The organism is Neorhizobium alkalisoli, assembly GCF_002968635.1.
Taxonomy (GTDB): Bacteria; Pseudomonadota; Alphaproteobacteria; order Rhizobiales; family Rhizobiaceae; genus Neorhizobium; species Neorhizobium alkalisoli.
In genome coordinates, this window is sequence record NZ_PVBN01000002.1 from 284,317 (window position 1) to 339,100 (window position 54,784).

The window sequence follows — 54,784 nt, forward strand, 5'->3', positions numbered from 1 at the left end:
GAAGTGATCGCCGAGCAGTTTGACGAGTGCAAGGCGCTGGTCCGGCAGAATGGCTTCCAGAAGGTCGCCGAGTTCCGATTCGTGCAGCCGTGCGACGTGCTGGCGGAGGAAAAGCACGTCGCGATCGGCGATTGCGGCGCCGACCATCGCCAGAAAATCGGCGCGGATGGAGCCGTCCTCGGAATAGATGTCGCCACCCGCTTCGTCGGTCTTGGTGCGCAGGCGGTGTTCTTCGCCGGTATCGCTCATCTGCCGCCCTCGCTGCTGGTATCCGACGTATGGAGAATGGCGGCTAAAAGCATATTGTCAACAACCGGATAGCTCGATCCGGCGCCACTGCCCATACCACCGGTTTTCCTGCTAGAACAAATGGTCGCCCGGGTCCAGTCCGCATGGCAAAAGGATATGGCAAAGACGCATGCAATGTCCGGCTGCCGGCGAGAGGAATTCCATCATGACCGTTCGTCCCATTCTCAGATATCCCCATCCGGACCTTATGAGACCCTGCGCACCGGTTACCATCTTTGACGATCAGCTTGGCATCCTCGCCCGCGATCTTCTCGATACCATGCGCGCAGCGCCCGGCGTCGGCATAACCGCCGCACATGTCGGCGTGTTGACGCGTCTCGTGGTGTTGGAGCTGTCCAGGGAGCTTGGCCCACGCTTCTATGTCAATCCTGATGTCCTGTCCTTTTCCGCAGAAACCATGCGGCACATGGAAGGCAGTGTCTCCATGCCCGGCGCCACCGATGAGGTCGAGAGGCCGAGAAAAATCCGTTTCCACTATCAGGATCTCGACGGTGCCCACCATGAGGAAGACGCCGAAGGTTTTTATGCCATCTGCATGCAGCACGAGATCGATCAGCTCGACGGCATCTTCTGGCTGAAGCGCCTGTCCCGGCTGAAACGCGACCGCCTCACCCGCAAGTGGGAAAAGGGAATTTAGGGCGGACGTCGAACCAAAACTGCTTTCGCTCGTTTTGCGCTCGCAAGCCATGAGGAGCAACAACGATGAATGTATCTCATGCCAAGAGCGGGGCGGAACTCGAGCGGAAGGTCGCCGAGCGTCTGGCTGCCCTACCGGATGTCGATGCCTCGGCGATAGAACCGCATGCCGAGGGAACGAAGATCGTCCTGGAAGGTTCTGTCGATACCGTGTTTTCGGCCCGCAAGGCGGTGCTGAGCGCGGAAACCGTGGATGGCGTGCATGATGTCGAAAGCCATCTGACCCTGACGGGTAACAAGAATGGTACATCCACGAGCCATTGAGGCTAATCTACCCGGCGCATCGGCTGGTGCGCCGGGTCCTATGCAGAACCGACAGGAGAGCACCATGCCGTCCAAGCGGAAAGTTGACGACATTTCCCGCGAAGAGGATTTTCGTGATTATGACGACCGCAATATCGGTGAGGGCTGGCCTTACGATGATGCGGCCGGCGCCGGTGCGCGTCCTGTCGACAACGCCGCCTATGGAGATCCGAAAGCCAATTTCGATAGTGACCGTAACCGGGGGTACCACGTGGACGAGGCTGGTTTCGACGGCCTGGAGGAACGCGTCATCGATAGCGACTCTCCGGCGACAGAAGGCTTGGCAGATTCGGATGACCTCGAAGAACGGATTACCGATGCGATCGAGAGCCTTGATGTCGTTCCCATGGAGGCGGTCGACGTCCATGTGACCGGCGGCGTGGTTACACTTGAAGGCGTGGTGGACGATGCGGCGACGTCCCGCAAGATCGGCCGTCACATCCAGACGATCGCAGGAGTACGGCAGGTCGTGAACAATCTCAGGCTCGCTGGCGTCGACAGCCGGATACCGGATGACGACTAGGCGATTTCCACCAAAAACGCGGGCGTTCCTTTCAGCGTATTGCTGACGGTGCAGATCTCCTCTGCCAGATGAGCGATTTCGGCTTTCTGACGTGCCGTCAGGTCCCCGTCGACGTCCAGGCTCACGATGAACCGGACGATACGGGAAGGCTCCTCATGGGCTTTCTCACCCGTCACATGAGCCCTGACCTCGGTCAGCTTATCCAGTATGCCGAGTTTGCTTGCGGCGATCCGTCCGCTTAGGACAAGGCAGGAGGCGAGCGAGGCAAACATCAGGTCGAGCGGATTGAAGCCGGGCTCGGAGGCGCCGGTAACGACCTCCAGCCCGCCCTTCGTTTCGCTTGTCACCCTTGGGTGACCAAGGCGTCCCAGCACCGCTTTAGCGCCGATAGGCCGAGCCTTGATCTTTATGTCTACCATGCCTGCCCCTTTCAGCTTTCCGATACCGTCGGTCCGAACACGCCTTCGAAAGCCTCTCGCAGGCGCATGTCCACATCCGCCATCATCACTGGCAGACCGAGGTCGACGAGGCTCGTGACGCCGTAGGTGCTGATTCCGCAAGGCACGATACCGGTGAAGTGGGAGAGAGCCGGATCGACATTGAGCGACAGGCCGTGGAAGCTGACCCAGCGCCGCAGGCGGATGCCGAGAGCCGCGATCTTGTCCTCCGCCATGCTTCCATCCGGCAAGGTCGGCTTTTCCGGTCGCCGCACCCAGACCCCCACCCTGTCTTCGCGCCGCTCTCCGCGCACGTTCATCAGGTCCAGCGTGTTGATCACCACTTCCTCGAGCGCTCCCACATAGGCGCGCACGTCCTGCCGGCGCCGCTTGAGGTCGAGCATTACATAGGCGACCCGCTGCCCGGGCCCATGATAGGTATATTCGCCGCCCCGGCCCGTCGCAAAGACGGGAAAACGATTCGGCTCGATCAGGTCGGCCGCATTGGCGCTCGTACCGGCCGTGTAGAGCGGCGGATGTTCGAGCAGCCAGACAAGCTCGTCGGCGCGCCCGTCGGCGATCGCCGCCACCTCGTCCTCCATCTGCCTGATTGCCTCTTCATAGGGCACTAGGCTGTCGGAAATACGCCAGCGCACCGGCGGCGAGCCGGGTTGGGGCATCATGGAAAGATCGAGATCGGTGCGGGTCAACATGAAAGTCTTCTTACAATATCGAATGGATGCGGCAAGCGAGGCTTTTCGGCCGTTTCCATATAGGCATTTCCACAGGCGATTTTTATCCTTCAAAAATCTGTCACGGCGCACTTGTGCACCCCAGATGCTTTTGCTACATGCAGCCCCGCCGGCGCAAATCGGCACCTACCACGATGCGGTCGTGGCGGAATTGGTAGACGCGCAGCGTTGAGGTCGCTGTGGGGCAACCCGTGGAAGTTCGAGTCTTCTCGACCGCACCAAAGAAACCCGCTTCGGCGGGTTTTTTTGTCCGGCCGCTGCGTGAGGCATCCTCGGCTTGAACCTTGCCCATAGCTGTGATCTGAACGGGAGCATTCTTCGAAAGCGTCGGCATGCCCTCCTCTACACCCGAAAATCCGCTCAAGGGCATGGCCATCATGGCCGTCTGCATGCTCATTCTGCCGCTGATGGACGCGATCGCCAAATACATGGCGACTTTCGAATCCATGTCGCCGGGACAGGTGACGTTCTACCGCTTCTTCTTCCAGCTGGTCTGCGTCCTGCCGCTGGCGGCCGTAACGGGCGCGGCGGTTTTCAGAGCCAAGCGCCCCTGGATGAACCTGCTGCGCGGCGTGCTGCACGCAGGCGCCAGCCTGATGTTCTTCGTCGCGGTCAAATACATGCCGCTTGCGGACGTGTTCGCCATCTATTTCGTCGAGCCCTTCATGCTCACCATGATGTCGGCGATCTTCCTGAGGGAGAAAGTCGGCTGGCGCCGGTGGCTCGCGATCCTCGTCGGTTTCGGCGGCGCGATGGTCGTCATCCAGCCGAGTTACGCGATCTTCGGCTGGACGGCGCTGCTGCCGATAGCCTGCGCCTTTCTCTTTACGCTCTATTTGTTCCTCAACCGGGCGATCGGAGACGCCGATTCGCCGCTCGTCATGCAGACCATGGCGGGCATCGGCGGCACGATCTTTACGGGTGTCGCACTCGTCATCGGAAACGGCATGGGCGCGGCCGATTTTGCCCCTTCGCTTCCTTCTTCGTGGCTCGGGCTTTTCCTGCTGATTCTGCTCGGCTCCATTTCCGGTTACATGCACCTGCTGGTGGTGCGGGCCTTCCGGCTTGCGCCGCTGTCGCTGCTTGCACCGTTCCAGTATTTCGAGATCATTTCGGCGACCGTGCTCGGTTATGCTCTCTTCGGCGATTTTCCCACCACCTCCAAATGGCTTGGCATACTGATCATCGTCGCGTCCGGCCTCTTCATCATCTGGCGCGAGCGTTCCGGAACGAAACAGGTGGAAGCCCTTTAGGAATTTATTGAGCGGGCATTAACCCCTCTCCTTTCCGGACCCTAAACTTCTGAAGTTTATGACCCAAATCAGTTTCATGAAGAAACGGAGATGGGGGATGAGCGGGTTCCGCTTTTCTTTTCCGGCATGTGTGACCGCCGGGAAGGGTCGGATTGATGCCGACGACATTTTGATGCTGCGCCGATATGCATTCCCGGAGGGAATCGGCTCGTTCGACGATGCGCTCACCCTTCTTGCGCTGAACGAGGAATGTCGCGAGCACGGCCCCGAATGGGCGAGCTATTTTGTCGAGAGCCTGACGATGTTTCTCGTTCGCGACTGCGCCCCGCGCGGTATCGTCGACGAAGTCAAGGCCGGCTGGCTGATGCGCACGATCACCACCGATTGCGCAGTGCGTTCACCGGTAGAGCTGGAGCTTCTCCTTCACGTCATGGAAGTCGCGCCCGAAGTCCCTGAAAGCCTGTCGGCCTTCGCACTGGACCAGGTCCGTCTCGCCCTGCAGGTGGATGCCCGCGGTGCCTATCATGCCATCCGCCCCGCCTCACCCGGAATTGCGGTTCACGACCTCGCCTATATCTGGCGGGTGCTCCGCAGCGCGCTCGATCGCGGTCGGCTGATGCTATCACCGCTCGAGACGGTCGTGCTGCGCGAGATCGACGCACTGGCCGATGCCTCCGCCCATCACCCCGCATGGCGGGAGATGATCGAGGCGATCGTGACGCTCGACAGACCGCGGCGCGCCCTCCGTTCCGCCCCCTGGCTGATCACCAATGACGTCCATTCGTCTTCTGACGAACTCGCCGCCTGATTTTGCAGACACCTTCCGAGGCAATTGGTGCGGCTCATTCGGATTTTAGCATTTGGCTAAATCCTGGGGAAAACGGTTCACGCTAGACTGGCTCGAATGATCGGCCACCCCGAGCCGGCGCCGGAGGCGCCCATGTCGCCCCTTTTATCCGCAACGCTGCTGCTTTCGCTCAATCTCGGCCTCCTCTGGCTGCTGATGGCGGCGCCGCTCGGTCGGCGCAGGATCGAATTGCGCCGTACCGTGGCCATCGCTCCCGAACGTCTCTGGCAAGCGGTCCAACCTGGCGGGGAAGCGACGGGCTGGAATCCGGCGATCCTCTCGGTGGAAGCGGACAAAGCCCACCCCGGCTGCATCGAGGTCGCCTATACCCACCCCGATCGCCACGGCGATCCGATCAGGCGGATCTTTCGGATCAACGATCATCTGAACCCTGCTGAAGGCCGCTACGAAAGCCACGCCCGCGTTGTCGAAGACAGTGCTCTGGATCTCTCCTTCTGGCGAAATTTCGAGGCGTACAGATCTGTTTCGGCGGCCCCGGGTGGCGCCACGGTCACCTTCGCCGAAACCGACACATATCGCGGCTTCGCCCTTTATCTGTTCCGCTATTTTATGATCCGCCGCGCCCTGCAGTCGCTGACCGGGTGGCTGGAGGGTGGTCGCAACAGGAGCGGCGTGGCAATCGAACACCCGCTCGTCCAGGTGTGTCTTGCAGTCCTGTCCACGCTGCTCCTCTGGCCGTTCTTCGGCCTCAGCGCCGCGGGCCTGACGATCTCGGTGATGCTCACCGTCGTCATCGTGCTTCACGAAATGGGCCATCTGGTTGCCTATCGCGCCTTCGGACACGAGAGTGCCCGAATAATCTTCGTGCCGTTGCTCGGCGGCCTTGCCATCGGAGGACGCCCCTACAACAGCCGCTTCGAGGTTGCCACCTGCGCGCTCATGGGGCCTGGCATGTCGGCCTTCCTGGTGCCGGTTCTGGTCTCCGCCTGCGAATTCGCCGCCGCAAATGTCCTGCCGGCTCCGGTCCGGGACTTCGCACTCCTTTTCCTCCTCATCCTCGGCGCCTTCAATCTTCTCAATCTGCTGCCGATGTATCGCTTCGACGGCGGACAGGTTCTGCGCCAGATCTTCACGAGCCGCCACCTGCTCGTCGCCGGCAGCTTCGGCGTGACCCTGCTCCTGTTGTGGGTCGGCTATCGCATCGGCATGTCGTCCACAGCGCTTATTGCTGCACTGGCGGTCTTCACGCTCGTCAGCCTGATGGGGTTCAGCGCCGTCAAACCACGGCGGAGCCTCGATCCGATGCATCCCGGCGAACGGTTGATGGCCGGACTTGGTCTCTATGCCGCGCTCTTTATCCACGCCTATGCGGTAGTCTTTGCATGCGACCACCTGTTTGGCTGAGACGGCAATCCTTGACAACGATTGGCGAAATGGCTCCAAAGGTCGCATGAAGACCGAGAACCCTCCATTGCCGTTTGGCTACTCCGCCGTTCCGCCGGGCAAACTCGCCACCGTCGTCACCTGTCTGGAGATGCTGGCACCGCCTGCACCAAATTCCCGCGCGGAAAATGGCTCGCTCGTCGCGGAAGTCTGGAATTCTCCGGGGCTGGAGGATTACCGCTCCCTTTTCCGTGCCGTCGGCGAGGATTGGATGTGGGTGTCGCGGCTTGTCATGGCGGACGACCAACTCGCCGCGATCCTCGATGCCCCGCTTGTCGAGATTTACGTCCTCAAGGACAGCGAGCGTCGCATCGGCCTGCTGGAGCTCGACTTTCGCAACCAGGGCGAATGCGAACTGGTGTTTTTCGGGGTCGTTCGCGACGCCATCGGCAAGGGTGCCGGACGCTTTCTCATGAACCACGCGATCGAGAAGGCCTGGTCCCGTCCGATAACCCGTTTCTGGGTCCATACCTGCCACTTCGATTCGCCCGCAGCGTTACCCTTCTATCAGCGCTCGGGTTTTGTTCCTTATGCCTCGATGGTCGAGGTTTTTGATGACCCTCGCCTTGCCGGCCAAGCGCCGAAAAACGCCTCGCCGCATGTGCCGCTGATCGAGCCCTGAAGCGGCTTTGGTCCTTTTTGCGACGTCCAGGGTCCGCTTCCGGCTTGAGCCCATGGGGCGGGCCGTGCAAAGGTCCGCCGCAGATTCTTAGAGGCACGAAAGGAAATCACATGGACGTACGCGCCGCTGTTGCCGTTCAGGCAGGAAAACCGCTCGAGGTCATGACCGTGCAGCTGGAAGGTCCTCGGGCTGGCGAAGTGCTGGTCGAGGTCAAGGCGACCGGCATCTGCCACACCGATGACTTCACTCTCTCGGGCGCCGATCCCGAAGGCCTGTTCCCGGCCATCCTCGGCCATGAGGGCGCCGGCATCGTCGTCGATGTCGGTCCGGGCGTCACCTCGGTGAAGAAGGGCGATCACGTCATCCCGCTCTACACCCCGGAATGCCGCGAATGCTACTCGTGCCTCAGCCGCAAGACGAACCTCTGCACCTCGATCCGCGCCACCCAGGGACAGGGCCTGATGCCCGACGGCACCTCGCGCTTCTCGATCGGCAAGGACAAGATCCACCACTACATGGGCTGCTCGACCTTCGCCAATTACACGGTTCTGCCGGAGATCGCGCTTGCCAAGGTCAACCCGGACGCCCCCTTCGACAAGATCTGCTACATCGGCTGCGGCGTCACCACCGGCGTCGGCGCGGTCATCAACACGGCCAAGGTCGAGATCGGTTCGACGGCGATCGTCTTCGGTCTCGGCGGCATCGGCCTTAACGTGCTTCAGGGTCTCAGGCTTGCCGGTGCGGACATGATCATCGGCGTCGACATCAACCCCGACCGCAAGGAATGGGGCGAGAAGTTCGGCATGACGCATTTCGTCAACCCCAAGGAGGTCGGCGACGACATCGTGCCCTATCTGGTCAACATGACCAAGCGGGGCGGCGACCTGATCGGCGGTGCCGACTACACCTTCGACTGCACCGGCAATACCAGGGTGATGCGTCAGGCGCTCGAATCGGCCCATCGCGGCTGGGGCAAGTCGGTGATCATCGGCGTTGCGGGTGCGGGGCAGGAAATCTCCACCCGTCCCTTCCAGCTGGTCACCGGCCGCCAGTGGATGGGCACCGCCTTCGGCGGCGCCCGCGGCCGCACCGACGTGCCCAAGATCGTCGACTGGTACATGCAGGGCAAGATCCAGATCGACCCGATGATCACCCACACCATGCCGCTCGACCACATCAACAAGGGTTTCGAGCTGATGCATTCCGGCGAAAGCATCCGCGGCGTCGTGGTTTATTGATAGGTGCCGACTTGTATTTGGGAACAACACTTCTATCATCCTATGCGTTGCAAGTCAGGGGACTCCCAAATGTACAAGTTCGAAATCTACAAGGACAAGTCCGGCGAATTCCGCTTCCGCTTCAAGGCTTCGAACGGCCAGACCTTGTTCTCGTCCGAAGGCTATTCGGCAAAGGCTTCGGCCGTTGCTGCCATTGATTCCATCAAGAAGAACGCGCCGGGGGCGACCACGGACGACCAGACCACGGCAGTTGCCTGAAGGCCCAGCCTTCCCGGTCTTCGGTCGGACGACATTGCTCCTCTGCAGAGAATGACGCAGCATGATCTATGTCGATGCCGACGCCTGCCCGGTAAAGCCGGAAATCCTCAAGGTCGCGGAACGCCACGGCCTTGAGGTAACCTTCGTCGCCAATTCCGGCCTTCGTCCGTCGCGTGACCCGATGATCCGCAATGTGATCGTCTCGGGCGCATTCGATGCGGCCGACGACTGGATCGCAGACCATGCCGGCACCGGTGACATCGTCGTCACCGCCGACGTTCCGCTTGCCGTTCGATGCGTCTCCAGTGGCGCACTTGTGACGGGCCCGACCGGTCGCCTTTTCGATGAGGCCAACATTGGAATGGCGAGCGCCATGCGCGACCTCGGCGCGCATCTGCGCGAAACCGGCGAAAGCAAAGGCTACAACGCGGCCTTTTCTCCCCGTGATCGATCCAAATTCCTTGAAACACTGGACCGGCTCTGCCGCCGCGCCAGAAACGAAGTGCAATCCGGAAACCGATAATGAAAGTTCTTTCGCAGAACACCGCCTTCGGCGGTATGCAGGGCGTCTTTGCCCATGATTCCGAAGCCTGCAAATGCGAAATGACCTTTGCGGTCTTCGTGCCTCCGAAGGCGATCCGGGAACCCTGCCCCGTCCTCTGGTACCTCTCCGGCCTCACCTGCACCCATGCCAATGTCATGGAGAAGGGCGAATACCGGCGGTTGGCTTCGGAGTTGGGCCTCATCATCGTCTGCCCGGATACCAGCCCGCGCGGCAACGATGTGCCGGACGAACTCACCAATTGGCAGATGGGCAAAGGCGCCGGTTTCTATCTCGACGCCACCGAGAAGCCCTGGTCGGAACATTACCAGATGTACACCTACATCACCGAGGAACTGCCTAACTTCGTCAGTCAGCACTTCCGCATGGACATGAGCCGCCAGGGGATTTTCGGTCATTCCATGGGCGGCCACGGCGCCATGACGATGGCGCTTCGGAACCCTGACCGTTTTAAAAGCTGCTCGGCTTTCGCCCCGATCGTCCAGCCCTCGACGGCCGACTGGTCGGCACCAGCCTTGGAGAAATATCTCGGCGCCGATAGTTCAGCCTGGCGCCAGTACGATGCCTGCGCACTGGTGGAAGACGGCGCGCGTTTTCCGGAATTCCTGATCGACCAGGGCAAGGCGGACGGCTTTTTGGAAAACGGCCTCCGGCCGTGGCTGTTCGAAGAGGCAATCGCGGGAACCGATATCGCCCTGACGCTGCGCATGCACGAGCGTTACGACCACTCCTACTATTTCATCTCGACCTTCATGGACGACCACCTGCGCTGGCACGCGGAACGGCTGGCATGACGACTTGAACCAAAAACGCATGCAATATATATTCTATATTCATGCAAATCCTTTGGTCAGAGGAAAAGAACGATATCCTGAAGCAAAAGTTTGGCTTCGGTTTTGAACGCATCGTAGTCGCCCTGGCAGATGAGAAGCTGTTGGCCGACCGCAGGCATGCCAGTCAGGAGCGTTATCCTCACCAAAGACAGCTGATTGTCGATATCGAAGGCTACGCGTTCATTGTGCCTTACGTCGAGAATGAAACGGGTGTTTTTCTGAAGACCTTCTTTCCGAGCCGCAAGGCGACACGCGACTGCTTGAAGGGTGAGAAATTGTGAGCAAGAGCAAAGGTGCGCAAGAACTGAGCGAAGACGAAGTTGCCGCCCTTTCCGAGACCGGTGAATGGGTGCCTGTCGGTGAGTTCGAGGAGCGTAAGCGCTTTTGGAAGGATGCCGCGCGCAATACGATTGAAGGGAAGCGACAGCGGATCTCGATCTCTATTCCCGAGCGGGATTTGGCCCGCCTCAAAGCGAAGGCACTTGAGGAAGGCATGCCTTACCAGACGCTGATCAATTCGATCCTGCACAAATACGTTTCATGACACTTACGGAAACAGCGCGCTCGCGAGCGCCGGACGCCCATCGCCCTTGAGGCGGAATTCTGCGGCGATCCGGTCGGCGATCTTCTCGGCGAGCGCCGTGTTTCCGTCGCCTGCTTCCAGCAGGAAGACGGAGGTCTCGAAGTTTCCCTCGGCGATCGCCTCGCCGGTACTGACCGAAATCACCTGAACGGCCACCTTCGCCTCATGCCGGCTGCCGATCAGCTGCGGGACCTGCGAAGCCTTCTCTATCCGGATGGCGATGATCGTCCGCGGCAGCATGGTCGAACGGCTGGTCGCGCGGATCGCCTCATCCACGAGCATGTCGATGGCGATCACCAATCCCTGCGGAACATTGCCACGCGCAGTCACGAATGCGCCGCGCACGTCATAGAGAAATTGTTCCCGCGTTTCCTGGCCCGCGGGCATGCGAAACGCCGTCAGCGGCAAAGCCGCGAGCACGATAAGAGCGAAACGGGAAAGGCGGCGAAACATGAGAAAACCCGGAAGATCAGACTTCCGGATGTTCCACCAAACAGGGTTAGAGAAGACTTAAGCGATCGGGCGCAGAGCGAGAAAAACTGCCGCCGCCGCCTGCACTTCTTCGAACCGCTTGGCGCGGCGGTGCTCGGCTTCCGCGTCAGCGCCCCAATGCTCGTTGGTCCAGTCTTCGTCGAGATGGGCGAGCGTCCAGGCTTCCTGATCCGTGATCCGGCCCTCCGCAAAAGCAAGCGCCAGGATCGCCGATCCGGTCAGCGACGTCACCGTATGCAATGCAGCCAACTCGATCGGCGTGTCGTATTTGCGAAGCGTCACGGCAAAGGCGGCGACCGCCTCCTTGGGTTGTTCCTGAGGCATGACGCCCTCGATCAGGACGAAGCGGGCGCCGAGTTCGTTCGCCGCCCAGTCCATGATCGGGTCCCAGTTGTCGTTCTGCCTGATAACGAGATTTTCAGGCCCCTCGGCGCGGTAGCAGAGCATGTCGCTCGAGGAAAACCTGAGAATATCCTCGAACACAGCCTGTGGGTCGGCTGCAACGCCGTCGATTGCCGTGTTGACGAGCCTTGTGACGGGCATGGTGCGCGGGTCGATGACCTCTACCTGCGACGCCCATTCGTCCCGCACGAGCTCCGCCAACCTTGCGGTCGGGACGACAAGGCTGTTCTTTGCGGGGGTCTTTACCGGCCGGCCGTCGAGATGGATGGCATGACCGCCCTCGCCTTCGGCGACGCCTACCTCCTTGTAGAAACGTTTCGGCAGCGGCTTCTGCATCTGGATCTGCGCCCGCCTGGTCGGGTCCGCATGGCTCAGCACCTCGGAGGGGTCGGGAAAGATGTCACGCATAAAAACAACCTCAGCCGATATGGGCGAGAATCTCGCTTGGATGATCAACGATCGCGTCGGCTCCGGCCTTCGTCAGCTCTTCCACCGAGGCATAACCCCAGGAAACGCCGATCGCCGTGGCGCCGGCAGCCTTTGCCATCTGCATATCGTAAATGGCGTCGCCTATGACAAGGGTATCGGCCGCCCTCATCCCGGTTTCGTCGCAGCATTCCGTCACCATCGCCGGATGCGGCTTGGATGGACAATCGTCCGCCGTCCGCCCCACGACGAAATATCTGTCGAAGCCATGCGTCTCCATGATGAGATTGAGCCCGCGCCGCGACTTGCCGGTGACTGCGCCGATCAGCAGATCCTCGCGCGGGCCGATTTCATCGATCAGCGCCCGGATTCCCGCAAACAGCGGCTCCTTGAAGTCGAGATCCTGCCGGACGACCGAAAACAGCGACTTGTAGTAGGCGGTCATCTCGATCGCCTCGTCGTCCACATGCTCCTTTCCCTGCATCCGGGAAATCGCGATGTCGAGCGTCAAACCAATGATCGCCTTGGTATCCTCGACCTGCGGTTCGGGCTTGCCGAATTGCGCAAAGGTCCAGCGCATGGTTTCGTGGATGAGGCCGGCGCTATCGACCAGCGTACCGTCGCAATCGAAAAGAACGAGTTTCATTCTTCGTCTTCCCTCAGGCCGTTTTCCATATCGAAGCCCAGCAGATTCCAGCTCTGTACCATATGCGGCGGCAAGGGTGCGGTGACCTTCAGCCGCCCGCCGCTGGGATGCGGGACATCGATATGCCGGGCGTGCAGATGCAGCCGCTTCTGGATGCCTCCGGGGAAATCCCAGTTCGGATCGTCGATGAAATATTTCGGATCGCCGATGATCGGGTGGCCGATATGCAGCGCATGAACGCGAAGCTGATGGGTGCGGCCAGTATAGGGCTCCATCTCCAGCCAGGCGAGCGTTTGTGCGGCCGTTTCCAGCACGCGGTAATAGGACACGGCGTGGTCGGCGCCCTCCTCGCCGTGCTTGGCGACCCGCATCCGGTCGCCGTCCGGCGTCTGCTCTTTCACCAGCCAGGTGGAGATCTTGTCCTCGTGCTTGCGTGGCACGCCTCTCACGAGCGACCAATAGGTCTTCTTCGTGTCCCGCTCGCGGAAGGCTGCCGTCAGCTTCTGTGCGGCACCGCGGGTACGGGCGATCACCAGCACGCCTGACGTGTCGCGGTCGAGGCGGTGGACGAGCCGCGGCTTTTCGCCCTTCGGACTGACCCAGGCGTCGAGCATCTGGTCGATATGCCGCGTGACGCCGGAGCCGCCCTGTACGGCAAGCCCTGCAGGCTTGTTGAGAACGATGACCTTCTCGTCCTCGTGCAGCACCATGCGCGAGAGCAGCTCGAAGTCGCCGGAATGCTTCAGGTCCTTCGATGCGATCGGGCCGGCCTTCCGGGCGTCCGTATCCATCGGCGGAATGCGCACCGTCTGGCCCGGCTGAACCCGGGTGTCGGACTTCACACGCCCGCCGTCGACGCGCACCTGGCCGGAACGCAAGAGCTTCTGCAGCGGCCCGAAGCCGAGGCCCGGGTAGTGGATCTTGAACCAGCGGTCGAGGCGCATGCCCGCCTCGTCCGCCTCGACGCGGATATGCTCGATGCCTGCCATCAACGCTCTTTCGTGTCTCGTCTGATTGAGCCCGGTCTTTAGAGCATTGCCCGCCCGAGCGCCAGCCCGGCAAAGACGGCGCCCAGCGAGATCGCCACGCTCGCAACGATATAGGTCACACCGGCCATGGTGGCACCCCGCTCCAGCAGCGACACGACATCAAGGGAAAAGGCGGAAAAGGTCGTGAAGCCGCCGAGGAAACCGGTGATGATCAAAAGCCGCATTTCGGGCGATGCATCGAACCGACGGACAATGAGTTCGGCAAGGAAGCCCATCGCCAGCGAACCGACGACATTGACGGCAAGTGTCCCCCAGGGAAAGGAAGGCCCCCATAGGCGCAAAGTCCAAAGCCCGACGAGATAGCGGCAGACGGAGCCGATCGCTCCGCCGAGGGCAACGAGAAGCATGTTGTTCATGAGAAATACTGTGTAACTCGGAACCAAAAAACGTCAAATCGATAAAATGCCGACGTTTTGCTTAAACGGGAACGAATCGGGTTCCGCTTACTTCTCTATGATCGGAGAAGAAGTGGCAGGTAATATGACTCAAGTGCTTAGCATCTCGGCGAACACCGCCGCCATGGCCATAGAGGCGCTGAAACCCGGCCGGCGCCTGTCGCCCAAGGATCAGGCCGCCGACATCAAGGCCGATGCCGAGCGTAATGCGAGGCGCGCCCAAAACGCCGGCGAGCCCGGCGACATCGAACTCATGATTCCCGCCACCACCGTGTCTCTCGACCTGCTGAATGCGGGCCAGCAGCCGCACCAGCAGGTCACCTACCATCATGTGCAATCGGCCTACCGGGATCTGGACGACTAATTCCCTCCGTCCGCATTAACGCCCGTGCCTGCCGGATTTGCCCGCAAACTTCAGCGGAAAGCCGTCAAAACCCTTGATCTCCTTCAGCACGAACGTGGTCTGCATCTCCTTGATGCGCGGCAAGCGCCTCAGCGTCGACATGGCGAAATCGGCATAGGCGTCGAGATCGGGCGAGACCACCTGCAGCAGGAAATCCGCGTCGCCTGCGATGCTGTAGCACGCCACCACCTCATCCAGTCCGATCACCTCATCGGCGAAAGCTTCCGCCTCCGCCGCGCTATGGCTGTCGATCTTGACGCGGATAAAGGCAAGCACGCCGAGACCGATCGCCCGCCTGTCCAGGATCGCCCGATAACCCTGGATAACTCCGGTCTCTTCCAGATGCCTGACTCGCCGCCAGCTCGGCGACGTCGAAAGCCCGACCGTTTCCGCCAGCGCCTGATTCGTCAGCCGCCCGTCCTCCTGCAGGGCTTTCAGGATCCGCACATCTGCCGGTTCGATCTCATCTTCCATACAATTCTTCCCCTATCTGGCAAAAAACGGGAAAGTTCTACCGGAAAAGGAAGAAAACCAGAAGCGAAAGGTAAGATCGTCCCGACGGGCTGGGCTATTGTCCGAACCATCTTTCAACCCACATCGGACAATCATGAACGAAGACATCCGCCTTGCCATCGTCGTCAATCCCGCCCTGCCGATCGGCCTCGTCGCCAATACGGTCAGCGCCATCTCCGTCGGCCTCGGCGCGCGTCTGCCGCAGCTTGCCGGGCAAACTCTCGCCGACCGGGACGGTCGCGCGATCGACACCAGCTCCAGGCAACCGGTCCCGATCCTTGCGGCAGACGCAGAAATGATCGGCGCGCTCCTCCGGCGGGCGCTCGGCCGGTCGGACGACCGCGCCATCGTCCCCTTCCCGGCTTTCGCCCGGTCGCTGCACGACTACAGGGAATACGAGGCCGCTTTCCCGAGCCGCGACCTGTCGCAGGAGGCGATCGACGGTCTGGGTCTGGCCGGCCCGTCAAAATGGGTCAGGTCGCTCACCGGCAGCCTGAAGCTTCTACGCTAGGAAAAGATGAGGCCGCCCCCTGGCGGCCTCCGGAGAGCATTCAGTTTGTCTTGTGGCCGCCCGGACCAGCCGCCCCGACGGCCAGCTTCACTTCGATCTGGCCGGCCTTTTCGAATGTCAGGGTCACGGGCACTTCGCCGCCGGCCTTGAAGGGCTCCTTCACCTTCATGAACATCATGTGCAGCCCACCGGGCTTCAGCTCGATGGTCTGACCGGCGGGAACGGCAATCCCGGCATCCAGCTTGCGCATCTTCATCACCTGCCCCTGCATCGCCATTTCGTGCAGCTCCACCGACCCTGCCGCCGGTGACGAGGCAGAGATCAGCACATCGTCCGATTTGCCGCTGTTCGTGATGGTCAGGTAGCCGCCGCCGACAGGCTGGCCCGGCAGCATGGCCTTGGAGAAGGCACCCTTGATTTCCAGATCGCCGACCTTGACGGCGTCACCGGTCGCAGTTGCGCCACTCGCCGTCGTGCCGTGCGTGTGATCGGTGCCGGCCGCCATGATTACGCCGCTCGTCGGCATGCTGGGGTTAAGGAAAATAGGCTGTGCGAAAGCGTGAGCAGCGCCGGCGGCTGCGAGCATGCCCGATAGGGCGATTTTCGTGATGGTCTTCATGATATGTCCTCTTCCGGTGACAGCATGCTTTGGCTGTCCGACCGGGACGGTTTGATCTGTGCTGGTTGAGCCGTCAGATCAACGCGGGCGGGGCGCGGGATCTCGGCCGGTCGATCGCCATCGCGCCGCGTATCTCGACGGACTTCGGAAGCAGGCCCACATGGGATCGCAGTTCGCCCCTCAGCCATGTTGCATCGTTGGGGGGCGGCAGGATGACCGAGGCGGCAAGCAGGCAGACCTCGCAAAGAGGCTTTGCCGCCGGCTCATGCCTGTGTTCGCCGTCGGCGCAGATATCGGCGAAAGTGCCGTCCGGAAGCCGATATTCTTGGCTGAACGATTCGAGCCGAGCGGCGCTCACCGGCTGATGGCCGAGGCCCAGCGAAAGCAGGACTATGGCGCAGAAGATGCGCAGCACGCTCGTCGCTGTCCGGGGACCTGTCGTCATCGCATAACCTGTTCGAATATCATTTGGCATAGCCCAATCCGGCGGGAAGCGCAAAACATCGTCGTCTCTATAGCACACCCTCTCGATGGCTGTTTGCACCAGGTCAAGCAGCATTCGTTGCGCTGCGACAGAAATTATGTCCGGAGCGACATTGGCCCCTTGTCAAACCCCGGTCGAGGCGGATAATGACGCCGGACTCGCTGGGAGAAGCCACTTTACTGTGGTGCCGAAGGAGCAACCGCCCCGGAAACTCTCAGGCAAAAGGACCAGCGAGCGTCGACAGGACTCTGGAGAGAAGTCTTTCCGAAGGGAAAGGCTCGCCGAAGGGATAACAATCTCAGGCGAAAGGGACAGAGGGGGCTCAAAAACCGGCGCGGAAACGCGCCTGACCGTGAGCCGGTGCGTTAAGCGCCAAGACCTGGAGGCGTCCTTGGACGATCAGACCGTTCTGAAGAAAACACCCCTTCATGCCCTTCATCTGTCGCTGGGAGCGAAGATGGTGCCGTTCGCCGGCTATGACATGCCGGTGCAATATCCCGCAGGCGTCCTGAAGGAGCATCTGTACACGCGCACAGACGCCGGCCTTTTCGATGTCTCGCACATGGGACAGGTCGTTGTGAAGGCCAGGTCCGGCACCTATGCGGATGCGGCAATGGCGCTGGAAAGCCTGGTGCCGGTGGATATTCTCGGCCTGAAGGAAGGCCGCCAGCGCTATGGGTTCTTCACCGACGAGCACGGATGCATCCTTGATGACCTGATGATCACCAATCGCGGCGATCATCTTTTCGTCGTCGTCAACGCCGCCTGCAAGGACACCGATGTCGCGCATATGAAGGCGCACTTTTCCGATTGCGATGTCACCCTCCTCGAGGATCGCGCGCTTCTCGCGCTGCAGGGCCCCCGGGCCGAGGCCGTGCTCGCCGAACTCTGGCCGGATGTCGTCGACATGAAATTCATGGATGTCTGCGACGCCAGCCTTCATGACGCCGCCTGCATCGTCTCCCGCTCCGGATATTCCGGCGAGGACGGGTTCGAGATCTCAGTCCCCGCCGAAAACGCCGAACAGATCGCCAGGGCGCTGCTCGAGGATCTGCATTGCATGCCGATCGGCCTCGGCGCCCGCGATTCGCTGCGGCTCGAAGCCGGGCTCTGCCTCTATGGCAACGACATCGACACCACGACCTCTCCGATCGAGGCCTCGCTCGAATGGGCGATCCAGAAGGCCCGCCGCCCGGGCGGCGAACGCGCCGGTGGCTTCCCCGGCGCCCGCCGCATCCTGGATGAACTGACGAACGGCACATCGCGCCGGCGCGTCGGCCTGAAGCCGCAAGGCAAGGCTCCCGTTCGCTCGCACGCCAGGCTTTTTGCGGACTCCGAGGGCAAGACTGAACTCGGCGAAGTCACCTCCGGAACCTTTGGTCCCTCGGTCGAAGGACCGGTCGCCATGGGCTACGTTCCGGCCCAATATGCCGAACCCGGCACACAGATTTTTGCCGAGATACGTGGAAAGTACCTGCCGATGACCGTCGCCAGGCTTCCCTTCATAACGCCGACCTATAAGCGGTAAGCAATGATAGTCGCACAAGCTCCAGCCCCCCTCTGGCCTGCCGGCCATCTCCCCCACAGGTGGGGAGATTGGATGGGCGCACCGGCGTCCCCCGACCATCAGCGTTCCAGAAAAGCGAGAGTGTGCCGCGAGTCGATCTCCCCCCTTGTGGGGGAGATGGCCGGCAGGCCAGAGGGGAATATCCCCACAAGCGCCAAACCTACCATTCAAATCACCCTTCCAGAGAGGACCTCCCTATGCTGAAATTTACCGCCGAACACGAATGGCTGAAGCTCGAAAATGGTGTCGCCACCGTCGGCATCACCTCTCACGCTGCCGAACAGCTCGGTGATCTCGTTTTCGTGGAACTGCCGGAAGTGGGCGCCGAACTGACGAAGGACGGCAATGCCGCCACCGTGGAATCCGTAAAGGCGGCATCTGATGTCTATTGTCCGCTCGATGGCGAAGTTGCCGAGGTCAACCAGGCGATCGTCGACGATCCCTCGATCGTCAATTCCGATCCGCAGGGTGCGGGCTGGTTCTTCAAGCTGAAGCTCAAGAACGCTTCCGACGCCGACGCGCTGCTCGACGAAGCCGCCTACAAGGATCTCATCGCATGAGCGATTCTACAGATTTCCATTTCACCGACTACCAGCCCTACGACTTTGCCAATCGCCGGCATATCGGCCCCTCTCCGTCCGAAATGGCGGAGATGCTGAAAGTCGTCGGATACCCGTCTCTCGACGCCCTGATCGACGCCACCGTCCCCGCCTCGATCCGCCAGACGGTACCGCTTGCCTGGGGACCGGCGCTCACCGAACGCGAGGCGCTCGACAAGCTGCGCGACACGGCGAACCGCAACAAGGCGCTCGTGTCGCTGATCGGCCAGGGCTATTACGGCACGATCACCCCGCCAGTCGTCCAGCGCAACATCCTCGAAAACCCCGCCTGGTACACCGCCTACACGCCCTACCAGCCGGAAATCTCTCAAGGCCGCCTTGAAGCGCTCCTCAATTTCCAGACGATGATCTGCGACCTGACCGGCCTCGACGTCGCCAACGCCTCGCTGCTCGACGAAGCGACCGCCGCCGCCGAAGCCATGGCGCTCTGCCAGCGCCAGGCGAAGTCCAAGGCGACCGCCTTCTTCGTCGATAGCGCCTGCCACCCGCAGACGATCGCGCTGATCGAGACCCGCGCCGAACCGCTCGGCTGGACGGTCATCGTCGGCGACCCGATGACAGATCTCGACCCGGTCGACGTCTTTGGCGCCATCTTCCAGTATCCGGGTACCCACGGCCAGGTCCACGACTTCACCGGCCTCATCTCCCGCCTGCACCAGACCGGCGCGGTCGCGGCCGTCGCGGCCGATCTTCTGGCGCTGACGCTTCTCAAGTCCCCCGGCGAAATGGGTTCAGATATCGCGATCGGCTCCTCGCAGCGTTTCGGCGTTCCGGTCGGTTACGGCGGCCCGCATGCGGCCTATATGGCGGTCAAGGATGCCCATAAGCGCGCCATGCCTGGCCGCCTCGTCGGCGTCTCGGTCGATGCGCGCGGCAACCGCGCCTACCGTCTTTCCCTTCAGACCCGCGAACAACACATCCGCCGCGAAAAGGCGACCTCGAACATCTGCACCGCCCAGGTCCTGCTCGCCGTCATGGCCTCCATGTACGGCGTCTTCCACGGTCCGGACGGGCTGAAGGCGATCGCTCAGCAAGTCCACAAGAAGGCCGTGCTGATGGCGAAGGGCCTGGAAAAGCTCGGCTACAGGATCGAGCCGGACACCTTCTTCGACACCATCACCGTCGAAGTCGGCCACATGCAGGGCCTGATCCTGCGCGCCGCCGTCGCCGAAGGCGTCAACCTGCGCAAGGTCGGTGAAACGAAGATCGGCATGTCGCTCGACGAACGGACGCGCCCTGCGACGCTCGAAGCGGTCTGGCGCGCTTTCGGCGGCAATTTCAAGGTTTCCGACTTCGAACCGGAATACCGGCTGCCGAACACGCTTCTGCGCAAATCGGCCTACATGACCCATCCGATCTTCCACATGAACCGCGCCGAAAGCGAGATGACCCGCTATATCCGCCGGCTCTCGGACCGGGATCTCGCGCTCGACCGGGCGATGATCCCGCTCGGCTCCTGCACGATGAAGCTGAACGCGACTGCGGAAATGCTGCCGATCACCTGGCCGGAATTTGCCGACATCCACCCCTTCGTACCCGCCGACCAGGCGCTCGGCTACAGGGAGATGATCGACGATCTCTCCGCAAAGCTCTGCCAGATCACCGGCTACGACGCTTTTTCCATGCAGCCGAATTCCGGCGCGCAGGGCGAATATGCAGGCCTGCTCACCATCCGCAATTACCACATTGCGAATGGCGATACGCATCGCGACGTCTGCCTGATCCCGACCTCGGCTCACGGCACCAACCCGGCGTCGGCCCAGATGGTCGGCATGAAGGTCGTGGTCGTCAAGGTGCGTGAAAACGGCGATATCGACCTCGAAGACTTCCGCGCCAAGGCCGAACAGCATGCGGCAAACCTCTCCTGTTGCATGATCACCTATCCCTCGACCCACGGCGTATTTGAGGAAACGGTGAGGGAAATCTGCGAAATCACCCACAAGCATGGCGGTCAGGTCTATCTCGACGGCGCCAACATGAACGCCATGGTCGGCCTCGCCCGCCCCGGCGACATCGGCTCCGACGTCTCCCACCTCAACCTGCACAAGACCTTCTGCATCCCGCATGGCGGCGGCGGTCCCGGCATGGGCCCGATCGGCGTCAAGGCGCATCTGGCGGCGCATCTGCCGGGTCATCCGGAAAGCGACGGCCGTGAAGGTGCCGTCTCCGCAGCCCCCTTCGGTTCACCGTCGATCCTGCCGATCTCTTGGTCCTACTGCCTGATGATGGGCGGCGAAGGCCTGACCCAGGCGACCAAGGTTGCGATCCTCAACGCCAACTATATCGCCGCGCGGCTGAAGGGTGCCTATGACGTGCTCTACAAGTCGCAAACCGGCCGCGTCGCGCATGAATGCATCATCGACACACGGCCCTTGAACGCGTCCGCCGGCGTCAGTGTCGACGACGTCGCAAAGCGCCTGATCGACTGCGGCTTCCACGCCCCGACCATGAGCTGGCCGGTTGCCGGCACGCTGATGATCGAGCCGACCGAGAGCGAGACCAAGGCCGAACTCGACCGCTTCTGCGATGCGATGCTGGCGATCCGCGAGGAAGCCCGCGCCATCGAGGACGGCCGGATGGACCGGACGAACAACCCGCTCAAGAACGCCCCACATACGGTGGAAGACCTCGTCGGCGAATGGGACCGCCCCTATAGCCGCGAACAGGCCTGCTATCCGCCGGGCGCCTTCCGGGTCGACAAATATTGGTCGCCGGTCAACCGCGTCGACAATGTCTATGGCGACCGCAACCTCGTCTGCACCTGCCCGCCGATGGAATCTTACGCCGAGGCGGCAGAATAGCCGGCATCATGGGCGGCCTGTTTCCCGCAGGCCGCCTAACCTTCCCTGCGGCAAGGCCGCGATGACACATGGAAACGGCTCTAATCCGGAGTTTTCGCCGGCTCCGTTAGCCGGCTATCGGATTTCCGTGCGATCCAGGCAATAGCGCCCGCCATCTCGGCGATGGGATGCAGAAGCGCCTGCTCGTCGGGCTTTCGCCGGTTGCGCAACCAGGCCTGAGCCGCTTTAGGGGCAAGATACCAGCCATAGATCAGCCATGACAAACCGCGCACTGCGCGCGTCGCCTTGTTGCCCATCTCGAGCATGGCCCGGAAGCCCGGCCATTTCGTCTCGGGCCAGATCTGGATCGCCCTGAATCCGGCAAGGCTCAACGTCATGAAAACCCCATAGGGGGTCATGTGGTAATAGCTTGCATCGTGCCAGGGCTCGAGAAACGAGGCCGAGCCGAGGCAGACACCGCCGGGCTTGAGAACGCGGGCGGCTTCCTTTGCCGCAAGTTGAGGAAAGGCCAGATGCTCCCATACGGCGGACGCATAGACCGCGTCGAAGCTCTCGTCGCGGAAGGGCAGCACATGGGCGTCGCATAAGATATCCGGACCGCCATGCGTGCGCAGCCAGTCGTGCACCCGGTCCACGGCCACGTCGACGCCGATATAGCGGATGCCGCGCTCGTCCATCCATTTGCGCATCTGACCGCCGCCGCAACCGATTTCCAGCACCGTGCTTCCCGCCGGCAGCTCCTTCAGGCACGCTTCATGCGCCCGGTCGAGATGATAGATACCCTCCCTGGGCTGGCCGTGCTCCGGCGGGAAACGCAAGATCTCCACGTCGGGGATCGTTGCGGGGTTGAAGGCCCGTACAGGCCATTCGAAACTGACGCTGCCGCCGCTGCTCGGCATCAGGTTCGGGCGCTCGTCCTCCTGTTCGAATTCGCGACCGCATGCGACGCATCTTTCGGGTGAGGCGAGATCGGCGCGGCAATCGGGACAACTCAAAAGACCATCGCATGCCGACATCATGCCGAACGTCCTTCCTGACACGTCATCCGACGCGAACGATTGCGCTCCGGAGCCGGCCCCCAAATCCCACTCGGGCTTCCCGATGGCCGGCTGGTCCGGGCGCTCACCAGGCTGGACGCTATTGGCCTGCCTGCCTTGGCCACCGAGGATCGGCCGGGTATGTTGAACGAAGGATTTGAGCGCGGGTAGCACAGTGTTTTTCCAATGCAGCCCCGATATCCGACCCAAGGCCGAGTGACTTACCGGTTAATCGAAAGTTATTGTCAGAGCTTCTACATCGTCAACGCCCCACATTGATTGCTGGTTCTCCACCAGTTCCTCCGAAAGAACTACTGGCAGTGGGCTCTCGGTGAGGGCGATGGTCAGTATAGCGGCTTTTCCTCCCTTCCCGAGTTGGCATGACCCGCCGGCATGGGCGGAACAGTAACGCTCCGCAGCAGTTACGTTAGGTGTGGCAGGCATCATTCGCTAAGTCATGCGGTAGCCCAGAATATTAGAAAGCCCTGCACAAGCTCGAATTGCGACAGTCTCGCGAGAGAAGCGTTGCCCTTTTGCCATATGGGGTGCCGCGGGACTGCTGAGGGAAGGCAGTCGGCGATACTTGATGAGAATGCTTATGCTTCAGCGATACGCCAAGCAGTCGGCAGTTCTTCTTGGTCCGGATGACCTTGAACTGCTGCAGAGATTTCTGGAAGCCTGGTGCGAGGAAAACGCCGTCGACCTGGCCGATGAATCGGCGGCCGATGTCGCTTCTGCTCTGATCGACTGGTATCAATTCGACCTGACGGAGCGAAACCTTCTGAAGTCGGAGCCAGCGGATCTACCCTCGAAGCCTTCGAGGATTCAGCAGCTTCTGCGAAGACTGGACGACGTCTGAGCGTGGAACGCCTTGCAGCGGCCGACATCATCGCTCACGCGAGCGGGGAATATTTGCGCGGCGCAGGCTCAATACATCAATGTCTTAGCCGGAACTGTCAGGCCTTATTATCCCCGCCCCCTCACCTCATGCCTACACTCTCCCCGTCCCGCATCGGATACACCGGAAGGCGTTCTGGCGAGGCGGGACCGGCGCCGGGTGCAAGGAAACGACGTAAGTCCTTGCATCAGGGGTCCGCGGAAAATGGTCTCCCTCCGGCGACACGGGGAGAGATGAAGGGTTGCGGACCGGCCCTCGTCTCTTGATGCCCGAAACAGTGCGCCGGATGTGCCTGTGCGGCACACAGGGTGGCCCGAAGGATGGTTTCGCCGGGCTCTTTGAAGTCCGTCCGCCTCAAGCGGAAAGTCCGGCGGCGGTTCCTGGTTGCCCTTGCCGGTAAGTTGGTCCGGACGAGCGCCAGAGATCACCCTCGGGTTTAACCCGAGGGGAACACCATCGCGAAAGGCCAAGGCAGAGGGTCCGCAGTCGCGGATAAAAACCGCCGAACGGGGCGCTGAGAGGTGTCACCTATAAACTAAACATAAGAGGCAGCTCCCAGCGCCCCGTCCGACAAGAATCCTGAGAACGCCAAGGGACGACTCCGTCTTGTCCTCACCCCGCCAGCTTCTTCTCCTCGGGTTGAACCCGAGAACCAGCCTCAATGTCCACCGCCGCAAAGGCCGCAGCGATGACCTCGACGCCTGCTCCCGGCCGAGTTGCCTCCGCCGAAAGGATCTGGCGGAAACGGCGGGCGCCGGCAAAGCCCTGGAACAACCCGACCATGTGCCGCGTGACGTGATGCAGCCGGCCGCCGGCTGCGATCACACCTTCCGCATAGGCCATCATCCGGTCGCGCAGCGCCAGCCAGTCCACCTCGGCAGGACCCGTTCCCGTCACCGCCGCGTCCACCCCGGCCAGCAGCCCCGCATTCTGGTAAGCGGCGCGGCCGAGCATCACGCCATCCATCACCTTGAGGTGACTTGCGGCCTGATCGAGGTCGGCGATGCCACCGTTGATGCCGACGAAGACATCAGGATTCTCGCGTTTCATCCGGTAGACGAGATCGTAGTCGAGCGGCGGGATCTCGCGGTTTTCCTTTGGGCTCAGCCCCTGCAGCCAGGCCTTGCGGGCATGGATCCAGATCGCATCCGCGCCGGCCCCGATCATCCGCCTGAGGAAATCCGGCAGCACCTCCGCCGGCTCCTGATCGTCGACGCCGATCCGGCATTTCACCGTCACCGGAACCGTTGCCACCGTCTTCATCGCCGAAACGAGATCCGCCACATGTCCCGCATCGCGCATCAGGCAGGCGCCGAACGTACCCGACTGCACCCGGTCCGACGGGCAGCCGACATTGAGGTTGATCTCGTCATAACCGTAGTCCGCCGCGATCCGGATCGCCTCGGACAGCTTGCCCGCATCCGATCCCCCGAGCTGCAGCGCGACGGGATGTTCCTCTGGCGAATAGGAAAGCAGCCTCTGGCGCGGCCCGTGGATGATCGCGTCCGCCACCACCATCTCGGTATAGAGCAGCGCCTGCCTCGACAACTGCCGGTGCAGGAAACGGCAATGCCGATCCGTCCAGTCGATCATCGGTGCGACGGCAAATATCTTCTGGCCGTGTTTCAGCGCGTCGGCGTACATCCAAAATCCTTCTGTTGGCGGTTTCCATACAGCAGCTTCAAATTTTTCGCCAGTTTTCCCCGCGGGTTCAAAAAGGGCTAGGATTGTCCCGTGAATCGAGAGACAAAGACGAGCCTTGTCTTATGCCACTGTTCAGGATGTCCCCATGCGCGCTACCGTGATCCCCGCCCCCCAACCCGTGCTTCTCGACGTCGATGGGGCGACGGAACAGTTTCCGGTGCGCCGGGTCTATTGCGTCGGTCGCAACTATGCCGACCACGCGATCGAAATGGGTCACGATCCGTCCCGCGAGCCGCCCTTTTTCTTCCAGAAGAACGCCGACAACCTCTATAACGGCGACACCTTCCCCTATCCATCCGCATCCTCCAACGTCCATTACGAAGTCGAACTCGTCATGGCCCTTGCCGAGGGCGGCGCAGGGATAGCGGTCGAAGACGCGCTTTCCAAGGTCTACGGTTATGCCGTCGGCGTGGATTTCACTCGCCGTGACCTGCAGGACAGGGCGAAGAAGATGAGCCGCCCCTGGGAGGCCGCCAAGGCCTTCGAGAAGTCCGGCCCCGTATCCGCCATCGTGCCTGCTGCCCGTATCGGCCATCCCAAGACCGGCGCCGTATGGCTCGACGTCAACGGCACCCGCCGCCAATCGGGGGACCTTAACCAGATGATCTGGTCGCCGGCCGAAATCATCGCTGAACTCTCCAGCTATTTCATCCTGGCGCCCGGCGACGTGATCATGACCGGAACGCCTGCAGGTGTCGGTGCGGTGGTCAGGGGCGACCAGGTCGCCTGCGGAATCGACGGCGTCGCCGAGCTGTCGCTGACGGTCGCCTGAGCAAGGGGAGGAGAACGATGCCGCTTTATGCGCTTGGAGAATTCCAACCCAAGACCCCTGCCCCGGATCGCTTCTGGGTCGCTCCGGATGCGACCGTGATCGGAAAGGTGGAGCTTGGCGAGGATGTCGGCATCTGGTTCGGCTCCGTGCTGCGCGGCGACAACGAGCCGATCCTGATCGGTGCAGGGTCGAATATCCAGGAAGGCGTGATGATCCACACCGACCCGCGTTATCCGGTGAGGATCGGCGAAGGCTGCACCATCGGCCACCACGCGATCATCCACGGCTGCATCATCGGCGAAAATTCACTGGTCGGCATGGGTGCGACGATCCTGAACGGCGCCAGGATCGGCAGGAACTGCCTGATCGGCGCCAACGCGCTCATCACCGAAGGCAAGGAATTTCCCGACAACTCCCTCATCGTCGGCTCGCCGGCCAAGGTCATCCGCACGCTGGACGACGAGGCGGTCGAGAGGCTGAAGCAATCCGCCCTTCGTTACATCGAGAACTGGAAACGGTTCGCCCGGGACCTGCGTCAGCTCTAGGCAGCGCAGACGCTGCAGAGCCCCCGGATCTCGATCGTCGTCTTGGCCGGCTTGAAGCCCTTGTGTTTCGCCCAGTCGCTCAGGCGGTGATCGACCTCATGGTCGTGGAATTCCGAGACATGGCCGCAGCTCTCGCAGATCGCGAAGGCAACCGAGCCGTGGCCGTGGCCATGCCCGCAGCATTCGCTTTCCGGATGGGCGCAGGCGACGAAGGCGTTCAGGCTTTCCAGCCGATGCACCATGCCGAACTCCAGAAGCTTGTCCAGCGCCCGATAGACCTGCAGCGGCGCGCGAAAACCGTTGTCGCGCAGCTTGTCGAGGATCGTATAGGCGCTCATCGGCGCATCGGAGCGGGTCAGCACGTCGAAGACGAGCGACTGGTTCTTGGTCAATGCCGGGGCGGATACTGGTGCGTTCATCATCGCACTCCTTGGTTACCGGCCTTCTCGGCCGTGTTTTTCCCCAGGGCCGGGAAAAGGCTTAGAATGAAAAGTAGGAGCGCTGCAACCACGATGGAAGGCCCTGATGGCGTATCGTAATGCAGCGAGCCGAACAATCCGCCGATCACGGCTAGGGCGCCGATCAGCGACGCCAGCACCGCCATCACTTCCGGACTGGACGAAAACCGCCGCGCCGTCGCCGCCGGAATGATCAGGAGCGAGGTGATCAGCATGATGCCGACGATCTTCATGGCAATCGCAATGACCAGCGCCATCAGGAGCATGAAGAAGAGGCGCGCCCGCGCCGGCTTCATGCCTTCGGCCTCCGCGACGTCCTCGCTGACCGTCGAAGCGATCAGCGGACGCCAGAGAAAGACAAGTGCTGCCAGCACCAGCACGCCACCGCCCCAGATCAGTCCGATGTCGGCGGGTGTGACTGCCAGGATATCGCCGAACAGGAAAGCGATGAGATCGATCCGAACCCAGGTCATGAAGGCGACGAGCACGAGGCCGATCGCCAGAGCGGAATGGGAAAGAATGCCGAGCAGCGCATCGGCCGAAAGCGACTGGCGCCGCTGCAGCATGAGAAGCAGCAGGGATACCGCAACCGCTACGCCGAACACTGTGACGAGCAGGTTGATCTGGAAGAAAAGCGACAGTGCGACACCCAGCAGCGCCGAATGGGCCATGGTGTCGCCGAAATAGGCCATCCGCCGCCAGACGACGAAACACCCGAGCGGTCCCGCAGTCAGCGCCACACCGATGCCCGCCACCAGAGCGCGGGTGAAGAAATCGTCAAGCACGATCGTTCCCCCTGTCTGTGGCGGGTGCATGATGGGCGTGCTCATGCCCGGCATGGCCGTGCTGATGGTGATCGTGGGTATGGTCGTGAGGGTGGTCGTGAACCTCGTGGTGGTGATGGCCGTCGTCCGGATGGCAATGATCGGTGATCGAGCCGTCCCCGTGCAGCACGCGGCCGTCCGGAAGATGTGTATGGTCATGATGATGACTGTAGACCGCCAGCGAGCGGGAATGACCGCCGAAGAGCTTCAGATAGTCGGCGCTCTGGCTGACGACTTCGGGCGTTCCGCGGCAGCAGACATGGCCGTTCAGGCAGATCACCGTGTCCGTACCGGCCATGACCATATGGAGGTCGTGGGAGATCATCAGGATGCCGCAGCCGGTCGAATTGCGGATTTCGCGGATCAGCTCATAGAGCGCGCTCTCACCCGCAAAGTCCACGCCCTGGACCGGTTCGTCCAGCACCATGAGATCGGGCTTCCGGGCGATGGCTCGGGCAAGGAGCGCCCGCTGAAACTCGCCTCCCGAAAGATGACGGACCTCGGCATCGACCAGATGCGGAATCCCTGTCGCCGCCAGCGCGCTAGCCAAATCGGCGTCCGAGAGCGGGCCGGTCAGCCGCATCAGCCGACGGACCGAAAGCGGCATGGTCCAGTCGATTGCCAGTTTCTGCGGCACGTAACCGATCCGCAGGCCCTGCATTCGCTCCACGGTACCTTCGTTGGGCCGCAGCACGCCGATCGCCAGCTTTGCCGTCGTCGACTTGCCGGCGCCGTTCGGTCCTATCAGCGTCACCACCTCGCCGCGGCGGATCGAGAAGTCGACGCCGCGGACCAGCCAGCGGCCATCGCGCAGAAGCCCGGCATTCGTCAGCGATACGAGCCGGTTCTCGGATTGGGCGCCCAGGGCCCGATCGGTCATCAGCATGTTTTTCCAAAAATCCTGTTGTCAGTCCTCATGGCACACGTTATAGCATAACGCAATTGATGTAATAACATTACATATTAAAACAAGGAAGCCATGTGATGAAATTTGCCGCCGCCCTCCTTCTGTCGTCCGCTGCTCTGGTGAATGCCCCGAGTGCCTTCGCCGCACCGGATGTCGTGGTTTCCATCAAGCCCATCCACTCTCTCGTGGCGTCCATCATGAAGGGCGTCGGAGAACCGAAGCTGATCGTGGAAGGCGCGGCCTCCCCCCATACCTTTACCATGAAGCCGTCCAATGCGCGGACGCTGGAGAACGCCGACCTCGTGTTCTGGGTCGGTCACGGCATGGAAGCCTTCATGGAAAAGCCGCTCGAGGCTTTGGCTTCGAAGGCCAAGGTTGCCACCCTGGAAGATGCGCCGGGACTTGAAAAGCTGCCGTTTCGCGAGGGCGGCGCCTTCGAACCCCATGACGACGGCGATGAGGCCGAGGAGCACGGGCACGCCGCCGAAGGGCACGCGGATCACGACAGCGACGGCCACGAGGCAGGCCATGAGGATCATGACCATGAAGGATTCGACACCCATTTGTGGCTCGATCCGATGAATGCCAAGGCGATGGCTGCCGAGATCGCCAAGGTGCTGGTTTCCGCCGACCCCGCCAATGCCGCGACCTATCAGGCCAACGGCGCCGCCCTGATGAAGGACGTGGACGCGCTCGATGCGGAATTGAAGACGACGCTTGCACCTGTCAAGGACAAGCCATTCGTCGTTTTCCATGATGCCTATCAGTATTTCGAACATCGTTATGGCGTGGCCGTCGCGGGTTCCATCACCGTAAGCCCCGAAACGATCCCGGGTGCGGAGCGCATCGGCGAGATCCACAAGAAGGTCACCGAACTCGGCGCGACCTGCGTCTTCGCCGAGCCGCAGTTTGAACCCAAGCTCGTGGCGGTGGTAACGGAAGGAACGCCTGCCCGTTCGGGTACGCTCGATCCCGAAGCCGCAACGCTTAAGGAAGGGCCGAACCTCTATTTCGAACTGATGCGCGGGCTTGCCAGTTCCATGAAGAACTGCCTGTCACAGGGAACGTGACGCGGCTAAAAGACGCTTGGACCGCCGACCGCATAGCGGCGATCCATGCCAGGCCTGCGGACGCATAAAGGCAGCATCCGCAGGCCGACGTTTTTATTGGCGCATCAATAGCAATGTGGATGCGCCAGAAATTCCGACCAACAGGGACCTGCTGAAAAATTACGATGTCCGAAAACGTAGTGTGCACCGTAGCAGTCATTCGAAAGGCATCCGCCGCTGATGTGGACGTTTTGGCCGTCATCGGACCTGCAGCCTATGCCGCCAGTTACGGATATCTATGGAACGACGGCTCCCGGTTCGCGGAACATCTCGTTACGTTCGGCAGCCAAGCCTTCGAGGAATTTCTGGCGCGAGCGGATACGGAACTGTGGGTAGCACAGATGGGGGGATCTATCGTCGGCTTTTTATCGATGATCATCGGCTCGCCGAATCCGATCAGCCAGGAACCCAATGGTGCCGAGATTCCGAGAATCTACCTCCTGCCCCAAGCCCAAGGTTCTGGATTGGGCAGGCAACTTCTGGAAGCAGCCGTTACCGAGGCGCGGGAAAGGGGAGTAGGCCATATCTGGCTTGATGTCATGGCATCCGCAGATCGCGCGAAGGCTGCCTATCTGAAATGGGGATTCTCAGTGCTGGGAACCAGAATGTTCAGCAAACCCGTCAGGGCCGGCTATGAGGATATGCTCGTGCTGATCAAACACCTGCCGTAACGTAAACCTGTGCCCCTTGATCGGCTGCCCCGCTGCTAGGCCTACAGCACCTCATAGACGAAATTGTCGAAATCGGCATGCTTCGCCCGGCCGGAGGTGTCGAAGGCGAAGATGCCGGCGAATGCGCCTGTGAAGGAACCATGCTCTCCGCGCCCGCCTTCGTCCGAGACAACTCCGGCATCCAGCGCCGGACCAAGTGCGCGCCACTCTGCCGAAACGGTGCTGCGCCAGAAGAACTGCAAATCGTTGTCGCGGATTTCCATGGCGAGATGCATTGGACCCTCCGGAACGGCAAATCCGCTTTCGACCGGGAAGGTCATCCGGCTATTCGGATAATCGCCCGGGCAGGAGAAGATCGTCACGACGCGACCGAGCTTCTCATGCAGCGTCACGACGATGGCGTGAAACTTGTGGCGATTGTAGTAATGCGTCAGGCCCGCGACCTGCTGATAGGTCTCGGGCGCGAAATCCGCCGCCGTCTCCACTCGGAACGAATGATGCTCCTGCCGGCGCGCGACGAGCGACTGTTCGAACCAGGAGCCGATGCTTTCGCGCCCGAAGAGGCGCAGGTGGCCCGGCCGCTCGGTCAGGCTGAAGAGCCGCTCCGGATGAGGCGTTCGCAGCCATTGGAATTCGGAAGGCAGCGTCGAGCCATCAAAACTCCGCTCGGTACGGAGAGGCTTCTCGACCTCCGCGGCACCCGTCGGGGCCGGAACATCGACGTCGGGCACAACGCCGCCCTGGGCGAGATAAAGCCAATCGTCTTCCCAGATGCATTTCTGCAGCGCGGTTTCCCGGCCGAGGGTGCAGCGCCGCTGCGGCGGAAGCGGGCGGCCGCAAAGATGGGTGTGATAGGCCTGACCATCCGGCGTCTCGACATATTGCCCGTGCCCGGCACGCTGAAGCGCGGCGTTCGGATGGTCCTTCGACGTGATAAGATGGGTTTGTGGATGCATCTCATAGGGACCGTCGATCGTCCGGGAACGCGCCATGGTGACGGCATGGGTATAACCCGTGCCACCCTCGGCGGTCGTCAGATAATACCAGCCGTTGCGCCTGAAGAGATGCGGGCCCTCGACGAGACCGAGGGGACTGCCGGCGAAGATGTTCTTGATCGGGCCTTTCAGCGCCCTCGTCGCCGGGTCCCATTCCTGCAGCAGGATGCCGTCGAACGCGGGATGCTTCGGCGCCCCGCCATAGCTCTCCGTGCGGTGGTTCCACTGCATGTTGAGGAACCATTTGCGCCCGTCGTCATCGTGAAAGAGAGAGGGATCGAAGCCGGAGGAATTCACATAGACCGGATCGGACCACTGGCCCTCGATGACAGGCGAAGTCACGATGTAGTTGTGCGCATCCTTGAAGTTTCCGTCGAGCCGCTTGACGTCGGTGTAGACCAGCCAGAACAAGCCGTCGGCATAGGAGAGACATGGCGCCCAGATGCCGCAACTGTCAGGATTACCCCGCATATCGAGCTGGCTCGCACGCTCCAGCGGCCGGCGCACCAACGTCCAGTTCACCAGATCCCGCGAGTGATGGATCTGCACGCCCGGATACCACTCGAACGTCGAAGTCGCGATATAATAGTCCTCGCCGACGCGGCAGATGGACGGGTCGGGATTAAAACCCGGCAGGATCGGATTGCGGATCATGTCTTTTTCCAACGACACAAGGGGAAGCCCGGCGGGAAGGTCGCCGGGCATAGTTTCACTTCACTTGTTGCGGGACGGGCCCTGGCGCTCCGCCGAAGCCGCCCAGAGGTTGATGTCGGCTTCCTTGGCATGGACGTCGATCTCAGCCAGTTCCTCAGGAGTGAAATCGGGCCTCTCCAGCGCCTTGACGCAATCCTCCACCTGTTCCGGACGGCTTGCGCCGATCAATGCCGTCGTGACCCGTCCGCCGCGAAGCACCCAGGCCAGCGCCATCTGCGCCAGCGTCTGGCCACGCCTTTCAGCGATCGCGTTCAAGGCCCGCAGGTTCGCGACGTTCTTTTCGTTCAGAAATTCCGAGCGGAGCGATTTGCCCTGAGCCGCCCGGCTGTCGTCTGGAATGCCGCCGAGATATTTGGACGTCAGCATACCCTGCGCCAGGGGCGAGAAGACGATCGAACCGATCCCAAGCTCATCGAGCGCGTCGAGAAGACCGTCTTCTTCGACCCAGCGGTTGATCATGGAATAGCTGGGCTGATGGATGAGGACGGGCGTGCCGAGCGCCTTCAGGATCGCTGCCGCCTCGCGGGTGCGCCTGGAATTGTAGGAGGAGATCCCGACGTAAAGCGCCCTGCCCGACCGGACGATATGGTCCAGCGCGCCGCAGGTTTCTTCCAGCGGCGTATCGGGATCGAAGCGGTGCGAATAGAAGATGTCGACGTAATCGAGACCCATGCGCTTCAGGCTCTGGTCGCAGGACGCGATCAGATATTTGCGGCTGCCCCACTCGCCATAGGGACCCGGCCACATGTTGTAGCCGGCCTTGGACGAAATGATCAGCTCGTCTCGATAGCCCTTGAAGTCCTCCCGCAGGATCTGTCCGAAGGCAGCCTCGGCGCTCCCCGGTTTCGGGCCGTAATTGTTGGCGAGGTCGAAATGCGTGATGCCGAGATCGAAAGCCTTCCGGCAGATCGCGACCTTCCGCTCATGCGAGGTGTCGTCGCCGAAATTGTGCCAGAGGCCGAGCGAGATCGCCGGCAGCTGCAGGCCGGAACGGCCGCAGCGGTTGTATTTCATCTTGGAATAGCGGTCTTCCGCCGGTTGCCAGGCCATGACGCCCTCCTGTGTCGTGGATGGACGCGGGCGCGAACGGCCCGCGTCAAACACATAGCGGATCAGCGCAGAAGCGCCAGTGCTTCGTTGATGCCGAGAGCCGCGGGCTGGGTGCAGGTGGTGGACAGCTCGATGAAGCGGCCTTCCTCGCCCGACTTGAGGATCGACGTCATCACATCCATGCCATGCAGTGTCCGCTCGAGCGAGCAGCGGGCGTCGCGGCCTTCGATGATGGCGATCGCCATATCCGCAAGACCGGCCGTGCGATAATTCGCACGCGGACCCTGAGGGCTTTCCTGGTTCAGGATACCGAAAGGATGGTCCCAGTCCTCCAGGGGCTGAATATCCTTGTTGCGCCCGCTTGCCTCGACGACGCCGCCAAAGAAATTCGGATCTGGAACGAAGATTGATCCTTCGGTGCCGTAGAGCTCCGTGTTGGCGTGACGGTGCGACCAGACATCCCAACTGGCCGAGAGCGTGATCGTGGCCCCGCTGACGAATTCGAGGAGCGCGTGGATCGTCGTCGGTGTTTCGACCGGGATCACCTGACCGTTCAGCGGCTCGCTGGTGACGGTACGGGTCGGGCTCGCCATGGAGGTAAGCGCCCCGACACGCTTCACCGGACCGATCAGATTGATCAGGTTGGCGATATAATAGGGCCCGAGGTCGAGGATCGGCCCGCCGCCTTCCAGAAAGAAGAAGCCGGGATTGGGATGCCACATCTCCATGCCCGGGCTCATCACATGGCAAGTTCCCGACGTGATGCGGCCGACGCCGCCCTCGTCGATATATTTACGGGCAAGCTGATGCGAACCGCCGAGGAATGTGTCGGGCGCGCAACCGACCGACAGGCCCTTTTCCCTTGCGAGCGCCTGAAGCGCTTTGCCCTCTTCCAGGGTGACCGTCAGCGGCTTTTCGGAATAGACGTGTTTCCCCGCTTCCAGGATCGCCTTGGAAACGGAAAAGTGGGCGGCCGGGATCGTCAGGTTGACGATCACGTCCAGCTCGTCATTGGCCAGCAGATCGGAGATCGACTGTGCCTTGACGCCATATTCCTCGGCGCGAGCCTCGGCCGTCTCTTCGTTGAGATCGGCGCAGGCCAGCACTTTCAGGCCTTTGAAGAGTGGCGCCAACTTGAAATAGGTCGTGGAAATATTGCCGCATCCCATGATGCCGACGCCAAGTTCCTTAGGCATGAAAAACTCCGAAATCTCAGTGATCAATAGGTCTTGAAGGAGGCGATGGACCGCGTCAGCAGCCGGTCGATATCCTTCGGATTGTCGTGCTCGAGGACGTAGTGCTTCGCCGGCGTCTTCCTCAACGCAGCCGCCAGATCCTTCCACGGCACGGTGCCATGACCGACATCGGCCCAGCCGTCTTCATCCGCATTTTCTCCCGCCGGCGCGATGTCCTTGACATGCACGGCGGTGATGCGGTCGCCGTGGCGCTCGATCCAGGCGAAGGGGTCGGCGCCGCCGCGGATGACCCAGGCGATGTCGGCTTCCCAGGCGAGGTCAGGGCCGCCCGCGAAGATTTCTTCCTGCGGCGCCGAACCATCCGGGAGCGCCTTGAATTCGAAATCATGGTTATGCCAGCCGAAGATATAGCCGGCATCCTGATAACGCTTACCGGCTTCCTGAAGGCGCTTGCCGAAGGCGAACCAGCCCGCGGCGTCGGTCGGCCGTTGATCGGGCAGAAGATAGGGGCAATAGATCGCTTCCATGCCAAGCGTCTTGGCGATCAGCTGCGCCTGCTCGGGCTCTTTCTGAAGAAGATCGAGGCCGAAATGGCCGGTGGGCATGGCGAGCCCGTTGGCGTCGAGATCAGCGCGCAGGGCCTTGAGCGACAGCTCGTCCATGGTGGCGTAGATGCCGCCGTAACCTTCGACTTCCGCATATCCCGCTGCGGCGACCTTTTTCAACGTTTCGGACAGCGGTGGAAAATTGCGGGCGCAATAGAGCTGGAAACCAAGTTTCGTCATGGTGATCCTCCTTGAGAAGAGCGTCAGCCTGCCGTCTGGCAGGAATGGAGATCGTAGATACGGAAGTTCGGGACTACGTGCGTTTGTGTGGCTGGTGTGAAGGTGATCCGGCGGCTTTCGCCGGCGGCAAGATCGAAGGCATTGTCGGAATAGCGGCCGGCAGTGCTGCTCTCGACCAATACGAAAAGGGCGAGCCCCTTCGACTGGACGAGAAGATCCACCGCGCCGTCACCGGCAGGAGACACGGAAAGCTCAAGGCCCGCCGGCTCCAGGTCGAGGGCTTTGTAGGCGCCGTGGACATAGTGCCCATCTCCACCCGTCCCGTTGGATGCGGTGAAGGTCCAGGCAAGAATCGAGTTCTCCGGCAGATCCGAAACCGGGATCGTCAAAGCCGTGACAGCAGCATCGGGCGTGCAGACCGCCTCGATGCTGCGAAGCGGCTTGCGTTCGCCAGAAAGCGTCAGCAGGGAGAGATTGATGGTTACGGCGACATCCGCCGGCGTGTCGTTGACCAGCGAAATCCGGATGTCCCCACCGTCCTCGGAGGGGATCGCCGCTACGGCAACCGGCTGGAAGAAACGCCGCGCCATGTAATGCAGCACCTTCCAGCCGCCGCCATAGTCGAGACTTGACCAGGAGGCGACCGGCCAGGTGTCGTTGAGCTGCCAGTAAAGAGCGCCCATGCAATGGGGCTTCAGGGACCGCCAGTAGTCGACCGCGGTCTTGATCGCCACGCCCTGCTGCACCTGGCTGAGATAGACGAAATTCGCAAAGTCCTTCGGAAACCGGAAATTGCGGAACATCGTGCCGGCGATGCGCTCGTTGCCGCCGACATTCTTCTGGTGGTGCTCGATCACCGGCGAGGCGATGTTCATGTCCTTGCTCGCCGCATAGGTCTCGATCACCGGCAGCGAGGTATAGGACTGGAAACCGAATTCCGAGCAGAAGCGAGGACGAACCGAACGGTAGTTGTCGAACGGCTTGTTTTCGTGCCAGACCGACCAGTAATGCATGTCGCCGGAACCGTCCGCATGCCATGCGTCGCCATAATCGAGATAACCGGAGGCAGGGCTCGACGGCCACCAGATCGCCTCCGGCGCCGCTTGCCTGAGCGCCTGCTCGATCACGCGGTTCAGACGATCGTAGGAAACCAGATAACGATCCCGGTTTTCCAGCGATTCCTTGAACCAGTTGAGCGCGCCGACCAGTTCGTTGTCGCCGCACCAGAGAACGATCGACGGATGCGAGATCAGCCGACGGATCTGGTAATCCACCTCCGCCTCGACATTTTCCAGGAAGTCTGACGTGGACGGATAGAGGTTGCAGGCGAACTGAAAGTCCTGCCAGACCATCAGGCCGAGCCGGTCGCAGAGGTCGTAGAACCAGTCGGCTTCATAGAACCCTCCGCCCCAGACGCGGATCATGTTCATGTTCGCGTCGACTGCGGATTGCAGCAGGTCCTCTGTCTTTTCGGGACTGGTCAGCGAAAAGAGCGCGTCGGCCGGAATCCAGTTCGCGCCACGGCAGAAAATCTCGCGCCCGTTGATGCGGAATGCAAAGCGGCTGCCGGCTTCGTCGGGATCGGTAAGCAGTTCGACGGTCCGCAGGCCGATCTGGCGGGTATCCGTCTCGCCAGGAATATCGACCGTCAGCCTGTAAAGCTGCTGGTCGCCGCTGCCTGCCGGCCACCAGAGCTTCGGGTCATCGATCTCGAAGACGTGACGGATCACCGTCTCGCCGGCCTCGATGCCGCAGTCGAGCCGCACCCGCTCCCCATCAAGCTCGAAATGCACCGGCACGATACCGGGATCCCTCGCGTAAAGCGTCAGAGCGACGTGAAGCTCGACCTTGCCTTGATCATGTCTCTGCTTGGTGACGATATGTTCTATGCGAGCCGTTTTAAGCTTGTTCAGCGAGATCTCGCCGTAGAGACCGAGCGGCGCGAGGGCGATATTCCAATCCCAGCCGAAATGGCATTGCGGCTTGCGCAGCATGTTGCCGTTCGGGATCGGGCAATTGGCCGTGGAATACGGAATATAGAACGGCTGGCGTGCCTGACGATCGGCTCCCGCCGCAACGCTCGAATGAAAATGGATGCGGATCGTGTTTTCGCCCGATTGAAGCGTCGAGGAGACATCCGGCCGATAACGGCGGAAACAATTGTCGGCCGAGAGTACCGGAACGCCGTTGATGAAGACGATCGCGACAGTATCGAGATCCGTGATGTCAAGATACCAGCTGCCGTCCGGGTCATCCACCATGAACCGCCGTTCGGCGATCCATTCACCTTGGGCCACCCATTGGACATCGTTCTCGTTACGCCCGAAATAGGGATCGGCAATAATGCCTGCCGCCTTCAGCGCGCTGTGAACGTCGCCCGGGATCGCCATCTCGGTTCGATGCGCTCCGTCGGCAGACGCAAGCCGCCAGGCGCCGGATAGGTCGATATTCATTACCATGCCCACCTGGAAAATTCACGGCGTGCCGTGCCAGCCCCCCTCTGTCCTGCCGGACATCTCCCCCTCAAGTGGGGAGATTGGCTGGGCGCGCACACACCTCTCCTCATCGTACGTCCCGCAAGCCGTGTGGGCGGCTGTAGGGTGGTGGTCAGGCCACTTGTGATCTCCCCCCTTGAGGAGAAGATGTCCGGCAGGACAGAGGGGGGTACCGCTTGCCGTGACAGTAATTGCCCCAAAGGCGATCGGCCCACATCCAACTGGCTCTCGCACAACATCAGATGCGATCTTCTGTCTCGGCGTCGAACAGCGAGGCCATGGTCATGTCGAAAGCGAGTCGAACGTTGGTGCCGACGGCATAGCGGCGAGCGCCACCGATCCTCACCGACATGGTATGGCCAGCATGCTTCAGCCAGAGAAGGTTGTCGGCGCCCATCGGCTCTTCGATGTCGACCACCGCCTCATGGACCTCTCCGCCCTGAATGTCGCCATCCACCTTGATATGTTCCGGCCGGACCCCGAGGATCACCTTGCGCCCTGCCCTCAGCGGCTCGGAAGCATCGTAACCATCGAGAGAGAAGCTGACGTTGTTCGTTCTGAAGACGACGCGGCCGCCCTCCTCCACCAGTTCTCCGGTGAGGAAATTCATCGAGGGCGAGCCGATGAAACCCGCGACGAACCTGTTCTTCGGTCGATTGTAGATGATCACCGGGTCATCGAGCTGCTGGATGACGCCGCTCTTCATGATGGCGATCCGGTCGGCAAGCGTGAGCGCCTCGATCTGGTCGTGCGTCACGTAGATCATCGTGTTCTCCAGCGACTGATGCAGACGCTTGATCTCGACACGCAGCTCCGAGCGCAGCTTGGCGTCGAGGTTCGACAGCGGCTCGTCGAACAGGAACACGTCGACATCGCGTACCAGTGCCCGCCCGATCGCCACACGCTGGCGCTGGCCGCCGGAAAGTTCGGCCGGTTTGCGTTTCAGCAGCGGTTCGATCTGCAGGATGCCGGCAGCGCGCGCCACGCGGCGATCGATCTCGTCCTTAGGCACTTTGGCGACCTGGAGGCCGAACGAGAGGTTCTTCTCCACTGTCATCTGCGGATAAAGCGCATAGGACTGGAAGACCATACCGATGCCGCGATCCTTGGGCTCTTCCCAGGTGACGTTCCGGTCCTTGATGAAGATCTGGCCTTCGGTGGGTTCGAGAAGCCCTGCAATGCAATTGAGCAGCGTGGACTTGCCGCAGCCGGAGGAGCCGAGCAGCACCAGGAACTCGCCATCGCGGATGTCGAGATTGAGATTCTCCAGAACCGTGACCGATCCGAAAGAAAGCGACAGATCGCGGATGGAGACGCTGCTCTGCTTGCCGATGGAAACGATATTGTGCATCAGGCTTACCCTTTGACTGCGCCGGCGGCGATACCGCGAACGAAAAGCCGGCCGGACAGGAAATAGACGATGAGCGGAACGGCGCCCGTCAACAGCGTCGCCGCCATGTTGACGTTGTATTCCTTCACGCCCTGAACCGAATTGACGATATTGTTGAGCTGCACGGTCATCGGATAGGTATCCGGCCGGGTGAACACGACACCGAACAGGAAGTCGTTCCAGATGCCGGTGACCTGCAGGATCATAGCCACCACGAAGATCGGCAGGGACATGGGAAGCATGATCCGGAAATAGATCTGCCAGAACCCGGCCCCGTCGATACGCGCCGCCTTGAACAACTCCACCGGAAGCGAGGCGAAATAATTCCGGAAAAGCAGCGTCAGGATCGGCATGCCGAAGATCGTGTGGACGATGACGAGCCCCGTGAGCGTGCCGTAGATTCCCAACTCCCTGAGGACGATGACGATCGGATAGATCATCACCTGATAGGGAATGAAGGCGCCGATGATGAGGATCGAGAAGAACAGCTCCGCGCCCTTGAACCGCCAGTTGGCAAGCGCGTAACCGCTGACCGAGGCGACCGCGATCGAAACGACGACGGAGGGCACGAGGATGCGCACGGAGTTCCAGAAGCCGCGGGACAGACCGTCGCAATTCAGCCCGGTGCAGGCCTGCGCCCAGGCCTTTACCCAGGGCTCGAAGGTGATTTCCAGCGGCGGCGAGAAGATGTTGCCGAGACGGACTTCGGGCATGCCCTTGAGCGAGGTGACGACCATCACGTAAAGCGGCAGCAGGTAATAGAGCGCAGCGACGGTGAGCGTCCCGTAAAGCACGATATTGCGGGTCGACAGCATACGGCGTGGCTTACGGCCGCTCGGACCGGAGGCAAGACGCGAAGAGACCGCATCAAAGCCCGCGACAGTGGTGTTGAGAGTGCTGATATCAGCCACGCTTGCGTCCTCCGAACTCGAGGTAGGCCCACGGAACGACGATGATCGCGACCGTCAGCAGCATCATCGTCGAGGCGGCAAAACCCTGGCCGAGGTTCTGGGCCTGGAACATGTAGTCGTAGACGTATTTTGCCGGCACTTCCGAGGCATTGCCGGGGCCGCCGCTGGTCTGGGCGACGACGAGGTCGTAGACCTTGACGATGCCGCTCGCGATGATGACGAGCGTGGTGATGAATACCGGGCGCATCATGGGAATGATGATGAGAAGATAGGTCTTCCACATCGGGATGCCGTCGACGCGGGCCGCCTTCCAGATGTCTTCGTCTATGCCGCGCAGGCCGGCCAGCATCAGGCACATGACCAGTCCGGTGCCCTGCCAGAGAGCCGCGATCAGGATGCCGTAGATGACGATGTCGGGATTATAGAGCGGATCGAAGGCGAACGAGGTCCAACCGAGCGACCGGATGACCGACTGGACGCCGAATTCCGGGTTGAGCATCCATTGCCAGACGAGCCCGGTGACGATGAAGGAAAGAGCGAAGGGATAGAGGAAGATCGTTCGGAACGTGTTCTCGAACCGGATCTTCTGATCCATCAGCGCCGCCAGCATGAAGCCGATGACCAGGCTGAAGATCAGCGACAAGATGCCGTAGATCGCAAGGTTCTGGATCGAGATGATCCAGCGCGACGACGCCCAGAGGCGCTCGTATTGATCGAAGCCTACGAAGTTGAGCCGTGGCAGAAGCCGGGAATTGGTGAAGGAATAAAACACCGTCCAGATGGTGCCGCCGAGGAAGATCACCAGGGCAACGAGCATCATCGGGATGGAAGCGATCTTCGCATTGAGGTTGCGGAAGAGCTGGTTGGGTCGGCCGGTCGGAGCATGTGCCGCCATGGTCTCTCCTCTCCAGGGAATGAACCGTTTCCTGAATATAAACCCTCGTTCCGGCCCCGTAAGCTACGGGGCCGGTTGCCGAGGCATTCGGGAGGAAATCAATCCGCCGAGCCGATGATATCCGCGAAGCGCTTCTGCGCGGCTTCCGGCGTGATCGACGCATTGGCGAAGAATTCGGACATCAGGTCCTCCTTCTGCTTCTGCGTGTCGGCGGAAACAAGCTGATCGGTGCTTTTTATGATATTGCCCTTGGCAAGGATATCGAGGCCCTTCTTCATGCAATCATTGGCAGCTGCGAGATCGACGTCGCTGCGGATGGGCAGAGAACCCTTCTTCAGGTTGAAGGCGACCTGCGTTTTCGGATCGACGATCGCTGCCGCGAGAATATCCTGAGCCTTGGACTTTTCTTCGTCCTTCAGCAGCGGGAAATAGAACGCGTCGCCGCCGGTCGTCAGGTATTCGTTGAGGCCGAGACCCGGAAGGCAGGTGTAATCGGTACCGGCCTTCTTGCCGGCGATCTGGAACTCGCCCTGTGCCCAGTCACCCATGATCTGACCGCCGGCCTTGCCGGTGAGGACCATGTTGGTCGCCTGGTTCCAGTCCTGGACATTGCTGCCCTTCGCCATGTCGCGGGCCTGGGCTGCGGCGGCAAAAATCTTTGCCATTTCCGCACCACCGGCAACTTTGGCGTCCTTATCCTTGTAGACCTTTTCGTAAAGATCCTTGCCGCCGAGCGAGATCGTCAACACATCGAACAGGCCGTTGGCCTGCCACGGCTGCCCACCGAGCGCCAACGGCTGAATTCCGGCCTTTTTCAAGGCGGGCGCCGCAGCAACGAGGTCATTCCAGTTCTTCGGAACCTCCACGCCGGCCTTCTTGAAGGCTTCGTTCGAAAGCCACAGCCATTGCCACGAATGGATGTTGATCGGCGCGCAGTAGATCTTGCCGTCGATGGTGCAGGAATCGAGCAGGCTTGCAGGCTTGATGACGTCCTTCCACTTGCCCTTTTCCGCAACCGCGGTGAGGTCGCGCATCAGGCCTTCCTGAACCAGTTCCTCCGCCTGACGGCCATGGTTGAACTGAGTGGCGCCCATGGGATCGCCGCCGGTGATGCGGCTGATCATGATCGGGCGTGCAGTACTACCAGAGCCGGCGATGGCGCCATCGACCCACTTGTTGCCTGTCGCGTTGAATGCCTTTGCGAGTTCGCCCACGGCGGCAGCCTCGCCACCGGAGGTCCACCAATGGGTGACTTCCAGATCTGTGGCATAAGCGGCGCCGAGTGGCAGTGTTACGGTTGCGGCTAAAGCGGCCGCCATCGCACGAATATTCATGAGTGTCCTCCCTCACTGAAACGTTGCCGTGAAAACCTAGGCCAATCGCCGGGATCACGCAACCGCTTTCGCCGGAAAAAAATTCGAACGCGAGAAAATACACCTCATGAGAGTATTATGTCGGACTTAGGGTTTAAGATGACATGATGAAGAATGCCCGGGAGCAAGCTAAAAATCCCGCATTTCTCTGGGAACTGGCATCCATCCACTTAGCACCCGCAAAAAACAGCTTCGCATCTGCGTTGTACAATCTTCGGGAGCAGAAACCGGGATGGCTTCAAAATTCTCCTCGACATTTTTACTGTATCGTTTCAGTTATTCGTTTCTGGCGAGGAGACAGGAAAGGGTCGCCGCCGTTTTCAGGCAAGCTTGGGCCCGGTATAGTGGCCACCTGACTCGGGCGGTGACGGCAAATAATGGACGATAGCGAAAGATCAAGGACAGGCGGGTCGCAGACGGTCCGTGAACGTCCTACCTTGAAGACGATCGCCTATATGACAGGCTTGGGGATCACCACCGTATCGCGGGCGCTCAAAGACGCTCCGGATATCGGCGCGGAGACCAAGGAACGCGTCCGTCTCGTCGCCAACCAACTCGGCTACCAGCCGAACCGCGCCGGCGTCAGGCTACGCACCGGAAAGACGAATGTCATCGCCCTTGTGCTGAGCATCGACGAGGAGTTGATGGGCTTCACAAGCCAGCTCGTACACGGGATTTCCGAGGTGCTCGGCGGCACCCAGTATCACTTGGTGGTAACGCCGCATTCCTTCCAGAAGGATCCGATGGTGCCGGTGCGCTACATCCTCGACACGGGCTCCGCCGACGGGGTGATCATCTCTCGCATAGAGCCCGAAGATGCGCGCGTGCGGCTGATGACGGACCGGAACCTTCCTTTCGTCACCCATGGCCGCACCGATATGGGCATCGTCCACCCCTATCACGACTATGACAACGAGGCCTATGTCTATCAGGCTGTCCGGAAGCTCGTCGAAAAGGGGCGTCGGCGCATCGCCCTCCTCGCGCCGCAGAGCCGCTTTTCCTTCTATGTCCATAGCCGCAACGGCTTCGAACGCGGACTGGCGGATTTCGGCGGAGTGGAGGTTCCCATGGGGCGCGTGACGAGCGAAACGCCGCTCGACGAGATCCGTGCTCATGCCGAGAGGCTGATGCGCTCTGCCGAGCCGCCGGACGGCATCATCTCGATCAGCGGATCGTCGACGATCGCTTTGGTCGCTGGTTTGGAAGCCGCGGGCAAGAAGCTCGGCGTCGATCTCGATATGGTGTCGAAGCAGTCCGCCGAGTTCCTGAACTGGATCCGTCCGGAGATCTACACGGTCAACGAGGATGTGCGGCAGTCCGGGCGCGAACTGGCCAAGGCGCTGATGGCACGCATCGACGGTGTGGCGCCGGAGCTCCTCCAGAGCGTGGCGCAGCCGGTCTGGTCGAAAAGAGCGCCGAGGGATTGAGGGTTCGCCACATCGACTTCGTCCCTCATCACCCCATTTGAGGGCAGGAACCACTGTGTCGCCCCGCCCCTGGTCGGCTATCCAATGCGAAATATCTGTGCATACATATCGCCATGAGCGACGCTACCGACACCCCCGTTCCCCGCAGCCTGCCGGCCGCTTTCTGCGCCGGAACACTCATCGGAGGACTCGGCGGTTTGATAGGCCTTGGAGGTGCGGAATTTCGCCTGCCTCTTCTGATCGGCCTGTTTAGGTTTGCGGCACTTGAAGCCGTAATACTCAACAAGGCGATGAGCCTGGTGGTGGTCGCCACCGCGATCCCGTTCCGCAGCGGAGCCGTTCCCCTCGGCGCGGTCGCCGGTCATTGGCCAATCATTATCAACCTTCTTGCCGGAAGCCTGCTCGGCGCCTGGCTCGGTGCGGGATGGGCGACGCGTCTGCGGTCGGAAACGCTGCATAAGGTCATTGCCGCCATGCTGGTCGCCATCGCGGTGGTCCTTGTCTTGGGACATCAGTTGACATCCAGCCAGGCTCTAATCACCGGACCGGCTCAGCTCGTCGCGGGTGTGATTGCGGGCTTCGTCATCGGTATCGTCGCCGCATTGCTCGGCGTAGCAGGCGGCGAACTACTGATCCCGACGCTCGTGCTTCTCTTCGGCGTGGATATCAAACTCGCAGGCAGCCTGTCCCTTGCGGTGAGCCTCCCGACCATGCTCGTCGGATTTACAAGATACAGCCGAGACGACAGCTTCTCCGCTCTCACCAGAAACAGGCTGTTCCTGATAATAATGGCCATCGGGTCGATTGTCGGCACATTCCTAGGCGGCATGCTTCTGGGTCTCGTGCCAGATGCCATTCTGCTGCCGGCGCTTGCATTGATTCTGCTGATTTCCGCGGTGAATGTCTGGCGGCACGTTTGACCGCTCGGGTCACCGCCGCCATGTGCCGATGGGCGTGCATGCAAAAAGCCCGCCTTGTCGGCGGGCTTCGATCTATGGGAATTGCTTTTCCGGATCAGGCAAATTCGGCGAGACCGCTGCCCCATGGGCCATGGTGCTTGTCGACGCCGTCGACGCGATCGAAGCCATGGGCGCCGAAGAAGTCGCGCTGCGCCTGGATCAAGTTAGCCGTGCCGCGGCCGCGTCGGTAGGCATCGAAATAGGAAAGCGCCGAAGCAAGGGCCGGAGTCGGTAGGCCGGAAAGTGCGGCAAACGAGACGACCCGGCGAAGAGCGCCATCGGTATCCTTCACCATCTGCGAGAAGGCCGGCGTGACGATCAGGTTCGCCACATGCGGATCCTTGGTGAATGCCGAGGTGATCTCATCGAGGAACTGCGAGCGGATGATGCAGCCGGCGCGCCATATCTTGGCGATCGTCGGCATCGGCAGGTTCCAGCCATATTCGCTCGACGCCGCAGACATGACCGCGAAGCCCTGAGCATAGGCACCTATCTTGGCGGCGAGCAACGCATTTTCGAGATCGTCGATGAATGCAGCCTTGTCCTTCGGCGTGTCGGCGATCTTCGGCAGGCCGAAAATCTTTTCCGCTGCCTCGCGCTCCGTCTTCTGGGAAGACAGAATACGTCCGGCAACGGCGGCTTCGATGGCGGTCGCCGCAACACCCATGTTCTGGGCTTCGATGACCGACCACTTTCCGGTACCCTTCTGGCCGGCGGCATCCACGATGAGATCGACCATCGGCTTGCCGGAGATCGGATCGGCGGCCTTCAGAACCTTTTCGGAGATTTCGATGAGATAGGAGTTGAGGCGGCCGGTATTCCATTTGCCGAAGACTTCGCCGATCTCCGTCGCGCTCATGCCGAGGCCATCGCGCAGGATACCGTAGATTTCCGCGATCATCTGCATGTCGGCATATTCGATGCCGTTGTGGATCGTCTTGACGAAATGACCGGCGCCATTCTGCCCGAGCCAGGCGACACAGGGCTCGTCGTTGAATTTGGCGGAGATCGAGGTCAGGACCTTTTCGACACGCTTCCAGCTTTCCTCGGTGCCGCCGACCATGATCGACGGACCGTGCCGGGCACCCTCTTCACCACCGGACACGCCCATGCCGATGAAGGTCAGGCCGCTATCCTTCAGATTGTCGAAGCGGCGCATCGTGTCGCGGAAATTGGCGTTGCCGGCGTCGATCATGATGTCGCCTGCAGACAGATAGGGCTTCAGAAGTTCCATCTGCTGGTCCACCGGATCGCCGGCCTTGATCATGATGATGATCGGCCGTGGCGGGCGAATGGCGGCAACAAATTCCTCCAACGTCTCGCAGGGAACGACCTGGCCCTGCAAGTCGCCGGCTTCGGCGTAAAACTTGCGCGTCGCTTCCGGAGAGCGGTTGAAGACGGCGATCTTGTTGCCCTTCTCGGCGATATTGAGAGAGAGGTTAGAGCCCATGACGCCGAGCCCGATAAGGCCGATTTCTGCCTGTTCCACGGATGTGCCTCCATTTGAAGATTCGCGGCTGTTGTCGCATTCAAATATTCAAACGGCAAGGCAGACGCGACGCTAAACGATTAAATTTCCATGACATCCACCTCGCAGCCAACGCATCATCGTGTCGTCATTCAGCGGGCGATCTTGTTTTGTTCTATCTTCTCGGGTTATCCTGGAACGAAGATGGCAAGAGACGGAGAAAGTCATGTCGATATTGCCCGCACGCATCATCCATATCAGCATCGAAAAGCCCTGGCGGGAGGTCTACGCTTTCGCAAGCAAACCTGAAAACATGCCGCTCTGGGCGTCCGGCCTCGCATCCGGCCTCACCCGGGAGGGCGAGGACTGGGTGGGCGACGGCGGTCCGATCGGAAAGGTGCACGTACGCTTCACACCGGACAACCCGTTCGGCATTCTCGACCATCAGGTCAGAATGGAAACCGGATTGGTCGTCGACAATCATCTGCGAGTCGTGCCGAACGGCGATGGCGCCGAAGTCACGTTCACGCTGTTTCAACGGCCCGATCTGGACGACGCAGCCTTTGAAGCGGATGCCGCCCATGTGGTGAAGGATCTGACAACGTTGAAACACCTTCTGGAACACGAGAAATAGGGAGACGGACATGGGAACCGCAGGAGCGGACCGGAAGATCGACTATGTCGAATTCAACGTGCGCGATATCGACAAAGCCAAGGCCTTCTATGGTTCGGCATTCGGCTGGACGTTTACGGATTACGGTCCGGACTATTGCGAGTTTCAGGACGGCCGGCTGACGGGAGGTTTTGCCAAGTCAGCGGACGTGAGCGCCAAGGGAGGGCCGCTTGTCATCCTCTTTGCGGACGACATAGAGCACGCGCAGGCACGAATCGAGAAGGCCGGCGGCGTGATCCTCAAGCCGATCTTTTCCTTTCCCGGCGGACGGCGATTTCATTTCGCCGATCCGGAGGGTTATGAACTGGCCGTCTGGTCGGACAAGTAAACCCTCAAGCGGCGGGGCGACGGCGGTCAGCCGTCTCCTGCATCACCAGGAGGGCGCCGAGCTTCGCCGCACCTGACAGGCACGGCGACATGCGGCAGCGAACGACAACGGTCTGGCCGTCGATCTGGTCGGCATAGGTCAGCGAAAGGCTTTCGCCGGCAAAACATCGGTCGAGACTTGCCCTGAATTCGTTCTGAAAATGATGAATGCCGACGAATTCCGCAAAATGCCGTCCGATCAGTTCTTCGCGCGGCACGTCCAGACGGCGGGCATTGGTCTCGTTCGAATAAAAGATCCGATAGCCGGGACCGACCACGACGATACGATCGGATATCCGGTTCAGAAGTGCGTCGTCGAGAAAACCGTCGGCCAGGGCGTCCGCCAGGACCGCTGCGCCATCGGGTTCCGAACCGGCGGGCTGATCCGCAGACATGGGGCCATCCGGGAGCACATAGCGCTCGACAAGCATCTGTAAAAGGTGACCGTTGCGCCGCACGCAGCCCCTGTCATCGGCCTCCTCGTTCAGGAGGTCGAGCGCGAAGCGGAACTGGGCCTGGATATTGGCCGGCTCTTTTTCCTGATTGGAGAAGATGGCGAGCAGAAGCGGGTCGAGTTCGCGATCGAGGGCTGCGATGGTGTGCATGTCGTCACGCTCGACCGCCTGCTGCAGATCGGCATATTTGGACCAGAAGAGATCGATCAAAGCTTCCAAGAATGCACCCTCTCCCGTCTCGGAGACATGCCGGCCCTTCCTCAGGAGCACGGCGTCTCCGCCATTCAAAGCGATTTGCATTAATTCTTTTCTCAGAATCGGACCCAATTTGTGGCCGATGAATTGATGCGGAAAAATCGCGAATGCGGGTAATGGACGCTATCTGGAGAGCAGCGCGGTCATAGCGACCACTTGATTTTCCAGCGGTCGTGGTACCAGAGCCATTGCTCGGGATATTCACGCACCCAGCTCTCCACCTTGTCGTTGAGGATCTGCCCGGTCGCCTGAACATCGAGATTGCCCTTCTCGTCGCGCGGCAATTCGATCTTCGGTTCGATCTCCAGCCGATACCGGTTGTCCGGCAAACGGATGCAGCGGGCGGGATAAACCTCCGCGTTAAACTGGCGGACGAGCTTGGCAAGCAGGGGATTGGTCTGTACCGGCCTGCCGAAAAAACTAGTCTTCAGCCCCTTGCGGAACTTCTGATCCACGAGCACCCCGACGCCGCCGCCCTGATCCAGCCGGCGAGCCAGCGCAAAGGAGGAGCCTGCATGGGAGGGCACGAGTTTACCCATACGGTCTGCCCTGAAGTCGAAGACCTTCTTGGCGATGTATGGATTGTTCGGCGGGCGGAAAAGAACCATGACTTCCAGACCGAAAGCCTTGCCGGCGACCGGCAGCAGCTCGAAATTGCCGGTATGCCCGGTAAAGACGATGAAGGGCCGCGGATTGTCGCGAAGGTCGACGAAGATCGGAATCCCCGATACCTCCACCCTGCCCGGCTCCGGCCGCTCCGGATCGAAATCGAACAATCGGTCGAGGAACACGTATTCCGCCGCAAGACGACCCATATGTCCCCAGCTGGCGACCGCGATCTCCTGCAGCTCTTCCTCGCTCTTTTCGGGATAGGCATTGCGCAGGTTGATCAGCATCAGCTTATGCCTGCCGAGCTTCGGGCCGACGCGCCGCGCAATCCGGTCGGCAAAGCGGATCGCCGGATCGGCGGGGAAAACCTTCAGGAGATTGAGAAATCCGAAAGCGATCTGCGCCACCAGCCATTGCTGGAAGTTTCTGAGCGCGATCACGATCCGGGTGAGAAACATCTTCACGAGCGGCAGCCTCAATCAATCCATACGCAGCACGATCTTGCCGAAGATCTGCCGGCTTTCCATCCGTGCCAGCGCCTTGTCGATGTCACCGAAGGTGACTTCCGTATCGATGACGGGATGAACGATGCCTTGTGCCATCTTCTGCATGGCGTCGGCCATGTTTTCCATCCGGCAGCCGAAGGAGCCCAGCAGTTTCAGCTGCTGCTGGAAGAGCATCATCAGGTTCATTTCGGTCGAAACGCCTGACGTCGAGCCGCAGGTGACGAGGCGGCCGCCGCGTTTCATGCACAGCATCGAGCCGGCCCAGGTATCCTTGCCGACATGCTCGAAGACGACGTCGACGCCCTTCTTCCTGGTGAGCTTACGGACAACACCTTCGAAACGGTCGGTCCGGTAGTTGATGACGTGATCGGCGCCGAGCGCCTTTGCCTTCTCGATCTTGTCGTCCGAGCCGACTGTCGTGATGACGGTGCAGCCCATCTTCCTGGCGAGCTGGATTGCTGCCGTGCCGATGCCCGAGCCGCCGGCATGAACAAGGATCGTCTCTCCCGGCTGGAGTTTGGCGTTATCGAAGAGCATGTGTTCGACGGTGCCGAAGGTGACGGGGGCGAGTGCCGCAGCCACCGCATCCACGCCTGGAGGCGCCGGCACCAACAGGCGGGCGGGAAGGTTCGCCTTTTCCTGCGCAAAGCCATCGAGATGGAAGCCATGCACGCCGGATACGTTTTCGCAGAGGTTGTCACGTTTTTCGCGGCAGGGCTTGCAGAGGCCGCAAGTGCGCGCGCCGTAGATCGACACAAGCTGCCCCGGCAGGACATTCGACACGCCCGGACCGATCGCCTCGACGACGCCGGAGGCTTCCGCGCCGATCGTCAGCGGCATCTTGCGTTTGGCAAATGCCATGCCGCGCCAGCCCCAGACGTCGATGTGGTTCAGCGCCACTGCCTTTACGCGGAGCGTCACCTCGCCCGGGCCGGGCGCTTCGGGTTCGGGAATATCCACCGCCTCGAGCTTGCGGTCGTCGATCAGTTGCAGAGCGCGCATAATGGGTCTTCCTTCGCCCGGAGGCGTTCAATTCGTCAAACGTGATTGGCGACGGTCTCTACAGCATCGGCCCAAAAATCGAAATCGATTTTTGGAAAGCATGCTGCGTAGATTCAAGAATTTAGAGCGTCCTTTGTGCGTCCGAAGGGACGCACGGCGCTCTAGGCCGGTTCCAGCGCCATGACAAGGCTGGCGTTCTGGCCGCCGAAGCCGAAGGAGTTTGAAAGAACCGCCTTCGGCGAAGCATTGCGCTTGGTGTTCGGCACCACGTCGAGCACGATCGTCGGATCGGGATTGGTGTAGTTGATGGTCGGCGGCAGCGTGCCGGTCAGCATCGTCTGGAACGAGAATACGGCTTCGACGGCGCCGGCAGCCGTCAGCGTATGACCGATCATCGACTTGTTGGACGACACCGGGATATCCTTAAGCCTGTCGCCGAAGACGGCCAGCATGGAGCCATACTCCATCTTGTCGTTTTCCGGCGTCGAGGTGCCATGGGCGTTGATGTAGCCGATACCGCCTTCGTCCATACCGGCATCGGCGAGCGCTGCCCGGATCGTGGCGATCGCCGGACCGCCGTCCGGCGAGGACCTGGTGCGGTGGAAATGGTCGGCCTTCTCACCGCAGCCCTTCATGATGCCCAGGATTTTTGCGCCACGGGCGACCGCCGATTCGAGCGATTCCAGCACCAGTGTCGCGGCGCCTTCGGCTATCACGAAGCCGTCGCGGTCCTTGCTGAAGGGTTTTGAAGCCTTCTCCGGCGGGTCGTTCTGCGTGGACAACGCCGACAGCAGCGAGAAGCGGATGAGTGCCTCGGCGCTGACCGAGCCATCAGTCGCGACCGTCAGGGCGCGGTCCGTGCGGCCCTGGCGGATTGCTTCGACGCCGAGTTGGATCGCGGTCGCGCCGGAGGCGCAGGCCGTCGACAGCGTCACCGGCAGGCCGCGCGTACCGAATGTGTCGGCAAGGCGTTCCGAGATCGAGCCGAACTGTACCGCTTCCAGGAAGACCGGATCGGGACGCTGACGCATCGCCGCAAGGAACCGGTCATAGGCGTCGCCTTCGGATTTCGACGGCGGTGCGCGGTCCGCAAGCGCGAACCGATCGCTCCATTCAGGCTCGACCGGCGGCGCCGCCAGGAAAAGCGGGCCTTCGAAATCACCCGAAAGCCCGGCTTGCGCGAGCGCCTCGGCGGTGGTTTCGCGGGCAAAGGCGAAAGAGCGTTCAACGGAATTTTCCGCAGGCACGGCAATGAAATCGACCGTGCCGCTGATCCTCGTCGAAAGCTTCTCGGTCGGGAAGCGGGTGATCTTGTGGATGCCGGACGTACCCGAGGTGAGCGCCGCCCAGTTGTCCTGTAGTCCCTGGCCGAGCGAGGTGATGACGCCCATGCCTGTGACCGCGACGATCGGGCGGCCGAGATGATCCTTGAAGCGATTGTCGCTCATAAAGCTCTCCTTCACGCGTCGGCAGAAAGGACCGCAAGGCCCTCGCCGCGCGTGTAACCGACCGTCGTAACTACCGCATGTTTTACGGCCGTCGTCATCGGCTTTTCGTTCTTCACATCGAATGTAGGAACACGCGCGGCGCCATCCAAGCTGAGGGCGGCGAGTGCAAGGCCGAGCGGGAATTGCGCCTCCATGCCGTGACCGGTGACCCCGCCAAATCCACGGACCGGGGCACCGGGAAATTCCTTGTCCAGCACCGCTCTTTCGCGAGCTGCAAGATCGACGATCCCGCTCGTGCCCGAAAAGACAACCGTGTCGTTTGCGGGAACGCCGGATGCGTGGCCGGCCAGACGGGCAAGACGTGCTTCGAGTTTGCCTTCGTCGCGCGGACCGCGGTCGCCTTCGATCGCGTCGATCACCGCGTAGATATGCGCGCCCCGCGCCTTGGCATGAGCACGCGACTCCAGCACCAGAAAGGCACCGACTGAACCCATGATCATGCCGCCGCCGTCACCAGCCGAGCGTGACCAGATCGGACGCCAGTCGCCGGTCGCGTGGGCTTGAATACCCTCGACCAGGAGAATGATATCGGCACGTTCGGCAACAAAAGCGCCGCCGACGAGGCTGTGGCTCGACTGCCCGGACCTGATGCGGTGGAAGGCCGTCTCGACAGCCGAAATGCCGGCCGACTCCTCACCCATGAAGGTCCGCGACGAACCGGTCACCTTGTGCACGATCGAGATATTGCCGGCGACCAGATTGGAAAGCTGGGCAAGAAACAGCGTTGGGCGCAGCTCCGTGGTGAGCTTCTCGTTGAGGAGCATTTCCCGGTCGTTGCGTTTCAGCGCCTCGTCGACGATCAGCGAATCGACCTTGATGTCGCGCTCGCCGCCGCCCGCCGCCACGATCATGTCCATGGAGGCACAGGCGTCCGCGTCCGTCTTCAGGCCCGCATCGTCGAGAGCGAGGCCCGCGGAAAACACGCCGAGCCGCTGCCAGTTTTCCATCTGCCGCTGGTCGCCGCGCTTTGCAATTTGCGTCGACCAGTCGATCTCGGGCATCGGATGGATCGGATAGGGAGCAAAACGCTCGGTCTCCACCTTCGGGCTTCCCGCTTCCGTCGCCGAAAGCAGGGCGACATGCGGCTCCTTGCCGACGCCCTGGCAGGTGACAATTCCGATCCCGGTAATCACGACATCATTGTCAGACTTCATAATGTCCTCTTTGCCCACCGCTTCGACGGCCGGGGCTTTAAGCGCTGGCGGCAATCGCAGCCATCAAGCCGACTTCCTCCGCACGCTTGCGGATGATCGGCGCCAGCGGAATCTCGCTGAAGGGCATGGTGCGCAGTTTCAGCTGCGCGTCGCAGACCTTCTTCCCGCCGCTGGAAATCTTCGCTTTCGTAACCGCGTAACCGGAGCCCTCATGCTCCAGAAACGCCTCGATGTCGAGCACGGCATCCGGCTCGACGAAGGAGCGCATCTTGGCGCCGTCCACCGACATCAGGAACGGCATCGCCGAAAAATCGGTGGCTGCGAGAACGAGGAAGCCGGAAGCCTGCGCCATGGTCTCGATCAGGAGAACGCCCGGTACCAGCGGCATGCCCGGGAAATGGCCCTCGAAGACGGGGCTCTTCGCCGGCACGACCGATTGCGCCTTCAACACTTTGGTCCCGAGATCGACCGCCTCGATGCGGTCGATCATCTGGAAATATTCGAGCAACATAAGATTGCCGGCGGCCTATCAGGCCTTTGCCGCCCTCAGCTCGTCGATCTTGGCGCAGAGGTTCTTGAGGACGAAGTATTCTTCCGTCGAAACCTTGCCCTCGTTGACTTCCTGGGTCCACTGTTCCAGCGGAATCTTGATGCCGAATTCCTTGTCGATCGCGAAGACGATATCCAGAAAGTCGAGGCTATCGATGCCCAGGTCATCGATCGTGTGGCTTTCCGGCGTGATCGTTTCGCGATCGATTTCGCTGGTCTCAGCGATGATGTCGGCAACTTTGTCGAATGTAGCAGTCACGCCCATGTCCTCTGAAGAATATCAAAATCAAGGTCCCACATAGGGAAATCGATACCAAATGCCAATGGCTTCGTTTTCCATGCACGAATTTGCATGGGAACTGTTGCCTAAACAGCAATTGCCGGGCGGCCCTCGACCAGCGCGGCGCGGATGACCTCGAGCACCGCGTCGGACTGGACAAAAGTACAGACCGACTGGCTCGGATGGCCGTCCCATGGCGTTCCGATGAACTTGCGGCCGCTATCCGGCGCCTGGATCGTCGCACCGTCGGCGATGCCGCCCGATACGACCCGGACAGGGCCGGTGCGAAGGGTGAAGAGGTCCGGCCGGACCAGATAGACGCAAGCCGTGCTGTCGTGCACCGCCATCCCGGCCAACCCTGCACGGCTCCGATAGAAGTCGATGTAATATTGCGAGAGATCGGAAAGAAGCTGCAGCGAGCTCTCCCCCGATTTCACCATATGAGCGAGGTAGTCCGCCGACATGATCGTCTTCATGGTCACGTCGAGCCCGACGATGGTGACTTTCCACGGCGCGGTGAAGAGAATGTCGGCCGCTTCCGGATCGCCGTAGATATTCGCTTCCGCTGCCGGGGTAACGTTGCCGCCGACGTCGAAGGCACCGCCCATGACGATGACTTCCTTGACCAGATGGGCGATCTCCGGATCAGCCCGCAAGGCCAGTGCCAGATTGGTCATGCGTCCGACCGCGATCAGCGTGATCTCGCCCGGATTGGCGCGCACCGTCTCGATGATAAACTGATGGGCAGGCCTCGAATCGAGCGGCCAGTCGATCAGCTGCGGCACGCCGATATTGCCGAGGCCGTCGGCGCCATGCACGACGGATGCCGCGCGATCGTCGGTGCGGGACGGATCTATCGTCTTGTCGGCGCCTTTCGAAATCGGCGCGGAAATTCCCCATTCCCGATGCAGAAACTGCGCATTGCGGGTGGTGAGGTCGAGCGGAACGTTACCGAAAACCGTCGTCACGCCCAAGATATCGATCTCCGGATGCCGGTGCAGGAAAAGCAGCGCCATCGCGTCGTCGACGCCGGGATCCGTGTCGAAAATGACCTTGTGCATGTGCTTCATCCCCATGTTCCGCAGCTTTCAAAGCCGCGCACAATAGCGTCAAACGCTCGAAGAGCAATCCCGCTTGCGGCATGGCTGTTCTCCGGGGAGCCTCCTTGTACCTATCCCCATCCGGTGCGAAAAGCGCCGCGCCATCCGCATATCCCTCCCCTCGATTGAGTCTACCCTTTGAACGAACTCGCTTCGCACCTTGTCCTTTTGCTCTTTCTCGCATCCGTTTTCGCCG

General features: G+C 61.2%; 61 protein-coding genes, 1 tRNA gene, 1 pseudogene and 1 riboswitch (2 of these 64 running past the window's edge). Of the genes and pseudogenes, 29 read left to right on the forward strand and 34 right to left on the reverse strand.

What is annotated here, in order from left to right; translation table 11 throughout:
• A protein-coding gene (mgtE, locus tag C5L13_RS05820; RefSeq protein ID WP_105382320.1) for a magnesium transporter crosses the window boundary here: on the reverse strand, positions 1-249 show its beginning. It extends 1,167 nt beyond the left edge of the window; the window shows 249 of its 1,416 coding nt (coding positions 1-249); it begins with the start codon at positions 247-249; the stop codon falls past the left edge of the window.
• Between the two features lie 205 nt (positions 250-454).
• Here mgtE and C5L13_RS05825 point away from each other — a divergent pair, with 205 nt between their 5' ends.
• From C5L13_RS05825 to C5L13_RS05835, 3 genes are all read left to right on the forward strand, one after another.
• Positions 455-946 carry a peptide deformylase gene (locus C5L13_RS05825; protein WP_105382630.1) on the forward strand — a complete coding sequence of 164 codons (492 nt, stop codon included), beginning with the start codon at positions 455-457 and terminating at the stop codon, positions 944-946.
• Between the two features lie 65 nt (positions 947-1,011).
• Positions 1,012-1,269, forward strand: a complete 258-nt coding sequence (locus C5L13_RS05830) for a BON domain-containing protein (RefSeq protein WP_105382321.1) — start codon at positions 1,012-1,014, stop codon at positions 1,267-1,269.
• A 64-nt stretch (positions 1,270-1,333) separates the two neighbouring features.
• Positions 1,334-1,831, forward strand: coding sequence for a BON domain-containing protein (locus C5L13_RS05835; protein WP_158693395.1), 498 nt, complete (start codon positions 1,334-1,336; stop codon positions 1,829-1,831).
• On the opposite strand, the gene C5L13_RS05840 is transcribed toward C5L13_RS05835, so the two are convergent.
• Both C5L13_RS05840 and lipB read right to left on the reverse strand, forming a co-directional pair.
• Positions 1,828-2,250 carry an OsmC family protein gene (locus tag C5L13_RS05840; protein WP_105382323.1) on the reverse strand — a complete coding sequence of 141 codons (423 nt, stop codon included), beginning with the start codon at positions 2,248-2,250 and terminating at the stop codon, positions 1,828-1,830. The genes C5L13_RS05835 and C5L13_RS05840 overlap by 4 nt on opposite strands.
• 11 nt (positions 2,251-2,261) lie before the next feature.
• Positions 2,262-2,981 (reverse strand): lipoyl(octanoyl) transferase LipB, encoded by a 720-nt coding sequence (gene lipB / locus C5L13_RS05845; RefSeq protein WP_105382324.1) that lies wholly within the window; start codon positions 2,979-2,981, stop codon positions 2,262-2,264.
• 175 nt (positions 2,982-3,156) lie between these two features.
• Here lipB and C5L13_RS05850 point away from each other — a divergent pair.
• The 11 genes from C5L13_RS05850 (at position 3,157) to C5L13_RS05900 (ending at position 10,581) form a co-directional block, all read left to right on the forward strand.
• A tRNA-Leu gene (locus C5L13_RS05850) sits at positions 3,157-3,241 on the forward strand.
• A gap of 111 nt (positions 3,242-3,352) precedes the next feature.
• Positions 3,353-4,273, forward strand: a complete 921-nt coding sequence (locus tag C5L13_RS05855) for a DMT family transporter (protein ID WP_105382325.1) — start codon at positions 3,353-3,355, stop codon at positions 4,271-4,273.
• Positions 4,274-4,370: 97 nt separating this feature from the next.
• Positions 4,371-5,081: a hypothetical protein gene (locus tag C5L13_RS05860; RefSeq protein ID WP_105382326.1), complete on the forward strand. Its 711-nt coding sequence runs from the start codon at positions 4,371-4,373 to the stop codon at positions 5,079-5,081.
• Between the two features lie 132 nt (positions 5,082-5,213).
• Entirely contained in the window at positions 5,214-6,485 is a 1,272-nt protein-coding gene (locus tag C5L13_RS05865) for a zinc metalloprotease (RefSeq protein ID WP_105382631.1), read from the forward strand.
• 46 nt (positions 6,486-6,531) lie between these two features.
• The gene (locus tag C5L13_RS05870; RefSeq protein WP_105382327.1) at positions 6,532-7,146 is read left to right on the forward strand and encodes a GNAT family N-acetyltransferase; all 615 of its coding nucleotides are present in this window, start codon (positions 6,532-6,534) and stop codon (positions 7,144-7,146) included.
• A gap of 110 nt (positions 7,147-7,256) precedes the next feature.
• Entirely contained in the window at positions 7,257-8,384 is a 1,128-nt protein-coding gene (locus C5L13_RS05875) for an S-(hydroxymethyl)glutathione dehydrogenase/class III alcohol dehydrogenase (protein ID WP_105382328.1), read from the forward strand.
• A 69-nt stretch (positions 8,385-8,453) separates the two neighbouring features.
• Complete coding sequence (locus C5L13_RS05880) at positions 8,454-8,642, forward strand: YegP family protein (RefSeq protein WP_105382329.1); 189 nt, start codon at positions 8,454-8,456, stop codon at positions 8,640-8,642.
• 61 nt (positions 8,643-8,703) lie between these two features.
• Positions 8,704-9,165 carry a YaiI/YqxD family protein gene (locus C5L13_RS05885; protein ID WP_105382330.1) on the forward strand — a complete coding sequence of 154 codons (462 nt, stop codon included), beginning with the start codon at positions 8,704-8,706 and terminating at the stop codon, positions 9,163-9,165.
• Positions 9,165-9,998 (forward strand): S-formylglutathione hydrolase, encoded by an 834-nt coding sequence (gene fghA, locus C5L13_RS05890; RefSeq protein WP_105382331.1) that lies wholly within the window; start codon positions 9,165-9,167, stop codon positions 9,996-9,998. The genes C5L13_RS05885 and fghA overlap by 1 nt, the downstream gene beginning before the upstream one ends.
• Before the next feature lie 41 nt (positions 9,999-10,039).
• Entirely contained in the window at positions 10,040-10,318 is a 279-nt protein-coding gene (locus tag C5L13_RS05895) for a toxin (protein ID WP_105382332.1), read from the forward strand.
• Positions 10,315-10,581 carry a CopG family antitoxin gene (locus C5L13_RS05900; RefSeq protein WP_105382333.1) on the forward strand — a complete coding sequence of 89 codons (267 nt, stop codon included), beginning with the start codon at positions 10,315-10,317 and terminating at the stop codon, positions 10,579-10,581. Before C5L13_RS05895 ends, C5L13_RS05900 begins: the two co-directional genes overlap by 4 nt.
• A gap of 3 nt (positions 10,582-10,584) precedes the next feature.
• Here C5L13_RS05900 and C5L13_RS05905 read toward each other — a convergent pair whose 3' ends face one another.
• The 5 genes from C5L13_RS05905 to crcB are packed head-to-tail and all read right to left on the reverse strand — an operon-like array spanning position 10,585 to position 13,991.
• Positions 10,585-11,073 carry a hypothetical protein gene (locus C5L13_RS05905; protein ID WP_105382334.1) on the reverse strand — a complete coding sequence of 163 codons (489 nt, stop codon included), beginning with the start codon at positions 11,071-11,073 and terminating at the stop codon, positions 10,585-10,587.
• A 57-nt stretch (positions 11,074-11,130) separates the two neighbouring features.
• Entirely contained in the window at positions 11,131-11,922 is a 792-nt protein-coding gene (locus C5L13_RS05910; RefSeq protein ID WP_105382335.1) for an ATP12 family chaperone protein, read from the reverse strand.
• A gap of 10 nt (positions 11,923-11,932) precedes the next feature.
• Positions 11,933-12,586: an HAD-IA family hydrolase gene (locus C5L13_RS05915; RefSeq protein WP_105382336.1), complete on the reverse strand. Its 654-nt coding sequence runs from the start codon at positions 12,584-12,586 to the stop codon at positions 11,933-11,935.
• Complete coding sequence (locus tag C5L13_RS05920) at positions 12,583-13,575, reverse strand: RluA family pseudouridine synthase (RefSeq protein ID WP_105382337.1); 993 nt, start codon at positions 13,573-13,575, stop codon at positions 12,583-12,585. Before C5L13_RS05920 ends, C5L13_RS05915 begins: the two co-directional genes overlap by 4 nt.
• 38 nt (positions 13,576-13,613) lie before the next feature.
• Entirely contained in the window at positions 13,614-13,991 is a 378-nt protein-coding gene (gene crcB / locus C5L13_RS05925; protein ID WP_105382338.1) for a fluoride efflux transporter CrcB, read from the reverse strand.
• A gap of 124 nt (positions 13,992-14,115) precedes the next feature.
• Between crcB and C5L13_RS05930 the strand changes: the two genes are divergently transcribed.
• Complete coding sequence (locus tag C5L13_RS05930; protein ID WP_105382339.1) at positions 14,116-14,394, forward strand: hypothetical protein; 279 nt, start codon at positions 14,116-14,118, stop codon at positions 14,392-14,394.
• 15 nt (positions 14,395-14,409) lie between these two features.
• On the opposite strand, the gene C5L13_RS05935 is transcribed toward C5L13_RS05930, so the two are convergent.
• Positions 14,410-14,907: an Lrp/AsnC family transcriptional regulator gene (locus C5L13_RS05935; RefSeq protein WP_105382340.1), complete on the reverse strand. Its 498-nt coding sequence runs from the start codon at positions 14,905-14,907 to the stop codon at positions 14,410-14,412.
• A gap of 133 nt (positions 14,908-15,040) precedes the next feature.
• Here C5L13_RS05935 and C5L13_RS05940 point away from each other — a divergent pair, with 133 nt between their 5' ends.
• A complete protein-coding gene (locus C5L13_RS05940; protein WP_105382341.1) occupies positions 15,041-15,457 on the forward strand; it encodes a DUF2000 domain-containing protein in 417 nt (138 codons plus the stop codon).
• A gap of 40 nt (positions 15,458-15,497) precedes the next feature.
• On the opposite strand, the pseudogene C5L13_RS05945 reads toward C5L13_RS05940, so the two are convergent.
• Positions 15,498-15,896, reverse strand: a pseudogene (locus C5L13_RS05945) (copper chaperone PCu(A)C); the annotation flags it as partial.
• Between the two features lie 253 nt (positions 15,897-16,149).
• The gene (locus C5L13_RS05950; protein WP_245423262.1) at positions 16,150-16,551 is read right to left on the reverse strand and encodes a hypothetical protein; all 402 of its coding nucleotides are present in this window, start codon (positions 16,549-16,551) and stop codon (positions 16,150-16,152) included.
• A 161-nt stretch (positions 16,552-16,712) separates the two neighbouring features.
• A riboswitch (glycine riboswitch) is annotated at positions 16,713-16,800 on the forward strand.
• 151 nt (positions 16,801-16,951) lie between these two features.
• Here C5L13_RS05950 and gcvT point away from each other — a divergent pair.
• From gcvT to gcvP, 3 genes are all read left to right on the forward strand, one after another.
• Entirely contained in the window at positions 16,952-18,088 is a 1,137-nt protein-coding gene (gene gcvT / locus C5L13_RS05955) for a glycine cleavage system aminomethyltransferase GcvT (RefSeq protein ID WP_105382344.1), read from the forward strand.
• A gap of 236 nt (positions 18,089-18,324) precedes the next feature.
• Complete coding sequence (gcvH, locus tag C5L13_RS05965; protein ID WP_105382345.1) at positions 18,325-18,687, forward strand: glycine cleavage system protein GcvH; 363 nt, start codon at positions 18,325-18,327, stop codon at positions 18,685-18,687.
• Positions 18,684-21,548 carry an aminomethyl-transferring glycine dehydrogenase gene (gcvP, locus tag C5L13_RS05970; RefSeq protein ID WP_105382346.1) on the forward strand — a complete coding sequence of 955 codons (2,865 nt, stop codon included), beginning with the start codon at positions 18,684-18,686 and terminating at the stop codon, positions 21,546-21,548. Before gcvH ends, gcvP begins: the two co-directional genes overlap by 4 nt.
• Before the next feature lie 80 nt (positions 21,549-21,628).
• On the opposite strand, the gene C5L13_RS05975 is transcribed toward gcvP, so the two are convergent.
• The gene (locus tag C5L13_RS05975; protein WP_158693396.1) at positions 21,629-22,567 is read right to left on the reverse strand and encodes a class I SAM-dependent methyltransferase; all 939 of its coding nucleotides are present in this window, start codon (positions 22,565-22,567) and stop codon (positions 21,629-21,631) included.
• 604 nt (positions 22,568-23,171) lie between these two features.
• On the opposite strand from C5L13_RS05975, the gene C5L13_RS05980 reads away from it, so the two are divergent.
• Positions 23,172-23,444, forward strand: a complete 273-nt coding sequence (locus C5L13_RS05980) for a hypothetical protein (protein ID WP_158693397.1) — start codon at positions 23,172-23,174, stop codon at positions 23,442-23,444.
• 651 nt (positions 23,445-24,095) lie between these two features.
• On the opposite strand, the gene dusA is transcribed toward C5L13_RS05980, so the two are convergent.
• Complete coding sequence (dusA, locus tag C5L13_RS05985; protein WP_105382349.1) at positions 24,096-25,127, reverse strand: tRNA dihydrouridine(20/20a) synthase DusA; 1,032 nt, start codon at positions 25,125-25,127, stop codon at positions 24,096-24,098.
• Positions 25,128-25,272: 145 nt separating this feature from the next.
• On the opposite strand from dusA, the gene C5L13_RS05990 reads away from it, so the two are divergent.
• Positions 25,273-25,959, forward strand: coding sequence for a fumarylacetoacetate hydrolase family protein (locus C5L13_RS05990; RefSeq protein WP_105382350.1), 687 nt, complete (start codon positions 25,273-25,275; stop codon positions 25,957-25,959).
• 17 nt (positions 25,960-25,976) lie between these two features.
• Entirely contained in the window at positions 25,977-26,504 is a 528-nt protein-coding gene (locus tag C5L13_RS05995) for a gamma carbonic anhydrase family protein (protein WP_105382351.1), read from the forward strand.
• Here the strand turns inward: C5L13_RS05995 and C5L13_RS06000 are convergent.
• Genes C5L13_RS06000 through C5L13_RS06010 form a run of 3 tightly spaced genes read right to left on the reverse strand, consistent with a single transcriptional unit; the run spans position 26,501 to position 28,672 of the window.
• Positions 26,501-26,923 carry a Fur family transcriptional regulator gene (locus C5L13_RS06000; protein WP_105382632.1) on the reverse strand — a complete coding sequence of 141 codons (423 nt, stop codon included), beginning with the start codon at positions 26,921-26,923 and terminating at the stop codon, positions 26,501-26,503. The genes C5L13_RS05995 and C5L13_RS06000 overlap by 4 nt on opposite strands.
• Entirely contained in the window at positions 26,923-27,747 is an 825-nt protein-coding gene (gene znuB / locus C5L13_RS06005; RefSeq protein WP_105382352.1) for a zinc ABC transporter permease subunit ZnuB, read from the reverse strand. The genes C5L13_RS06000 and znuB overlap by 1 nt, the downstream gene beginning before the upstream one ends.
• Entirely contained in the window at positions 27,740-28,672 is a 933-nt protein-coding gene (locus tag C5L13_RS06010) for an ATP-binding cassette domain-containing protein (RefSeq protein ID WP_105382353.1), read from the reverse strand. Before C5L13_RS06010 ends, znuB begins: the two co-directional genes overlap by 8 nt.
• A gap of 98 nt (positions 28,673-28,770) precedes the next feature.
• On the opposite strand from C5L13_RS06010, the gene znuA reads away from it, so the two are divergent.
• Positions 28,771-29,763 carry a zinc ABC transporter substrate-binding protein ZnuA gene (znuA, locus tag C5L13_RS06015; RefSeq protein WP_105382354.1) on the forward strand — a complete coding sequence of 331 codons (993 nt, stop codon included), beginning with the start codon at positions 28,771-28,773 and terminating at the stop codon, positions 29,761-29,763.
• A gap of 164 nt (positions 29,764-29,927) precedes the next feature.
• Positions 29,928-30,473 (forward strand): GNAT family N-acetyltransferase, encoded by a 546-nt coding sequence (locus C5L13_RS06020; protein ID WP_105382355.1) that lies wholly within the window; start codon positions 29,928-29,930, stop codon positions 30,471-30,473.
• A gap of 41 nt (positions 30,474-30,514) precedes the next feature.
• Here C5L13_RS06020 and C5L13_RS06025 read toward each other — a convergent pair whose 3' ends face one another.
• The 9 genes from C5L13_RS06025 to C5L13_RS06070 form a co-directional block, all read right to left on the reverse strand.
• Complete coding sequence (locus tag C5L13_RS06025; RefSeq protein ID WP_105382356.1) at positions 30,515-32,122, reverse strand: glycoside hydrolase family 43 protein; 1,608 nt, start codon at positions 32,120-32,122, stop codon at positions 30,515-30,517.
• 60 nt (positions 32,123-32,182) lie between these two features.
• A complete protein-coding gene (gene mgrA, locus C5L13_RS06030) occupies positions 32,183-33,232 on the reverse strand; it encodes an L-glyceraldehyde 3-phosphate reductase (RefSeq protein ID WP_105382357.1) in 1,050 nt (349 codons plus the stop codon).
• Positions 33,233-33,294: 62 nt separating this feature from the next.
• Positions 33,295-34,428 carry a Gfo/Idh/MocA family protein gene (locus C5L13_RS06035; protein ID WP_105382358.1) on the reverse strand — a complete coding sequence of 378 codons (1,134 nt, stop codon included), beginning with the start codon at positions 34,426-34,428 and terminating at the stop codon, positions 33,295-33,297.
• Positions 34,429-34,451: 23 nt separating this feature from the next.
• Entirely contained in the window at positions 34,452-35,213 is a 762-nt protein-coding gene (locus tag C5L13_RS06040; protein WP_105382359.1) for a sugar phosphate isomerase/epimerase family protein, read from the reverse strand.
• 23 nt (positions 35,214-35,236) lie between these two features.
• Positions 35,237-37,666, reverse strand: coding sequence for a beta-mannosidase (locus tag C5L13_RS06045; protein WP_407070405.1), 2,430 nt, complete (start codon positions 37,664-37,666; stop codon positions 35,237-35,239).
• A 280-nt stretch (positions 37,667-37,946) separates the two neighbouring features.
• The gene (locus C5L13_RS06055) at positions 37,947-39,059 is read right to left on the reverse strand and encodes an ABC transporter ATP-binding protein (RefSeq protein ID WP_105382361.1); all 1,113 of its coding nucleotides are present in this window, start codon (positions 39,057-39,059) and stop codon (positions 37,947-37,949) included.
• 5 nt (positions 39,060-39,064) lie between these two features.
• The gene (locus tag C5L13_RS06060) at positions 39,065-40,009 is read right to left on the reverse strand and encodes a carbohydrate ABC transporter permease (RefSeq protein WP_105382362.1); all 945 of its coding nucleotides are present in this window, start codon (positions 40,007-40,009) and stop codon (positions 39,065-39,067) included.
• Positions 40,002-40,904 (reverse strand): carbohydrate ABC transporter permease, encoded by a 903-nt coding sequence (locus C5L13_RS06065; protein WP_105382363.1) that lies wholly within the window; start codon positions 40,902-40,904, stop codon positions 40,002-40,004. Before C5L13_RS06065 ends, C5L13_RS06060 begins: the two co-directional genes overlap by 8 nt.
• Positions 40,905-41,002: 98 nt before the next feature.
• A complete protein-coding gene (locus tag C5L13_RS06070; RefSeq protein ID WP_105382364.1) occupies positions 41,003-42,238 on the reverse strand; it encodes an ABC transporter substrate-binding protein in 1,236 nt (411 codons plus the stop codon).
• Between the two features lie 416 nt (positions 42,239-42,654).
• Between C5L13_RS06070 and C5L13_RS06075 the strand changes: the two genes are divergently transcribed.
• A complete protein-coding gene (locus tag C5L13_RS06075) occupies positions 42,655-43,704 on the forward strand; it encodes a LacI family transcriptional regulator (protein ID WP_105382365.1) in 1,050 nt (349 codons plus the stop codon).
• Between the two features lie 113 nt (positions 43,705-43,817).
• Positions 43,818-44,624 (forward strand): sulfite exporter TauE/SafE family protein, encoded by an 807-nt coding sequence (locus C5L13_RS06080; protein WP_105382366.1) that lies wholly within the window; start codon positions 43,818-43,820, stop codon positions 44,622-44,624.
• A 94-nt stretch (positions 44,625-44,718) separates the two neighbouring features.
• On the opposite strand, the gene gndA is transcribed toward C5L13_RS06080, so the two are convergent.
• On the reverse strand, positions 44,719-46,152 hold the full coding sequence (gndA, locus tag C5L13_RS06085; protein ID WP_105382367.1) for an NADP-dependent phosphogluconate dehydrogenase: 1,434 nt from the start codon (positions 46,150-46,152) through the stop codon (positions 44,719-44,721).
• A gap of 205 nt (positions 46,153-46,357) precedes the next feature.
• On the opposite strand from gndA, the gene C5L13_RS06090 reads away from it, so the two are divergent.
• Both C5L13_RS06090 and C5L13_RS06095 read left to right on the forward strand, forming a co-directional pair.
• Entirely contained in the window at positions 46,358-46,765 is a 408-nt protein-coding gene (locus C5L13_RS06090) for an SRPBCC family protein (RefSeq protein WP_105382368.1), read from the forward strand.
• A 10-nt stretch (positions 46,766-46,775) separates the two neighbouring features.
• The gene (locus C5L13_RS06095) at positions 46,776-47,132 is read left to right on the forward strand and encodes a VOC family protein (RefSeq protein WP_105382369.1); all 357 of its coding nucleotides are present in this window, start codon (positions 46,776-46,778) and stop codon (positions 47,130-47,132) included.
• 4 nt (positions 47,133-47,136) lie between these two features.
• On the opposite strand, the gene C5L13_RS06100 is transcribed toward C5L13_RS06095, so the two are convergent.
• From C5L13_RS06100 to C5L13_RS06135, 8 genes are all read right to left on the reverse strand, one after another.
• Positions 47,137-47,925, reverse strand: coding sequence for a PAS domain-containing protein (locus C5L13_RS06100; protein ID WP_105382370.1), 789 nt, complete (start codon positions 47,923-47,925; stop codon positions 47,137-47,139).
• 98 nt (positions 47,926-48,023) lie between these two features.
• Positions 48,024-48,953, reverse strand: coding sequence for a lipid A biosynthesis lauroyl acyltransferase (locus C5L13_RS06105; protein ID WP_105382633.1), 930 nt, complete (start codon positions 48,951-48,953; stop codon positions 48,024-48,026).
• A gap of 15 nt (positions 48,954-48,968) precedes the next feature.
• On the reverse strand, positions 48,969-49,997 hold the full coding sequence (locus C5L13_RS06110) for a zinc-binding dehydrogenase (protein ID WP_105382371.1): 1,029 nt from the start codon (positions 49,995-49,997) through the stop codon (positions 48,969-48,971).
• Between the two features lie 161 nt (positions 49,998-50,158).
• Positions 50,159-51,445 (reverse strand): beta-ketoacyl-ACP synthase, encoded by a 1,287-nt coding sequence (locus C5L13_RS06115; protein ID WP_105382372.1) that lies wholly within the window; start codon positions 51,443-51,445, stop codon positions 50,159-50,161.
• Between the two features lie 11 nt (positions 51,446-51,456).
• Positions 51,457-52,662 carry a beta-ketoacyl-ACP synthase gene (locus C5L13_RS06120; RefSeq protein WP_170117225.1) on the reverse strand — a complete coding sequence of 402 codons (1,206 nt, stop codon included), beginning with the start codon at positions 52,660-52,662 and terminating at the stop codon, positions 51,457-51,459.
• Between the two features lie 34 nt (positions 52,663-52,696).
• Complete coding sequence (locus C5L13_RS06125; protein ID WP_105382373.1) at positions 52,697-53,170, reverse strand: 3-hydroxyacyl-ACP dehydratase FabZ family protein; 474 nt, start codon at positions 53,168-53,170, stop codon at positions 52,697-52,699.
• An 18-nt stretch (positions 53,171-53,188) separates the two neighbouring features.
• Entirely contained in the window at positions 53,189-53,473 is a 285-nt protein-coding gene (locus C5L13_RS06130; RefSeq protein WP_105373468.1) for an acyl carrier protein, read from the reverse strand.
• 101 nt (positions 53,474-53,574) lie between these two features.
• Entirely contained in the window at positions 53,575-54,549 is a 975-nt protein-coding gene (locus C5L13_RS06135; RefSeq protein WP_105382635.1) for a nucleoside hydrolase, read from the reverse strand.
• Positions 54,550-54,726: 177 nt separating this feature from the next.
• Here C5L13_RS06135 and C5L13_RS06140 point away from each other — a divergent pair, with 177 nt between their 5' ends.
• Positions 54,727-54,784, forward strand: partial view of a TSUP family transporter gene (locus C5L13_RS06140; protein ID WP_105382374.1) — the start only. It continues 728 nt past the right edge of the window; only the first 58 of its 786 coding nucleotides appear in the window; its start codon is at positions 54,727-54,729; its stop codon lies beyond the right edge, outside the window.

Bases quoted from the DNA above. Each gene is read 5' to 3' on its own strand.
- C5L13_RS05825 (WP_105382630.1), top strand. From the start codon at position 455: ATGACCGTTCGTCCCATTCTCAGATATCCCCATCCGGACCTTATGAGA.
- C5L13_RS05830 (WP_105382321.1), top strand. From the start codon at position 1,012: ATGAATGTATCTCATGCCAAGAGCGGGGCGGAACTCGAGCGGAAGGTC.
- C5L13_RS05835 (WP_158693395.1), top strand. From the start codon at position 1,334: ATGCCGTCCAAGCGGAAAGTTGACGACATTTCCCGCGAAGAGGATTTT.
- C5L13_RS05840 (WP_105382323.1), bottom strand. From the start codon at position 2,250: ATGGTAGACATAAAGATCAAGGCTCGGCCTATCGGCGCTAAAGCGGTG.
- lipB (WP_105382324.1), bottom strand. From the start codon at position 2,981: ATGTTGACCCGCACCGATCTCGATCTTTCCATGATGCCCCAACCCGGC.
- C5L13_RS05855 (WP_105382325.1), top strand. From the start codon at position 3,353: ATGCCCTCCTCTACACCCGAAAATCCGCTCAAGGGCATGGCCATCATG.
- C5L13_RS05860 (WP_105382326.1), top strand. From the start codon at position 4,371: ATGAGCGGGTTCCGCTTTTCTTTTCCGGCATGTGTGACCGCCGGGAAG.
- C5L13_RS05865 (WP_105382631.1), top strand. From the start codon at position 5,214: ATGTCGCCCCTTTTATCCGCAACGCTGCTGCTTTCGCTCAATCTCGGC.
- C5L13_RS05870 (WP_105382327.1), top strand. From the start codon at position 6,532: ATGAAGACCGAGAACCCTCCATTGCCGTTTGGCTACTCCGCCGTTCCG.
- C5L13_RS05875 (WP_105382328.1), top strand. From the start codon at position 7,257: ATGGACGTACGCGCCGCTGTTGCCGTTCAGGCAGGAAAACCGCTCGAG.
- C5L13_RS05880 (WP_105382329.1), top strand. From the start codon at position 8,454: ATGTACAAGTTCGAAATCTACAAGGACAAGTCCGGCGAATTCCGCTTC.
- C5L13_RS05885 (WP_105382330.1), top strand. From the start codon at position 8,704: ATGATCTATGTCGATGCCGACGCCTGCCCGGTAAAGCCGGAAATCCTC.
- fghA (WP_105382331.1), top strand. From the start codon at position 9,165: ATGAAAGTTCTTTCGCAGAACACCGCCTTCGGCGGTATGCAGGGCGTC.
- C5L13_RS05895 (WP_105382332.1), top strand. From the start codon at position 10,040: ATGCAAATCCTTTGGTCAGAGGAAAAGAACGATATCCTGAAGCAAAAG.
- C5L13_RS05905 (WP_105382334.1), bottom strand. From the start codon at position 11,073: ATGTTTCGCCGCCTTTCCCGTTTCGCTCTTATCGTGCTCGCGGCTTTG.
- C5L13_RS05910 (WP_105382335.1), bottom strand. From the start codon at position 11,922: ATGCGTGACATCTTTCCCGACCCCTCCGAGGTGCTGAGCCATGCGGAC.
- C5L13_RS05915 (WP_105382336.1), bottom strand. From the start codon at position 12,586: ATGAAACTCGTTCTTTTCGATTGCGACGGTACGCTGGTCGATAGCGCC.
- C5L13_RS05920 (WP_105382337.1), bottom strand. From the start codon at position 13,575: ATGGCAGGCATCGAGCATATCCGCGTCGAGGCGGACGAGGCGGGCATG.
- crcB (WP_105382338.1), bottom strand. From the start codon at position 13,991: ATGAACAACATGCTTCTCGTTGCCCTCGGCGGAGCGATCGGCTCCGTC.
- C5L13_RS05930 (WP_105382339.1), top strand. From the start codon at position 14,116: ATGACTCAAGTGCTTAGCATCTCGGCGAACACCGCCGCCATGGCCATA.
- C5L13_RS05935 (WP_105382340.1), bottom strand. From the start codon at position 14,907: ATGGAAGATGAGATCGAACCGGCAGATGTGCGGATCCTGAAAGCCCTG.
- C5L13_RS05940 (WP_105382341.1), top strand. From the start codon at position 15,041: ATGAACGAAGACATCCGCCTTGCCATCGTCGTCAATCCCGCCCTGCCG.
- C5L13_RS05950 (WP_245423262.1), bottom strand. From the start codon at position 16,551: ATGCCAAATGATATTCGAACAGGTTATGCGATGACGACAGGTCCCCGG.
- gcvH (WP_105382345.1), top strand. From the start codon at position 18,325: ATGCTGAAATTTACCGCCGAACACGAATGGCTGAAGCTCGAAAATGGT.
- gcvP (WP_105382346.1), top strand. From the start codon at position 18,684: ATGAGCGATTCTACAGATTTCCATTTCACCGACTACCAGCCCTACGAC.
- C5L13_RS05975 (WP_158693396.1), bottom strand. From the start codon at position 22,567: ATGATGTCGGCATGCGATGGTCTTTTGAGTTGTCCCGATTGCCGCGCC.
- C5L13_RS05980 (WP_158693397.1), top strand. From the start codon at position 23,172: ATGAGAATGCTTATGCTTCAGCGATACGCCAAGCAGTCGGCAGTTCTT.
- dusA (WP_105382349.1), bottom strand. From the start codon at position 25,127: ATGTACGCCGACGCGCTGAAACACGGCCAGAAGATATTTGCCGTCGCA.
- C5L13_RS05990 (WP_105382350.1), top strand. From the start codon at position 25,273: ATGCGCGCTACCGTGATCCCCGCCCCCCAACCCGTGCTTCTCGACGTC.
- C5L13_RS05995 (WP_105382351.1), top strand. From the start codon at position 25,977: ATGCCGCTTTATGCGCTTGGAGAATTCCAACCCAAGACCCCTGCCCCG.
- C5L13_RS06000 (WP_105382632.1), bottom strand. From the start codon at position 26,923: ATGAACGCACCAGTATCCGCCCCGGCATTGACCAAGAACCAGTCGCTC.
- C5L13_RS06010 (WP_105382353.1), bottom strand. From the start codon at position 28,672: ATGCTGATGACCGATCGGGCCCTGGGCGCCCAATCCGAGAACCGGCTC.
- znuA (WP_105382354.1), top strand. From the start codon at position 28,771: ATGAAATTTGCCGCCGCCCTCCTTCTGTCGTCCGCTGCTCTGGTGAAT.
- C5L13_RS06020 (WP_105382355.1), top strand. From the start codon at position 29,928: ATGTCCGAAAACGTAGTGTGCACCGTAGCAGTCATTCGAAAGGCATCC.
- C5L13_RS06025 (WP_105382356.1), bottom strand. From the start codon at position 32,122: ATGATCCGCAATCCGATCCTGCCGGGTTTTAATCCCGACCCGTCCATC.
- mgrA (WP_105382357.1), bottom strand. From the start codon at position 33,232: ATGGCCTGGCAACCGGCGGAAGACCGCTATTCCAAGATGAAATACAAC.
- C5L13_RS06035 (WP_105382358.1), bottom strand. From the start codon at position 34,428: ATGCCTAAGGAACTTGGCGTCGGCATCATGGGATGCGGCAATATTTCC.
- C5L13_RS06040 (WP_105382359.1), bottom strand. From the start codon at position 35,213: ATGACGAAACTTGGTTTCCAGCTCTATTGCGCCCGCAATTTTCCACCG.
- C5L13_RS06045 (WP_407070405.1), bottom strand. From the start codon at position 37,666: ATGAATATCGACCTATCCGGCGCCTGGCGGCTTGCGTCTGCCGACGGA.
- C5L13_RS06055 (WP_105382361.1), bottom strand. From the start codon at position 39,059: ATGCACAATATCGTTTCCATCGGCAAGCAGAGCAGCGTCTCCATCCGC.
- C5L13_RS06065 (WP_105382363.1), bottom strand. From the start codon at position 40,904: ATGGCGGCACATGCTCCGACCGGCCGACCCAACCAGCTCTTCCGCAAC.
- C5L13_RS06070 (WP_105382364.1), bottom strand. From the start codon at position 42,238: ATGAATATTCGTGCGATGGCGGCCGCTTTAGCCGCAACCGTAACACTG.
- C5L13_RS06075 (WP_105382365.1), top strand. From the start codon at position 42,655: ATGGACGATAGCGAAAGATCAAGGACAGGCGGGTCGCAGACGGTCCGT.
- C5L13_RS06080 (WP_105382366.1), top strand. From the start codon at position 43,818: ATGAGCGACGCTACCGACACCCCCGTTCCCCGCAGCCTGCCGGCCGCT.
- C5L13_RS06090 (WP_105382368.1), top strand. From the start codon at position 46,358: ATGTCGATATTGCCCGCACGCATCATCCATATCAGCATCGAAAAGCCC.
- C5L13_RS06095 (WP_105382369.1), top strand. From the start codon at position 46,776: ATGGGAACCGCAGGAGCGGACCGGAAGATCGACTATGTCGAATTCAAC.
- C5L13_RS06100 (WP_105382370.1), bottom strand. From the start codon at position 47,925: ATGCAAATCGCTTTGAATGGCGGAGACGCCGTGCTCCTGAGGAAGGGC.
- C5L13_RS06110 (WP_105382371.1), bottom strand. From the start codon at position 49,997: ATGCGCGCTCTGCAACTGATCGACGACCGCAAGCTCGAGGCGGTGGAT.
- C5L13_RS06115 (WP_105382372.1), bottom strand. From the start codon at position 51,445: ATGAGCGACAATCGCTTCAAGGATCATCTCGGCCGCCCGATCGTCGCG.
- C5L13_RS06125 (WP_105382373.1), bottom strand. From the start codon at position 53,170: ATGTTGCTCGAATATTTCCAGATGATCGACCGCATCGAGGCGGTCGAT.
- C5L13_RS06130 (WP_105373468.1), bottom strand. From the start codon at position 53,473: ATGGGCGTGACTGCTACATTCGACAAAGTTGCCGACATCATCGCTGAG.
- C5L13_RS06135 (WP_105382635.1), bottom strand. From the start codon at position 54,549: ATGCACAAGGTCATTTTCGACACGGATCCCGGCGTCGACGACGCGATG.